The sequence below is a fragment of the Paenibacillus sp. 37 genome (assembly GCF_008386395.1).
GTDB lineage: Bacteria > Bacillota > Bacilli > Paenibacillales > Paenibacillaceae > Paenibacillus > Paenibacillus amylolyticus_B.
In genome coordinates, this window is sequence record NZ_CP043761.1 from 1,614,802 (window position 1) to 1,670,822 (window position 56,021).

A 56,021-nucleotide genomic window follows, 5' to 3' on the forward strand; every position below is an offset into this window, starting at 1 on the left:
AATCGGGTGCGATTCCTCGGATATGATCCGGCGGGATATAAAACGCTGGCTTTTGCTTTTTCCGGTGCGCTTGCAGGCATCGCGGGCATGTTGTTTGTTCTTCAGGTGGGTATTATCTCGCCATCGATGATGGGGATTGTGCCCTCCATTGAGATGGTCCTGTGGGTTGCGTTGGGTGGTCGCGGTACGCTTATTGGAGCGGTCATCGGAGCGGTGGTGCTGAATGCAGCCAAAACAGGCATAAGTGAGGCTTATCCCGAAGGGTGGCTGTTTGTCATTGGTGGGCTCTTTGTAACGGTAGTTTTGTTCATGCCAAACGGTATTGTAGGTGTGTATCGTCATGTCGTTCGCTTGCTGAAGCGGAGAGGAGAGAGTGCGCATGTCCAAGTCACTCGGGAAAAAACTAAAGTCTACTGAGGAATCAGCGGTGTTGGTAGCCGAGGATATTACGGTGGCCTTTGGTGGGTTCGTTGCTGTCAAAGGCATGAATCTGAAGCTGCATGAACATGATCTGCATTTTCTAATCGGACCCAATGGTGCAGGGAAAACAACGATGCTGGATGTGATATGTGGCAAAACAAAACCTATGTCCGGCTCGGTGAAGATGGCGGATGGCACGGAATTAACACGACTGAAGGAGCACCAGATTGTTCGCAAAGGTGTGGGACGCAAATTCCAGGCGCCATCGATCTTTGCAGGTCTGACGGTGCAGGAGAATCTGACGCTGGCGGCGGAGACTCGCCGTTCTCCATTGCAAGCCATCGGTATTCGTCGATATGGGAAAATGAGTGCTGCCATGGAGCATGTTATCCTCCAGATTAGTCTGCAAGATCGCGTTGATGCTCGTGCAGGAGCATTATCGCATGGGGAGAAGCAGTGGCTGGAGATTGGCATGTTGCTTCTGCAGGAGCCGCGGGTGTTGTTGCTGGACGAACCAGCCGCAGGCATGACGGATGAAGAAACGCACAAGACCGGGCGACTTCTGCAAGAGATTGCGCGTGAACGCTCGGTTGTGGTCGTGGAGCATGATATGGAGTTTGTGCGAGAGTTCGCGGCCAAGGTAACAGTGATGCATGAAGGGAAACTGCTGAAGGAAGGTACGATGGCGGAGGTACAGGCAGATCCGAAAGTGGCAGAAGTGTATCTGGGCAAAAGGAGGGATGACCATGCTGTCGCTGCAACGAATTGAATCCGGCTACGGGGAAAGCAATGTGCTTCGTGGTGTGAACCTGGATGTACAGCCTGGACAGGTGGTGTGTCTGATGGGCCGTAACGGTGTAGGGAAAACAACGTTGATGAAAACATTAATGGGGTTGCTCAAAACACGCAAGGGCAGTATTCAGTGGCAAAATCAGGAGTTATCCACTTTGGACACAGCCAAGCGGGCAAGGGCAGGGATCGGTTATGTACCGCAGGGGCGGGAAATTTTCCCGCAACTTACGGTGAAAGAAAACTTATTGCTCGGTCTGGAGACAAGTGCGCCGGGAGTAAAAACGTTCCCGGAGGATGTACTGGCGATGTTTCCAGTGCTTGCGACGATGTATGGACGGCAGGGCGGGGATCTGAGTGGTGGACAGCAGCAACAGTTGGCATTCGCCCGGGCATTGGCTTCGCGTCCGGGGTTGTTGCTACTTGATGAGCCGACAGAAGGCATCCAGCCTTCTATCGTGGAGGACATTCGGCAGGTTATTTTGCAGCTCAAGGCAAAGGGGAACCTCTCGGTTCTGCTGGTAGAGCAGAGTATCGATTTTGTACGAAGTGCCGCAGATTACATCTATATCATGGACAAAGGAACGATAACCCTGCACGGGACACCGCAAGAACTGGATATGTCGCAGTTTGAACATCATCTCTCCGTATAGTTGTAGTTAGTCGGCGAGTGGAGAAAGGTTTCAGGAACGCTTGTCCAGGATATTCGAGTATTTGGGATATAACCGCCGGATGCATTCCGGACAGATGTCATGGGTGAATTCGGCGTGGGTATGCTTCTCCAGATAACTCTCAACGGAGTTCCAGTGTTCCTCTTCGTCCTTGATTTGTTTGCAGACGGCGCAAATAGGCAGCAGTCCGCGCAATGTGCGCACTTCAGACAATGCCTTCTTCAATTGGTGTTCTGTCTTTCTCTGTTCGGTAATATCCATGTGTGCAATCAAAGCGAGATTGGTATCCAGAATTGAATTTGCATAAGATAGAGGGGTGAGTTCTACACGAAACCACCTCTTTTCGTTGTATACAGTATACACGCAGATGTCATATGTATGATTTCGATTAAAGGGTATTCCGCGTTCTTTCAAATTCTGTGCGACAAGTGCCATGTTAGCGTTCTTGCCTCGTTTTGCCCAGGCTTCCGTCAGATGCAGGTAATGTCTATAACTACTGTGTATATCCGGGTTAGGTGAGCATTGACCAAGTCCCTGTTGCCAGGCACGGTTACAACTTTGGATAATCCAATTGTGATCAACGATGATGAGTTGGTGACGTATGGACTGGAACGACAGCCTCTCCAGATCGGATGTAACATGTCTCATGGATGAGACCCTCCTTTGGCAGAAATCTTATCTCAGTTCATCTGGAATATCCAAAATATCAGCGACCAGGTGCCTGAATCGGGTTGCTTTGCGTGTGCCGTGAATAAGATTGGATAAACGATAGGGTGGGATGCCATGCTGTTCACAAAAGGTCTTCTGGTCCACTTGAAGTTCGGTTAGCCGTCGTTTGATGGCCCATCCGAACGGAGTAACTGGTTTTTTCTTGTTCAAAAGGGTTCACCCCTGGTTAGAATGTAGTATTCAGCCGCCCTTTCATCATGTAGAATATATAGAAATGCGAGCTGTATGTTTCATTATATACGTAAATTCGTCATCTAACAATTAAAAAAGACGGAAAAAAGTGTATTTTGTGATGATAAATGGCGTAAATACGTAAATAAAACAAATAAAATGACAAAAAACACGTCGGCAAGGAGGTTGCCGCGTGTTTTTTAGTTTGTCTGAATGAAGGGGAGCAGGTATGAGGAGGAAGAGGATTAGGCCCTGTAGGCATGAAGTCCAGCTCCAAGCATATGGAAACTGGGGAAAAACGATTTCATGGACATCGAGGTTGGCTGTGCCAGTCCATCCGCAGCCGAGGCGCTGACGGTCTTCCATTCATTCTCCAGATCTGTGGCCAGGCTGACCATCAGATCCTTGGTTGTATCGTTGTTCAGGGGAATGACTTTGGAGGCTTCGGTTATGCAGGCATTCATGGCTGAATGCAGGTAACCAAGGACCGCCTCCTCGACCGGGATGTCGAGGTGGTGGTTAATCCAGGCGTGAACAGTGGAGAGGCAGCCAACCGAATCGTATTTGGCAAAGATCTGTTCGAGCTGGCTGAATTCAATCCAGGGGTGCAGAGCACGTGCAAGTCTGATCAATCGTTTACCCATGGCGGCAGCTTGTTCTCTGAGATCTCCAGGGGTTCGCTGAACATGGACGAGCTTGTCGATTAGAGCTATCCGCCATGTATCTTTGTGATCTGCTGCGGTATAGATGCCTTTGATGGCCATACCTTCAAGACGAACGATGCTGGGATGCAACTGACAACGCATGAATGATTCGAGATCTTCAGCATTACGAATGGTACCCTCCCTGATATGGATATCCATGCCGAAGGAATGGGTGAACCCTCCAACCTGAATAGAGGAATCAAGCAGGTTGACATAATCGAGCAGCTTATTCCCACGGTTCACAATCATTCGCCTCCTGTGTTCGTTAAATGTCACTTATAGTGACATTTATAATCCTTTTTGTTTGCTTTATGTTTATAAATCCGAATTATATGATAGTTATCTTCCCATAAATGTCCGCTTTTTGTCAATGGTATCCGTAAAATTTAATGGATTAAATCTGTAATTTAATATTTGTGTTATTTTATATAACTTAATGTGTTATTTATGTGGTGGAGTGCAGGGAGAACTATTATAGAAGGAAGGACTATATATAAATGAATCAACAAGATCGGCTCTTACCGAAAAAGAGGAGATCAAATCTAATAATATGCAGTTCATGGGTAAAGATGACGAGATTATGCGATTTTTGATGAAAATGCCTAGCTGAAAAAGTAGTATTAAAAAATACTTTACTTTTAGTTCTGAGCCCGGTATAATCAATTCTGTTGCCGATTATTTACGACATGCGGTCGTGGTGGAATGGCAGACACGCTATCTTGAGGGGGTAGTGGGCGTATGCCCGTGGAGGTTCGAGTCCTCTCGACCGCATCATATGAACGATGAAGAAGAAGCTTTCCGTTATTGGAGAGCTTCTTTTTTTGTCTTTTTCGAACAGTATGACATCTGGGTTGAGAAAAAAAGCCATCCATTACCGGGGCAATGGTGCTCTACCTTACGGCTACGGGTGGCCTGTGTATTATTTTTGAAGTAAGTTCTTGATATCTTCTTCAATCTTGTCCGGTGTTGTTTTGGGAGCATAACGTTTCAGTACCTGTCCGTTCTGATCCACAAGGAATTTGGTGAAGTTCCATTTGATTGCTTTGGAACCGAGCAGGCCAGGAGCTTCTGTGCTAAGGTGTTGGAAAAGAGGGTGAGCGCTTGAGCCGTTTACATCAATTTTCTCAAACATTGGGAAGCTTACGCCATAATTCATCTGACAGAACTCGGCAATATCGTCGGAAGATCCTTTTTCCTGTGCAAACTGGTTGCTTGGGAAACCAAGAACTTCAAATGGAGCATCTTGAAACTTGTCTTGCAGTTCTTGCAGACCTTTGAATTGAGGAGTAAGGCCGCATGAGCTTGCCGTATTCACAATCAGGAGCACTTTGTCACGGTAGTCGGACATTTCAACTTCTTGACCGCGAAGGGTATTCACTTTGTAATCGTAGACTGTCATCTAAATCGCCTCCATTTATTTACTCTTATATCTTCTATTATATTGGCTACAATTAAATATTGCAAAACTAATGTGGTGTTAAAAGCATCAAAACAGGCAAGTTGTGCAGAATACGTGAATGAATTGCGAAGTGATTTTCGTCAGAGTGAGAATTAGATAGCCTTGAAGAGGTGGATAGAGTATAACCTTATTGTAAGCGTTATTATAAACGAGTATTGGCAAAAATCTGCCGATTTGGTGATCTGTAAGGACTTTACACCGTCATGGCGGGGGTGTATGATTCATAACGTAATTTCAATTTAAACTAAATTGTACTTGAAAAACGAAACAAACGATAATATCGCTCGATCTTACCTTAAGATATACGAACGATGTTTTAATCGCTGAGTTTCCATTCATTGATGAATGGGAAACGGGGGAACCAACGGAATGCGCTGTCCAGGACAGTGGGCATTCATGGGGTGAATTTTCCGGTGACAGCCGGAAATAGGGCGACTCTCGCGCCCGAATCCGTCAGCTAACCTCGTAAGCGTTAAAGGGAGAGGCAACAAGCCGTACGCTGGTTCATGGTGTTTTCGCCATGGGTTATTTAAGAAGCGTTCGGGAGGCCTTGGTCCCCCACGCTTCTTTTTTGTTGTCTTTTCACGCCAAGGGAGGAACGAATGATGGATACTGAGATGATTTTAGTGACTGCTCCAAATGAAGCAGGACGCAAATTTATTAAATTGCTGATGTACAAAAAAATGCCGTTTGCCGTTCTAACCAACAGTGCAGGGGAAGAGCGCAGACTCCGTAGAATCGGAGTAGAACATGTCATTCGCATGAATACAGCTGCAGCTCAAAAATGGTTTTTGCCGCATGGCAGCGTAGGTAACGTGTTTATTTTCGAGAACAGCCTGAATCTGACCTGTCGTTATTTACAGATCTGTCGTTCATGGACTTCGAAATCCCTGTGCGTGATTACGGAGCAGAGTCATCCTAAGGGCATCTATCGGGGCATGGGCGCAGACCGGATTGTATATTCGCTCAATGGGGAAGTTGGCTTTCTCCTCAATGGTTAATGCCATAGCTTGTGATTGCTCAGGTGTAAGGTGCCTGTTATAATTGAATGTATCGATAAACGGAAGTTTGAGGAGACTCATGCAGGATGGTGAGTCTTCTTTTTTATGCTTACAAGGAGGAATTGGCGTGCCGGATGTAGGTGGATTGAAATGGTTGTTTTTTGATGTTGGAGATACGCTGGTGGATGAATGGGAGCCGGTTGATGATATTATCGGACAGTTCGTCCGTGAAGCTTGTACTTTGGGGTATCCGGTGACAATTGAGGCGGTACGCGAACTGTTCGCGAACTGTTACCAGAAATATGAGCAATGGCCTATGAGAGTGGCGATTCGCACATTCGTTGAAGACGAGGGACACCAAAAACAGATTCAGGACAAGCTGAAATTTCAAAAAGATCTTGAACGTCCTTTTCCTTCAGCGGATTCCGTTCTTCAGCAGTTGTCACGGTATTATCGCATTGGCATTATTGCCAATCAGAGTCCTGGAACGGAAGAGAGACTGGAGAGCTACGGCTTGCGGAAGTATGTTGATGTTCTGGCGTGTTCGGCTGAAGAAGGAGTGTCCAAGCCAGACCCTGAGTTATACGCTGTGGCCTTGAAGCAGGCTGGTTGTGAACCGGAGGAAGCCGTCATGATCGGTGATCGGATCGATAACGACATTATACCTGCTCGGAAGCTGGGCATGCGTACGATTCGAATTATGCAGGGTTACGGAAGATTCCAGCCAGAACTATCGGATGACAAACGTGCGGATTGGACTGTGGATTCATTGGATCAACTCCTGCCGTTACTGATGCCAAATCAGGATTAGATTCAGATGGTTATTTATTGGAGTATGAGTTTTATTATAAAAGGAAACATGTTGCTGTATTGCAACAATAAAGGCTGATCAACTTGGGTATAGAATACCGGAGTTGATCAGCCTTTTTAGGATTTAGTCGATAAGAACGAGATTAGAGTAACCGAATCGTCTGAATGATCAGATATACATTTAGCATAACGATAACAGCTGTAATGACCCATGAGATGATTTTGAGCCACAATTTGTTGGCAAATGCACCCATGCTTTTTTTATCACTCGTGAACATCACCAGAGGGATTACAGCAAAAGGTAATTGAAGAGACAGCACGACCTGGCTCAAAATGAGCAGTTCTTCTGTGCCATGTTCTCCTGCAATGGCTGTCACAATTACCGCCGGGATGATGGCGATCAGACGTGTGACCAGTCTGCGCAGCCAAGCCGGAATTCGAATGTTCAGGAAACCTTCCATAACGATCTGCCCAGCGAGTGTACCTGTAAGGGTAGAGTTCTGACCTGATGCTAGCAGCGCCACACCGAACAGAATACTTGCAACCGTAGTACCCAATAGAGGTGTCAGCAGATGATAGGCATCTGCGATCTCGGCAACCTGCGTCATACCAGCACTGTGGAATACAGCAGCAGATACAATAAGGATGGCCGCATTGATGAACAGGGCCAGTGTCAACGCGATTGTAGAATCCATGGTCGAGTACCGAATAGCTTCTTTTTTGCCCTGTGGGGTCTGTTCGATCTGACGGGTCTGCACAATGGAAGAATGCAGATACAGATTATGCGGCATCACAGTTGCTCCAATAATACCAATAGCGATATAGAGCATGGCCGGGTTTTGCAAAATCTCAACATTTGGTACAAAACCATGGAGAACACCGCCCATATCGGGTTTCGCCAGGAAGAGGTCAATCCCGAAGCAGAGGGCAATGGTCGCCATTAGCACAATGACGAGTGTTTCCAAAGCGCGGAAACCTTTGTTTTGCAGTACAAGAATCAGGAGTACATCAACTGCGGTGATAATAACGCCATATAACATGGGGATGTTAAATAACAGCTTTAATGCGATAGCAGAACCTATGACCTCAGCCAGATCGGTAGCTGCAATGGCGAGTTCACACAGAATCCATAACATCACGACAACAGGCATGCTGAAACGTTCACGACAGGCTTGAGCCAGATCCCGTCCAGTGACGATACCGAGTTTGCCAGCCAGCGACTGAAGGACAACGGCCATCAGGTTCGATAACAGGATAACGGATAACAAGGTGTACCCGAACTGCGAGCCGCCTGCGATATCTGTTGCCCAGTTCCCGGGGTCCATGTAACCTACGGCAACGAGGTATCCTGGGCCTACAAAGGCGAGGAATTTCTTCCACCATGACGCATTCTGCGGAACTTTCATGGAACTATGTGCTTCTCCAAGGGAAGGGGCCATGCCCGCAGTAGACAATGATTCTCTTGAAGGAGCGTTGAACGGATTTTTTTTACTCATACGATAATCACCTGACTTTGAATTATTGATTTGGAAATATTGTTGCGGAAAAATCGCTCATGATATATCTAAATTTTTATGTTTATTGTTACATTGTACTCCTTCAAATATTTTTGTCTAGTGCAACTTTTATGTATTAACACAAAATTTTCGGTTCTAATTTGAAGACCCCCTTCGTATATTACCCAACCTTAGGAAAATACAGCATGGCGTTGAAATGCATGAAAATAATAAAGTTGTAAAAGCTGATAAAGATACAAAATTGCGTTTCAAAATGAGCCAGAAGTTTAAATTGAAAGGAAGGCAGTAAAAACTATATGGATAAGGGAGAGATTCTTAATGGAAGCTTTATATACAGCAGTAGCGACAGTTAAAGGTGGACGTACAGGTTCTGTGACTTCTTCGGATGGCGTGCTTAAGCATGATCTGAAAATGCCAAAAGAGCTTGGTGGCTCCGGTGGTGAAGGTACTAACCCTGAGCAGCTTTTTGCCGCAGGATATGGAGCATGTTATGAAAGTGCCCTTGCCAATGTAGCACGCAAAGCAGGTGTGAAATTGGAGGATGTGGTCGTTACAAGTAACGTATCCATTGGTAAAGACCCTGCGGATGACGGTTTCCAGCTGTCTGTTCGTCTGGACGTTAGCATGCCTGGTGTAGATCACAGTCAAGCAGAGGAACTGGCCCGCAAGGCGCATGATTTCTGTCCATATTCCAAAGCAACACGTGGCAACATTGATGTTGTTTTAAACGTAGTCTAAGATTTGACTCCCGGCAAGTAAAGGGAACATATAGAGCAGGGTATCCCAGATACCTGATGTTCGACTACAAAGCCCTGCTGGCAATCGGCAGGGTTTTGTGTTGATTATAATATATGGACATGATGCAGGAGATTAGATGCCAGATCGCGTACTATTTTACATAATTGCACTCCCACTTCATGTTACACATTCCATAAAGGGGGAACGAAGATGAGTATTGAAGAGATGATCGAGCGGCGATTTGTGTGTACAAAATGCAGGGGCACGGATTGTAACATTAAGGAAGTTTCCATGTCAGGAGCAGGCCTGAGCAAGATGTTCGATATCCAGCATAACCACTACCTGTTCGTGGCTTGTGCTTCCTGCGGGTATGTTGAAGTATTTGATCCGGATGTCTTGAAAGGGAAAAAACAGGGGCAGGTTGGGACTATTCTGGATATTCTGTTTGGCGGGTAGACATGCGCGAGTTGACATTGAACTGAAATTTCTTTAATATAACTTAGTACTGAGTAGTGTCATTGCATGAACCAAATTTGAATTAAACAGGTGATATCCATGTCTTATAGACCGCGTATTGCAGATTTAGAATTAGCTTATGGTAACAAGGAAGACGGATTGTATGAATTCAAAATGAATTTGGTAGACGGTACAAAATGCCGTGTATTCTACACCCGTTCCCCAGAATGGAAGATGACCAATATCAGCCGTCTGCAGAAAACCCCTTGTCCAGTATGTCGCAAAGATTTCATTTGCAAATGTATGGACCAGTGGGCAAGTGACCTGCATCAACAGATGATCGATGACCAATGGATGGAAAAGGCAGTTACGGAGTAATTGTCGGACAGATACGAGCGTGGGCACAATGCCTGCGCTCTTTTTCTTTTACTTCCTATTAATGCTTGTTCAAAAAGAGCGGTTTTCAGTCTTTTTGAACTACCTCTAGAAGAAATAAATTTAGAATAAGTGAACAAGAAGGCCCAGATTGGGTAAGTTACTCTAACCGCAACAATAGGAGGCAGCCAATATGACAGCAAATCAAACAGATGTGCATCAGGGACATCCGATCGTACTGGTGGATGGTGTCTGTCACTTCTGCCAGGGCTTAACCAAATGGATTATCAAGCGTGACCCGGAAGGGAAATATCATTTTGCATCGCTTCAATCGGATATAGCCAAGGAACTGCTGGCGAAGGGCAATTTGTCGACAGACAGTATGGATACCTTTGTGCTGATTGAAAATGGAAAATACTATACACGTTCAACCGCCGCACTGCGATTGGCTAAGGGTCTGAAGTTTCCTTATCCATTGTTATATGTGTTCATCATCATACCGAAATTTATTCGTAATGCAGTCTATAACTGGGTTGCTCGCAACCGTTATCGCTGGTTTGGCAAGGATGAAGCGTGCATGTTGCCTACACCGGAGATCAAAGATCGATTTTTGTGAGTGTGATTAATAACGGGAATAATTGGGTAATGACTACAGATCATATCTATTTTGGGAGGACAACAACTTGAAGAAGTGGACTACATTATTTATCGGGGCATTATTAGCAGTGAGCTTGGCAGCATGCGGTAACGATACAGATAATACGGCAACGCCGCCAGCGACTAACAACGAAACATCCAACGAGGGCAATACACCTGCAGAGCAGGCAACAAAGATCCCTACCTTGGATGAATTGATTACCAAAACGAATGAAGCAACCAAAGAAATGAAAAGCTTCACAACTGAAGCAAACATTGATCAGAATCTGAAACTGGATGCTGGTGAACAGTCCCAGGATCAACAGGTTAAAACATCGCTCAAGATGGATATCATCAAAGATCCAATGATGATCTATCAAGAGATGAAAATGGAAATGTCGGGACAGGAAGCTCAGAACGTGAAGCAGTATATCACTTCGGATAAAATCTACTCTCAAGTTGGGGATCAATGGGTTGCGATTCCTGAAGCTCAAACCAAGGAACTGATTGAGCAGATGAAAGCAAGCATGAATCCCGAAGGTGAATTGGAGCAATTCAAAAAGATTGAAGAAGATACTGAAGTGACCGAAGAAGGCGACAATTATGTGATTAACGCTGACGTATCCGGTGATAACGTGAAGGAACTGGCCAAAGCCGTGATGGAGCAAAACGGATCGGATGCCCAGATGCAAGCGATGCTGGATCAGATGAATATCACCAGCATGAAGATGAAATACATGATCAACAAAGAAACCTACCTGCCTGCAAGTACGGACGTAACCATGGTCATGGAGATGGAACAGAATGGACAGAAAATGACGATGGACATGAAGATGAACAGTACATTTTCTAACCAGGATAAAGTGGAAGAGATTAAGATTCCACAAGAAGCATTGGATAGCGCTAAATAAAACAGGCACCTCTGAACTGAATCTGTGTGAGCCGAGAGGTTTTACCAGATTAGAATCAGGGGTGTTTTTCTGTTTAGCGGAGATTTGGTCAGGGTTGAAAGTGTTATAGTATAGTCATATTGAAGTAGAGAGGGGAGATAAAAGATGATTGAATATGCACACATCCACCATGTTAGTTTGGCTGTACGTGATCTGGAAATCGCGAAGAAATTCTATTCGGGGTTACTGGGAATGCAGGAGATTGAACGTCCGCCTTTCCGCTCCACAGGTACATGGTATGCCATCGGTAGCCAGCAGCTTCATCTGTTACAGCACCCGGAGGGTCACACGTTACGTGAGGCTGGGATTGACACAACAGACGGCCACTTTGCAATCTGGGTCACCAGTTATTCAGGGACTATAGCTTGGTTGGAGCAGCAGGGAATTGAGTATGAAGCGAGACCTGACAGTGTGGCTGGATTCGCACAGATTTTTGTACTTGATCCGGACCGTAACATTATTGAGTTCGATTCTCCTTACAACTCGTAAGGGAAAAAGGGTTAGAATAAATCCCTTGCTCCACCAGAAATTGTATGTTATATTATCCATACATTCATAGCACGTGACGGAAGCACCGTCCATATACTGCATATTCATGCGGTTATTGGACGGTGTTTTTTTGTGCTTTTTGACAGGGAGGGAAGGGGAATTTGATTGTACTGAAGGTTGTTCTGGTTTCAAAGGATAGAGATTACATTAGCGCCTGGCTTGATTATGTACAGGGAAATTCGTCTGGTCTCCATGTGCGTTTCACGGCATTCTCCCAAGGAGATTCATTCAAGGATCACATGAATGAGCAAGAAGGTCGAGAATTACCGGATCTGGTTATTGCGGAACCGGAATTTCTGAATGCCTGGCTGAATAATGGGGGAGAAGTATCGGGTGTACCTTGGCTAATGCTTAGTGAAGGGATGGAAGAGGTAGATGAGGCCAAGCGGCTGATGAAATATCAACCCTTGCCTGCTTTGCTGGATGCTGTGATGCATGCTTGCCGGCAGCCACGCCGTAAGAAGGTTCACCATCCGGGGCAAGAGACTCTCTCCATCGGTGTAGTATCCGCTTCGGGTGGAAGTGGCAAAACGGCAGTGGCCCTGCATATGGCGAAGCAATTGGGACTTGCAGGATATGCTGTTCTCTATCTGAATTTGGAGACGCTGGACAGTACGCACCCGTTTCTGGAAAAGGGACTAACTAGAAGTGGGCAGCGTCACCCGGATGCGGAGACGGGATTGTCACGCCTGTTATACGATCTGAAGGTAGGAAGAAAGGAATCCGGCAAGCAGTTACAGGTGCAATCGAAGGGCGTAGATGGATATGTGGTCCGGCATGAAGCGCTGAAATCCGATGTGTTCTGGCCATTATCGAATCGGAAAGAACTGTTACAAATGACTCGTGAGGATACGTCGAATCTGCTTCGTTATTTAACGGATTGTGGACAGTATGACGTGTTGATTCTGGATGGGGATTCCGGTTGGGATGGGCGCAGTGAAGGGGTGCTGGATGCAGCAGATGCATTTGTCTGGTTGGTTGAGGATGATATATCTGCCATGCATCGATGGGGGCAATGGTTGCAGCATGCTGAACGAACGAAGCCAGATTTGTACGAAAGTATGCTGGAGCGTGCACGCTTTGTGGTTAACAAATATCGGGACAATGTCGTCAATGCACTCCCACGCCCTGATCTGCATCTGGATGCAGTGTTGCCCTACATCCCTTCTTGGAAACAACTCAGTCAGGAGGAAGTTATGCTCAGTTCTCCGAGCTTCCAACGTGAAGTGAAGAGATTATGTGCCATGCTGGTACAAGATGGCGAAGAAGAATTGAAGCAGACGGGACGAATTCAGAAGCAGGATCGGTGGGCACTATGATGGATTCATCCAATAGATTACTGGATCGTGAAGAACAGTTTCAGATGATGCGCAGGGAAGTCAGGGCTGGCCTCGATTTAACCTCTTCCGCAGGAGATGATGAACTGTGGCAGGGGATAGAACGCAAAGTTCTGTCTGACCCGAAGCTGGATGATCTGACCTCAGGAGAGCGTCACACGCTGGTACAGCGATTGTTTGACTCCTTTCGTGGGTTGGATATTTTGCAGCCACTTGTGGATCATCCCGATATTACGGAGATTATGATCAATAGTCACAAGGAGATTTTTGTGGAGCAGGAAGGCGAAGTCAGCCAGATCACCCTTGAATTTGAGTCCAGGGAACGGCTCGAGGATATCATCCAGATGATTGTGTCCGGGGTAAACCGGATTGTGAATGAGTCTTCTCCAATCGTAGATGCCCGTTTAAAGGATGGTTCGCGGGTCAATATCGTGTTGCCCCCTATTGCCTTGAAAGGTCCCACGATGACGATTCGTAAATTCCCCAGTGAACCGATGAAGATGTCCGATCTGATTGAAAAAGGAGCCCTGCATGAAGAAGCGGCAGAATTATTGCAGCAGTTGGTACGGAGCAAATACAACATCTTCATTGGAGGCGGGACCGGATCGGGAAAAACGACCTTTCTGAACGCATTATCCCAGTTTATCCCTTCCGATGAGCGGATTATTACCATTGAGGATTCGGCTGAGCTACAGATAGTTACGGTACCGAATCTGGTATCACTGGAAACGAGAAATGCCAACACCGAAGGCAAGGGACAGATATCTATTCGGGATCTGATCAAATCTTCCTTACGGATGCGTCCGAACCGGATTGTGATTGGTGAGGTAAGGGGCGCAGAAGCGCTGGATATGTTGCAGGCCATGAACACTGGCCATGATGGATCTTTGTCTACAGGGCATGCGAATACCATCTCGGACATGATTAGCAGACTCGAAACGATGGTGCTCAGTGGTGCAGATCTTCCCATTGCGGTTGTAAGGCAGCAGATTAGTTCAGCAATCGATATTTTCGTACATCTATCTCGGCTGCGAGACCGCTCACGGCGGGTGACAGAGATTAGTGAAGTGATTGGCATGCAGAACGGTGAGGTTTTGCTGAATCCACTGTTTCGTTTCCAGGAACAAGAAGAGCGTGAAGGCAAAATTATTGGTGGGTTAGTACAGGTTGGGAAGTTGAATCAGGTGGATAAAATTCAGATGGCTGGGCTCGGGGAATGGCTGAATGGATACATAGAACAATATAGTGTTGGAATAGATTCATCAGATAACAACGTGAATTAAAGTCATTGGAAGGTGATTATTGTTGGGTGAAGCCAGACAGATGTTGACGGATTACACCGTATATACGCTTTCCCGGAGACAACGAATGGTCTGTATGCTGATTAGTGGTCTGCTGTTTTTTGGCATCGGAATTCTGTTCTATCATCACTGGTTGGCTGGAGCGATCCTCGCTGCGGGTTGCATCTGGGTACCAAAACATTGGACTAAAGTGCTGTTGGAACGAAAAAGAATGACACTCAGTTTACATTTTAAGCAAGCATTATATGCATTATCTTCGGCGCTAGCCGCAGGAAAATCGGTGGAAAATGGATTCAAGGAATCCGTGGAGGATCTGCGGATGTTGAACCCGGAAGCGGATACCGATCTGATTCGTGAGTTCACGATATTGCGGACACGGATGGAGTATGGACAACCAATCGAAGAGGCGCTACAGGATTTTTCGGATCGGGCGCAGATTGAAGATATTACGAATTTTGCAGATGTGTTCATTACGTGCAAACGAACTGGCGGGGATCTGGTTGAGGTTGTGCGTCGTACCTCTGCGGTGATTGGTGAGAAGCTGGATATTCAGCAGGATATTATGGTCGCGGTATCGCAGAAAAAGTTCGAATCAAAGGTGATGTTTGCCGCTCCATTTATTTTTCTGATATTCCTCAATCTGACCGCCAAGGATTTTATGGAGCCGTTATATAGCGGGATGGGGTACCTCATCTCTAGTGGTGCATTGGCAGTACTCGCCTGCTGTTATCTGTGGATTAATCGCATTATGGATATCAAAGTATAAGGAGCTGAAACGATGCTGCTTCCCGTTATAATCGCAGGGATGCTCGGAGCGGGATGGCTGGTGCTGGATCGAACCCGGGGACAGACCTACCGGCATTTGCGCAAGCTGGATATGGAAGGATTACGACTGAAAAAATTGCATGGCCCCTTCCTGTTTATATTGGACAAGTTTGAGATTGGACGCAGATTGCCAGTACTCATGTTTCGGATGCAACATGCCATTCAGAAAATGTATGGCATACAGCACAGTGGAGAGAAAACGATGCTCTATTGCGCTGAAATGTTGACCTATACATGGCTCATGTTGCTGGTTGGCTGCCTGTTATCACTCGTTGGAGATATGGGCATCGGAGGTATGATGGGTGGGCTCGCGCTCGGTGCAGTGTTGCCTTTTGCGCTCTACAAAGATCTCAATACAAAGGTGCAGCGAAGAGACCAGGATATTCTTATGGAACTGCCTGAGCTGCTGAACCGAATTGTACTGCTGGTTGGCGCAGGGGAGACCGTGCAACGCGCTATCGTTCACTGTGTGACAAGCCAGGGGGAACGGGATCATCCGTTGTACAACGAACTTAGAAAGACGGTGGGAGATTGGAATAATGGTTACTCGTTTCAACAATCATTTGAACAGTTCAGCCGCCGCTGCGGTGTACAGGAAGTAACGATTTTTACGACAACGGTGCTGCTGAATTTCCGGCGTGGGGGAGGTGACTTTGTATTGGCGCTGCGGGATCTGTCACATGTGTTGTGGGAGAAACGCAAGGCTGTCAGTCGGGCGAAGGGAGAACAGGCTTCTTCCAAACTGGTGTTTCCAATGGTACTGATCTTTTTTACGATTGTGGTCATGATCGGGGCACCTGCTTTTATGATGATGAATATGTAGGAGGAATTGGGATGATGGAAATGTTAAAAAACAAGGTAAACGTATTTTGGGAGGAAGAGGACGGACTCGGCACGTTGGAGCTGATTCTGATTATCGGGGTTATTATCATTATTGCTTTGATTTTTAAAGACCAAATTAAAAAATTGGTAGAAAGACTGTTAACTAATGTGAGTAATAAAAGTAATGAATTCTTCGAATAACAAGTTCAAAAAGGAAGAAGGGAGCTTCACGGTTGAAGCCTCCCTGATCTTCCCTGTTGTGCTGTTTATTCTTGTGTTGTTGCTCTTCTTTACTATGTACATGTATCAAAAGACATTCCTGAATCAACACGCCTATGCAGCTTCCGAACGTGCAGCCTATAGCTGGGACAACAGCCACAAACAGGCGATGACAGGTGAATATGTTGCTGGAGAACATGACAATCTGTACTGGAGACTGACGGATGATCGTATGCTTGGAGCGCTGTTTGGTTGGGCGGGAGCGGATAATCAGGTTAACGTTTCTATACCTGCTGGTGAAGGCGGCAATCTCTCGGAACAGAAATTAGCACAAGCGGTGCAACATATGCCCTCAGCTATGAAAGGAACGATTGAGTATCAGAATTCTCTGATTCAGCGGAAAGTAACAACCAAGCTGGAACAAGTAATTTCTTTGCCTCTTCCTTCTTTTTTGTTCGATTCAGGTAACCGTGTACTGACCCAGGGATCGTCTGCAGTTGTTGAACCGGTTGAATTCATTCGAACTGTAGACTTAATCCGGTATTACGCAGCTAAGTTTAAAGGAAAAGGCGGTGCGGCGACCACTACAGCGGCAGAAGCCGGACAGGTTGTGCAGCATTTTGGCAAAAGCAAAAAGTGAGAAAAGGAGGAGGGCGGAGCTGTTTAGAAAAAAAGACGGTGAATTGGGAGCCGTAACCCTTTTTTTAATATTAATATTGGCCGGAGTTTATATGTTTGTCGCTATATTTATTGATTACGCTCGTATAGCGGCATTCAAGGTGCAGACCGAACGCATGACACATGCTGCGATGAGATCCGTCATGTCAGCCTATGACACATCACTCCGAGAGTATGGTTTATTCGGGTATGGTGACAGCAGTGGGGATGCGATTATGGCTAAAGTATTGAATGATAGTGTGAAGCCTTCATCTGTAAAAGATGGATTCCCCATTCTGGATATCCAGTGGGATACAACTTCGCTGAGCATGGAGCGTGAACTGGGCAGATACGATATATTTAATCGCCAGATTCAGGAGGATATGAAGTATCGGGCTCCGGTTGATTTTACCCTTGAAGTGATCAATCGGTTCAAACCGATATCAGACGAGATGAAGGAAGCCGCGCACACGGTAGACTTGCTGAAAAAATTACAGAAGTTATATGACAAACGTGAAGAACTACTGGACGAAGCCATTGCCAATCAGACGGAATCCGCGGAGAAGCTGAAGAATCTTCCAAAGTTAATCATGGACCCGCCTTCACAAGCTATCTATGAAGAAATGTTGGAAGAAACACCAGAGACAGCTACCGAGGCAGCAGCACGTTATGCAGATTATCTTAACAAGAAACAGGCAGATGAGGGACTGCCGTTCAGAGAGCAACAATACATATTGGAACTGGCTCGTTATCGGACTGGTGTTGGTAATGTGGTGACAGGCATCAGCATGATTATACAACCGGCGTTACAGGCCCATCAAACGAAGCTGGAGGAAGCACAGTCCAAAATCGAAGAAGCACGTAAGATCAATGAGGAAATGAAACGTGTGATCGCGGAGGGGGAGAACCGTTCGCAGAATGCCAGTTACGACAACGTGGGCAACTCGGATCTGCCTGGAACGAGTCCTGCATCTACTGGATTAGGCAGTGAAGCTAAAAGCACACGTTCCCTCGCCTCGGAGCTTGTGAGGGCGGATAGCCTATTTGATCAGTTGAAAGCACGTGTGGTTTCACAGAATTCGGACTTCTCTAACGTCAGAAGAGACAACATGGAGTTGAATAATCAGCTTCGCAGCGTTACGGGAATGAGTGGAGTTCCAATAAAACCGGCGGTCAGACAGGCAAGTCAGGTTACGGAACGATATATGGACACCTATGTACGTAGCGGTCCTGCCAATCTCATCCTCCAAAGTAAGCAGCAGCTGGAAAGTGGTCGTGGGTCGGATGCCCAGCGCAAAGCGAATGACAAAGAATCCAAAGGGAAATTGAAGGAAGTCAAACGAATCTTGTCGCAGATTCAGAATGGAAGTTCGGGTTCCATGGACGCTTTCAAACAATTGGAGGAATATTACAACGCTAATATTGCTTTTAACGAGGCTAGTCGTGAGGAAGCCAAAAAGGCAGAGATTGCTGGTGATCCCTATGACTCTGGTGGCGATGCCATGAAGGGAATGGACAGTTTGTTTGGCGGGATGTCCGGTCTGCTGGACAGTCTTGGCGACGAATTATTTCAGAATGAATATGCTTTAGCCTATTTCAACTCCATGGATTTTGGTCAGTTATTTACCTGGACTGAAGGTGGTGGAGATGCTGGTGATGTCTTCAAATTGGAGAATCAGGAACTGGAGTATATCGTCTACGGGTTTCATAATCCTCCCGGTAACATCGCTGCTGCATATGCGGAGATATTTGGGATGCGGCTGGCTATTCGGACGGCCGAAGGGTTAATTGAGTACAGCAAGCTTGGGAACCCACTGCTGGTATTATCGGCGGCAATCTTATACGGGATTACAAACGCCATCGCGGATATGGTGAAACTAGCAAAAGAGGGCAGTGTGGAATTGTCCAAGTATATCAAAGTCAAACTGACGTACAGGGACCATCTCCGATTGTTTCTATTGATGCACAGTAACAATGAACGCAAAATGTCCAGAATGCTGGCGCTAATTCGATTGAATACGGGTGTGAATCCGGATGAGAAACAGACGTACGCTTCGGGTAACATGCGTAGTAGCATCAAGCTGTGGTTTTTACCAGGGGTGGTTAGAAGCATAGGTGCAGTTATGGGTAGTGCGGATCAGGTTGAAGATGGGCGATTTTTCATTGAGCGGAAGGCGGATTATTCCTATTGAATGATCAGGATCGTTTCGGTGGAGGGATTATGGACAAGCAGCAACATTATGAAAAAGAAAGCGCACAAATGCAGACCCGTTTAATAAGAATAATCAGATTGCAGCGTTTGGAGTCTCTCAAAAAGCAGATATGTTCTCCGAAAAGGGAACAGGGCAGTATGGTTCTGGAAGCTTCACTGGTGTTACCTGTCTTTCTGTTCTTTATCATGTTTCTCATCTTCATAGTGCAGATGACTCTAATCTCCACAGCGTTACAAAGCACAGCGGGTGAAGCGGTGAAGCAGTTATCAACGAAAATATATCCCGTTTCCCTTGCATTCACACCTTCTGATTCTGCCGGAGGAGAAGGTTCTGGAGGGGGTTGGAAGATACCAGAGTTATCTCTGACGGAATGGGCAGAAGGTTATGCTTCTTCTCTACCCGAGCCATTAAGTGATTGGGTACGTTCAGCGGCGGCCAGTGGTGAACAGCCACTACAGGAGATCAAGACATCCGTCTTGGAAACCGTACTTGATCCCACGGTAAAACCGCTGCTTCAACCATTTATCGAGCCAACGCTGCTGAACATGGAAAGTGTTCATGTGAATGGTATTTCAATACCAGATCTCAAAAACAAAACAAATCCATATTTCCGACTTGAACTGAGTTATGAATTGCCTATAAAAGTCCCCTTTCTCAGTAAACCGCTTCGGATTCAGGCTGCTGCGGCAGAACGGGTATGGATTGGAGATACCGGAGAAGGATCGGATGGCAGTGCAGGAGACGGGGATACTGCGGGTTCAGCAACGGTACTGTCGAAGCCTGACCCGGCTTACATAGGCAACAATGCAACGATCAAGGTGAAGGTAGAACCAGGAGCGACAGCCAACTTAACGATATTTTACAAGTCAGGTGAAAGTTCTGCGAAGCACATCGGCTGGGCGAGCGCAGATGAGAATGGAATTATTGAATGGAACTGGTTTGTTGGTACTCGGACAACAGAAGGAACATGGAGTTTTGTTGTTGAGACAGGAGACGGTGCCAAGACGGAGACTACGTTTAATGTGGCCTCCAGGAAATAAGGAAGGGGATGATGGAGGTGGAGTGGTTCTACATTGCCTGTGGCCTATACATTATTGCAGCTTTTACTACTGACATTCGATCCATGAAAATTCCAAATCGATTGACTTTACCCGTGACTGTTGCAGGCGTATTGGCCCATATCATATGGGGAGGGTGGGATGGTTTCTTGTTCTCAGCCGCTGGATTTGCAGCAGGTTTTGGCATTTTGTTTCTGATGTATGCGATTGGGGCGGTAGGAGCAGGAGATGTGAAATTGTTTGGTGGGATTGGGGCATGGACGGGGTTTGCTTTTGGCATTCATGTGATTATTTACTCTGTTTTGTACGCGGGCGCAATTGGTCTAGTAATACTTCTATTCCGTAAAGATTCAGCAAAACGAATTCGAGGCATGGCAGGTAGTCTTGCAGGTTTTTTCATGCTCGGTTCGCTCAAGCTGGTAAATAAAGAGAAGACATTGAAATTTCCATTTATGCTGGCGGTGTTACCTGGATTTATCACGGTCCTTGTCTCAGGAGTTTTCCATTAAATGAAGGAGTAAAGAAATTTGGGAGTAACAACGGAAAGAGAGGATTGGCATGTATGGATTAACGAGAGATTTTATTCGTAACGGCGGAGCGTTCATGGTTTTGGAGAAAGGTGACGGGTTACGAATGGAGGAATTGAGCCGGGTACAGATGGGGATGTTATCCTCCAATCAAATTCCGCGACTTCTTCCTGTTCATATTCGGGAAGTCGATCGAAATGTAACTTTGCAGTACGACATATCAGGGTACAAGATGTTATCCCAGATGTTAAAGTCAAGCAAAATCAAGTTGCGTGTTCTGTATGGTTTGTTGTTCCAACTAGCTGATGCTTTCACGGAATGCCGGCAATATATGCTGGAGCCTCGTAAATTATTGATCCAGGAAGAGTACTTGTTCTTCAAAGGTTCATTCGAACAGGGCGAGCTTGGGATTGTATATGTACCGATCATGGATACGGTTGAAGTTGATCGAACGCCTCAGCAATTCCGTGAGCTGGTGATCAGGCTGATGGCACATGTGCAGGAACTGCAGGGAGAAGGCATTCAGCGTGTTCTGCAGTTATGTGACAACGAGCGCTGGGATATCAGACAGTTGCGCGAGCTTCTGCTGGAATTATACGCTGACGAGCAAGAGAATGGAGGAGGCGCAGCATTTCTCTCGTACAGAACTTCGGAAGCACCCAATGATTCAAGAGGTGATCTTCATTCGTCGATTTCTGAGCGAGATAGCAGGCTAGTCACTGGTTCTTCTCGGCCATATCAACCCGGTCCTCCCGTTCAAAATGCTAGTGTGGGGACTGGGCCAAATTTCCTTCAGCCGCAGAAAACGAGTGAATCCGAGGTTGAAGACATTCCGGTGAGATCTCGAACCTTTTCAGGCAGGCGCTCACCTGAGCAATCTTCATTAGAGAGCTCAAACGACATGGATCAGGGACGAAGTAACCCATATGATTCGATAGAGCGTGTTGATATGGAGGTGGAGGAAAAGCCTGGTTCTTCAAAAGTAACCTATATCATATTGGGCTGCATGGTTGCCATGGCATTGGTATGGAGATTTATTTACATGGAGCAACCGGGACAGACGCAGATGATCCTGTGCATGGTACTCAGCCTTGGCTTGTTTGGTGTAGCAGGATGGACGTGGAAGCGTAAGGGAAGCACTCATAATGACTCAGAGAATAAGCGGTCTTTTTCATTCAGTTTAGGTAAGAACAAAGGCAAGCAAACGGAAGAGGACGAGGAACAATTTCAGGAAAGTTGGCGCTGGAATACAGCTGATAGGAAAGAGGAACGCATAAACAAAACGGTTGCATCCGCCTCAGAAGGTGGTAGCGAGCATTCCCGTTTTCAAAGTCTACATATGACACCTGAACACTCTGATCCACCGTTCGTTCAGCGCCATGTGGAAACGGTAGCTTCAACTTCAGAGCTAATTCGACAGAATGCAATTGCGGAGGCAACCGTGAATTTGCAGAATCTGAGTGGAGGAATTGTTACAGGGGCAGGCCCGGTATTGCCATCATTTTATCTTGAACGAAGATCTGGCACCGGTGACCAACATGAACGGATGGATGTGCAGGGAGCATCTTTTGTCATCGGAAGATCAGCAGATATGGTTCAGTGGGTCGATACAGCGACCGGTGTGTCCCGTGCTCATGTGGAATTGAGCCGGAACAAATCGGGCTATGTCATTAAGGATCTGGGTTCAGTGAATGGGACCATTCTTCAGGGTAATATTCTTGCTCCGTATAAGGAGTATCCCTTGGCGGATGGAGACACATTTACACTAGCGGAATCTGTTTACACTTATCGGTCGGTTGGATAAGGCATAGTTCAATCAGTCAGATAAGCCGCGGTGCTTCAGATCTTCCAGTGCCTGGGTTAAGGTAGGGAAAGTGAATTGAAATCCGTGGTCGAGAGCTTTTTGCGGAATGACTCTCTGCCCCTGAAGCAGAACAACGGATAGTTCACCAACTAAGGTTTTAATTAAGAAGCTGGGTACAGGGAACCAGTGAGGGCGATGATACACCTTGCCCACTGTGCGTCCGAATTCATCATTGGTGACAGGGTTCGGGGAGGAAGCATTGACCGGACCTGACACTTGTTTATTTTGAATGCTAAAATCAATGAGTCTTACGATATCCATAATGTGAATCCAGCTAGTCCATTGCTTGCCACTGCCGATCTTGCCACCAACACCCAGCATATAAGGAAGTTTCATCAATGGAAAAGCACCTCTTTTATGTCCAAGAACCAGACTTACCCGGATTTTAACGAGTCTTACATTTTTGATTGCATCTGCAGCGACTTCCCATTGTTCCGAGACCCGGGACGGGAAATTCATGGATTTTTGCGGACTGCTTTCGTCAAAGGTTTCGTTAGGAGAGGTTCCATAGATGGCCATGGCAGAAGCCTGAACGACCACTTCCGGCTTTTGTTCCAGGGATTCTACCAATCGGGCTACCCGCGCTACGGTCGTGACCCTGGATTCAACAATTTCCAGCTTCGCCTTGGTTGTCCAACGTTGATTCAGCGTTTCTCCGGCAAGGTTAACGAGAGCGTCCATACCTTCCAGCAAGTGAGGTTGTTCTTCGACTTGTTCCCACGATATATATGTAAGATTTTTACTTGGATTATGCAAGTCAGGCAGTTTACGTGTAATAACTTTCACATGGTGCCCGGCTTGCAGCCAGTAATCTACAAGTGCTCCTCCCACAAATCCGGTACCTCCACAAATGGCAATTTTCATATCAAACATCCTCTCTGTATTTTCACTGCGCTGATATATACCGTTGGATCGACAAACAGCCCCGTACGGTAAGCACTGCCTGTTGGGAACAACCTACCTGACGGAGCATATCTGTATTTATTTAACCAAATCTATATGCCACTTAACTCATCTTTTATTTTATTTAATCAAATGTTGATAAGGGGAATAATCGATTTTGTTTTTCTCCAAAAATTTGACCAAAAACTTATTATCCCGCTTCGGTGTGGCAATAATGTATCCTTTGATGCAATGATCTCTCGATACTTCTGTGGCATTGTCTTCAACTGCAATCTTACCGATCTCTGCAGCAATGGAATGTTTGGCGATGTCTCGAAATGGCCCGGGAACAGGCTCCACTAGTTGATCCAAAAAAGCTTTGGCTTCATCTGTCCATAAGTGACGGCTGGTTTCAACCCAATAGTTTTGCCAATCCAGTTTGGACTTGCCGTCTGCTTTTGGTAGCACTTTCAAAAACTTGCGCATCATGAAGAATCCACCGATACACATGCTGCCAAGCAATAAAAAAGTCCAGAATGCGATTGTATTCATAAACCAATTGCTAGGGGAATTGCTGGTCAGTATCATCGCGTAGGAGTCGAAAATCATTGCGGAGTCACCTCGGTTCATTGATTTTCACGGAAAGACGGATTCCGCCTACCATGTTCCACATATTAGCTGTAAAAAATAGCCTCTATCCCGAATTATAACGCATTTCTAGATTTATTTCGATAATCGCGTTAGAATAAGGGATAATTCAGATTAAGGGGGATCAATAATGCTGAAAATCGGCTCCCACGTGTCCTTTTCGGACAAGGGATTATTGAGTGCAACGAAGGAAGCGTCCTCGTACGGTTCCAGTTCGTTTATGATATATACGGGTGCACCACAGAATACACGTCGCAAGCCAATTGAATCCATGTATATTGAAGAAGGCAAGCTTGCCATGCAAGAGGGTGGAATGGAAGATATCGTTGTCCATGCACCGTACATTATTAATCTTGGCTCATACAAAGACAACACGTATAGACTCGCTGTAGATTTCCTTCAGGAAGAGATCCGTCGTACACATGCCATTGGTGTCAAAAACATCGTATTACATCCCGGTGCTTTTACAGATAAAGATGCCCACTATGGAATCGGACGGATCGCAGAAGGGTTGAATGAAGTGCTGGAAGGTGTGAAAGAGACAGATGTGAACATCGCTCTGGAAACCATGGCTGGCAAAGGTACGGAGATGGGTCGCAGTTTCGAAGAGATCGCCCAGATTATCGAGAAAGTAACGTATAACGAACGCCTGACTGTGTGTATGGATACATGCCACATTCACGATGCCGGATACGATATCGTTAACGATTTTGACGGTGTATTGGAACAATTCGATCGCACTGTAGGACTTGACCGCATTGCCGTAATGCATATTAATGATAGTAAGAATGCTGTGGGTGCGCACAAGGACCGTCATACTCCAATTGGCTCTGGCTGGATTGGGTTTGAAGCGATTAACCGCATTGTTAACCATGAGAAGCTTCAAGGACGTCCATTTATTCTGGAGACACCTTGGATTGGCAAAGAGGCCAAGACACAGCGTCCAATGTATGAGGTGGAGATTGCGTTGCTTCGTGGGGATGTTGCTGGTCGATTCGGCCAGGAATTCCTGACAGAAGTAGAACAATTGCAACATTTTTTCAAAGGTAAAGAGATCGAGTCCCGTTCGTATATTCTGGATGTGTGGACGTTGCTCAAAAATGATGCCAAAGCCAAAAAGGCAGACCCGCGCGAACCGCTGGAACGCCTCTATGACATGGTGACTGAAGCTGCGTTGTTCCCACATTTGAATGAAGAACAACTGAATCATCGCTTGATTGCATGGCTTGCGGGTTAACCCCGCAGGTCATGGCTTAATTGAAGGAGGAAGAATAACCCGATGGAGATCCACGCTAAACAAGTACGCCCTGATTCTAAAAACCGCGCCGACCGTGCGCGCATGCTCATTTCCTGTCCGGATGGTCCAGGAATTGTAGCTGCGGTATCTCATTTCCTGCACCAGCATGGTGCGAACATTGTTCAGTCGGACCAGTACACCATGGACCCTGCTGGCGGCATGTTCTTTATGCGAATTGAGTTTGATCTTCCGCAATTGTTGGTCAATTTGCCGAAACTGGAAGCTGATTTTGCAGAAGTGGCAAGCCGTTTCCAAATGGAATGGACGTTATCTGCGGTTAGCCGCAAGAAGAAACTGGCTATCTTTGTATCCAAAGAAGATCATTGTCTGGTTGAATTGTTGTGGCAATGGCAGGCAGGCGACCTGGATGCAGATATTGCGCTTGTGGTCAGCAACCATCTGGACATGAAGGATTATGTAGAATCATTTGGCATTCCATATCATCATATTCCGGTTACAGCAGATACCAAAAAAGAAGCGGAACAGCGTCAACTCGACGTCATCGGCAACGATGTGGATGTGATCATTCTGGCTCGTTACATGCAGATCATCTCTCCAATGTTCATTGAGCACTATCGCAATCGAATCATTAATATCCATCATTCATTCCTGCCAGCCTTTGTGGGTGGTAAACCGTATGCACAAGCGTATAACCGTGGTGTCAAAATCATTGGTGCGACAGCGCACTATGTTACGGAAGAACTGGATGGCGGACCAATTATCGAACAGGACGTGCAGCGTGTAAGCCACGGGGACGATGTAACCGAGCTGAAGCGTATCGGACGTACCATTGAGCGTGTTGTGCTTGCACGTGCCGTGAAATGGCATGTCGAAGACCGGGTTCTCGTTTATGAAAATAAGACGGTCGTATTTTAAGTTTACACTTTAATACTGTGCAAGGTTGATTCGGAACCACATAACAGATTGAGAAAAAAGCGACCCCATTCGTTTACGAACGGTGAGTCGCTTTTTTCGCGCTTATATACTTTCCGCACAAGTCGAGCACAATACCGAATAGCAGATGACCGATTACCCAGTAGAGAATGGCTGTTATATCGTAAAGGTTTGGTACACGTGAAGATAGTTGAGAGAGCGGGATATAGAGCAGGGACGATCCAGCACCAAGCAAGATTCCTTTGAACATCGGGTGACCAGAATGCCTTACCCACCATAGATAGAAGATGCCAATGAACACGGACACGAAGAGATGCAGAGAAAATTCAATGATTTCGGGTAAGGTTGGCGGAAGTCCAGGTACAAAATCAATATTCAGAAGTAAGGTATATACCTTTTCACCAGTGTAAAGCTGAATTATTTTGAGGAATAATCCAAGGACAACTCCGGAAACCATACCTGTTAAAATGCCAGAGATCCAGGGTAATGAACGATTTGAGTACCCAGTAGGGTGAGCAGCAGGTACAGACATGATAACAACCTCCTATGATTGATGCTTACTTTGAAAAGTAAACCACAGTCCCGCTTTCGAATCCATATTCAGGATATGTTATGTAAATTTAACTTGAATATCTAAAAAGTGTATGGTTTTCGTGTTAAAGGTTATACTTCATCCGATGGATTTGCGAGGCTTAATAGGTCTGTTTATGGAATTTAATGCCTTGTTCTGGTACGGTTTTTGCTTGATTGGCAAGGGATTATTCATCACAAACAACCAATTTTTCACGAACTTCTGAAAGAAGGTTATGGAAAAGCTTCACGCCAAGTGATACAATACAAAAGTGAATAAGTCAAAATGAAACACTCAAGCGGATTCACTTATTGTGAAATTCGGTTTGCTTGTATGATGAGAGGGATTCGCTTGCGCACCCGACTTATCTAAAGACATGAGGAGGACAAACCATGACTGACAAGAACGAAGCGATTCAAAAGGACGAGAACACTACAATCGACAACCTGTCGATTACGACCGTACGTACTTTGGCGATTGATGCAATTGAGAAGGCAAATTCCGGACATCCCGGTATGCCTATGGGCTCCGCTCCAATGGGGTACCAACTTTTTGCAAAAACGATGACTCATAACCCGGACCACCCAACTTGGGTTAACCGGGACCGTTTTGTCCTGTCTGCAGGACACGGCTCCATGTTGCTGTACAGCTTGCTGCACCTGAGCGGATATGATCTTCCAATGGAAGAACTGAAACAGTTCCGTCAATGGGGAAGCAAAACTCCGGGTCACCCGGAATTCGGACATACTGCAGGTGTTGATGCAACTACCGGCCCACTGGGTCAAGGTATTGCAATGGCTGTAGGTATGGCGATGGCTGAAGCTCAACTGGGCGCAACTTACAATAAAGACAAGTTCAACGTAGTTGACCACTACACTTACGCAATCTGTGGTGATGGTGACTTGATGGAAGGCGTATCTCATGAATCAGCTTCCCTGGCTGGACGTTTGCACCTGGGCAAACTGATCATGTTGTTCGACTCCAATGACATCACGCTCGATGGTAAATTGGATCTGTCTTCTTCCGAAAGCATCGCGAAGCGTTTTGAAGCTTATGGCTGGCAAGTGCTGCGCGTTGAAGATGGTAACGATCTGCCTGCAATTGAAAAAGCAATTCAGGAAGGTCAAGCAGATACGCTGCGTCCTACACTGATCGAAGTTAAAACGGTTATCGGTTATGGTAGCCCGAACAAACAAGGTAAAGGCGGCCACGGCGGTACTCACGGATCTCCACTGGGTGCAGACGAAGCCAAATTGACTAAAGAGTATTACAAATGGGTTTATGAAGAAAACTTCCACGTACCAGCTGAAGTTCGCGATCACTTTGCACAAGTGAAAGATCGTGGTATCTCTGCTAACAAAGCTTGGGACGAGAAATTTGCCGAGTACAAAAAAGCATTCCCTGAGCTGGCAGCTCAATTCGAAACAGCGATTAACGGCGACCTTCCAGAAGGATGGGACCGTGATCTTCCTAAATATGCAGCAACAGACAAAGCCCTTTCCACTCGTGTAGCATCCGGTAACGCTCTGAACGGTCTGGCGCACAACGTGCCACAACTGACAGGTGGATCTGCTGACTTGGAAAGCTCCACAATGACTCACTTGAACAACCTGGAGAACTTCACACCTGAAGATTACTCCGGCCGTAACATCTACTTTGGTATCCGTGAATTCGGTATGGCTGGAGCAATGAACGGTATGGCACTGCACAGTGGTGTGAAAGTATTCGGAGGTACGTTCTTCGTATTTACCGATTACCTTCGTCCGGCTGTTCGTTTGGCTGCCCTGATGGGATTGCCTGTAACGTATGTTCTGACTCACGACAGTATCGCTGTTGGTGAAGACGGTCCTACGCACGAACCGATCGAGCAATTGGCATCCCTGCGTATCATTCCTAACCTGACGGTTATTCGTCCGGCTGATGGTAATGAAACTTCGGCTGCTTGGGCTTACGCGCTTGAGAACAAGAGCAACCCGGTTGCACTCGTACTCACTCGTCAAAACCTGCCGATCCTGGAAGGTACGGTTGAAGGTTCACGTGAGAACGTGAAACGTGGTGCTTATGTTGTCTCTGATGCAAAAGATGGCAAAGCGGTAGCACAAATCATCGCAACAGGTTCTGAAGTGCAATTGGCTGTTAAAGCTCAAGCAGCACTTGCAGAACAAGGCATCCAAGTTCGCGTAATCAGCATGCCAAGTTGGGATCTGTTCGAGAAACAAGACAAAGCTTATAAAGAGTCCGTTCTTCTTCCGGATGTTAAAGCTCGTCTCGCAATTGAAATGGCTTATCCAATGGGCTGGGAGAAATATGTTGGCGATCAAGGTGACATTCTCGGAATCAGCACATTTGGTGCTTCCGCGCCTGGCGACCGTGTTATCCAAGAATATGGCTTTACAGTGGATAACGTGGTTAGCCGCGTAAAAGCATTGCTGTAATAGAGGTTGTTCAAAAAGTCTGCTTTTGATTACGAAGGATGCCTCACGGCATCATAAGCGCTGCTATGGTTGGGATAGCATCATGCTGTCCTGATCCATGGCAGCAAGTTATTTCCGCAGAATATGGGCGATAAATGTTATCGCCCTGATCTGTTTTGCCTTTTGTTTTCATTAACTTCAGGGGAGCGGGTACGCATGTCACAATTCGATCAAGTCAGTGTAGTGAAAGAGGCCAACATTTATTATGATGGTCAGGTAACCAGCAGAACAGTTATTTTGGGGGATGGCAGCAAAGTGACTCTGGGCATCATGCTTCCAGGCAGTTATGAATTCGGTACGGATTCCCGTGAAATTATGGAGATTCTGTCCGGAGATCTGAAAGTATTGCTTCCCGGAGAAGAAGAGTGGCAAGAGATTCAAGGCCAAGCTACGTTCCACGTGCCTGCCGAATCCAAATTTAAACTGGAGATACGCAGCGTTACTGACTACGTCTGCTCGTACCCGGCGGAATAACATAAGAAGGGTAAGCAGAACCGCAACCCGCGGATTCGGTTTACCCTTTTTGCTTCTTGAATTCTAACGACAAAGTTCGAGCTGCAAGCTTGTCAGCCCCGTGGATTTGAAGTATCCTTAAGGCAAGTTGTTTAGAATGGAATACGGACATAATATAAGAGGTTGTTCAAAAAGTCCGCTTTTGATTACAAAGTTTGAACACGCACTATAACCGAAATCAGGAGGTTTTTGAGATCATGGCAAAAAAAGTGACATTTGACTATAGCACGGCATTGCAATTTGTAAATCAGCACGAAGTGGATTATTTCGCAGAACCGATTCGTCTGGCTCACGAGCAGCTTCACAACGGAACAGGAACAGGCTCCGATTATCTGGGCTGGATTGACCTGCCAACGGCTTATGACAAAGAAGAGTTTGCTCGCATTCAAAAAGCGGCTGCCAAGATCCAAAGCGACTCCGAAGTACTGATTGTTATCGGTATCGGTGGATCATATCTGGGTGCACGTGCAGCGATTGAAATGTTGACACACTCGTTCTATAACAATCTGCCAAAAGACAAACGCAAAACACCTGAAATCTATTTTGCAGGAAACAATATCAGTTCCACATATGTAACTCATTTGCTGGATCTGGTTGAAGGCAAAGATTTCTCCGTTAACGTTATCTCCAAATCCGGTACAACAACAGAGCCGGCGATTGCTTTCCGTATCTTCCGTGCAGCATTGGAAGAGAAATATGGTAAGGAAGAAGCTCGCAAACGCATCTATGCTACAACAGACAAAGCGCGTGGTGCACTGAAAGAACTGGCAAATGCAGAAGGATACGAATCTTTCATTATTCCTGATGATGTAGGTGGACGTTACTCCGTTCTGACAGCTGTAGGTTTGCTGCCAATCGCAGCAGCTGGTATCAACATCGAAGAAATGATGCAAGGTGCGGCTGATGCATCCAAGGAATACAGCAACCCAAACGTAGCTGAGAATGAAGCATATCAATATGCAGCTGTTCGTAACGCATTGTATCGCAAAGGCAAAGGCACTGAGATTCTTGTAAACTATGAGCCATCCCTGCACTTCGTGTCCGAGTGGTGGAAACAACTGTTCGGAGAGAGTGAAGGTAAAGATTACAAAGGAATCTATCCAGCATCCGTTGATTTCTCTACAGACTTGCACTCCATGGGTCAATTCATTCAGGAAGGTAGCCGGAATATCTTCGAAACGGTTATCCAGGTTACTGAAGTTGCTGAGCATATCTCAATCAAATCCGATCCGGACGATCTGGATGGTTTGAACTTCCTTGAAGGAAAAACGATGGACTTTGTTAACAAAAAAGCGTTCCAAGGAACACTGCTTGCACATACGGATGGTCAAGTACCAAACCTGATTGTGAACATTCCAGATATGACTCCATATTCTTTCGGATATCTGGTATACTTCTTTGAAAAAGCATGCGGTATCAGTGGCTACCTGCTGGGCGTCAATCCATTTGACCAACCAGGCGTGGAAGCTTACAAGAAAAATATGTTCGCACTGCTGGGCAAACCAGGCTTTGAAGAAGAGAAAGCAGCGCTCGAAGCGAGACTTTCCGAATAATTCATCGGTCTGCTCATATAGTTAAATAAGGTAATGTAAATCTAACCGGGAATCACTGTTCGTGTAAGAGGCAGGGTTCCCGGATGTAGATAACCAGGGCAGTTCGTCCGCGTTCGCGCGGTGAACTGCTTTCTTGTAAAATGGACTCAGGAAAAGATCAGAAAGTTGGATTTAGGATGATTGAACGTTATCGCACGGTTCGAGGACCGGGCAATCTGGAAATTGTAATCAAGAAGTCGCGATTTATCGGTCATATTATGCCGGTCACGACAGAGGAAGAGGCTGTTGCCTTCATCGATGAGATCAAGAAAAAACATTGGAATGCAACTCATAACTGCTCTGCATACATGATTGGGGAGCGGGACGAGATCCAGAAGCAATCCGATGATGGTGAACCCAGCGGAACAGCAGGGAAACCCATTCTTGAAGTGATCAAAAATCAGAAATTAAAAAATGTGGCAATTGTGGTTACGCGATACTTCGGGGGAATTATGCTTGGAGCTGGCGGGTTAATTCGTGCTTATACGGATGGAGCTGTAGCAGCCATTGAAGCCGGAGAAGCCATTACCAACGTGCTGCATCGTGAAGTGTTTGTTGAACTGGATTATACGTGGCTGGGTAAAGTGGAAAATGAGTTAAGAAGCCGGGAAGTCCGTACAGGTGAAACTGGATTCACCGATAAGGTTACGTTGACTTGTCTTCCGCCGGATAGTGAAACCGAGGCTTTTATAGCCTGGATCACGGATTTGACGCAAGGGCAATCCCGGATCACGGAGGGACAGCGGCTTTATTTTATTGAAGGGGAATAAAATATATGGCTAGAAGAGCAGTCGAACAGGAGTTGTCGAGGGAGCGGATACTGGAGGCGGCGAGGCACCTTTTTATTACCAAAGGATACCGCGCCATTTCGATGCGAAGCATCGGCCAGCATCTGGGCTATAGTCATGGGTCGCTGTATTATCACTTTAAGGAAAAGGCAGAGCTGTTCTATGCCATCGTGGTTGAAGATTTTAATCATCTGGGGCATTTACTGCTGCAAGCCATGGTCAGGCCGGTTCGTGATGATGTAAGCAAGGTAGAGCACATTATGATGGAGTTTATTCGCTTTGGTCTGGAGAATCCATACCAGTACGAGATTATGTTTATGATCAGGGATGAAGAACTGTTGTCTTATTGTCGTACCGAACAGGGACGTTGCTTCGAATTGTTTGCATCGATTATAAGGCAGTATATGAATGAAGCGAACTGTACGGAAGAGGATATTCAAAGGGTACCGCGTACGCTATTTTTGGCTATGCACGGATTCATTTCTTATTACATTCAGGACCGTTTAACGTTTGTGGAGATTGAATCGTCTGCGCTGTCTCATGTCAAAGTGCTGTGCCGCAATCTGGGTCAGCAGCCTGGCGTCCAATAATGGCGCTGTTGTTGCACCCCTACACTTCAGGGCGGTGATTTGTCATAACTTTAATTCTTTATAACGTTGTCTCGCGAAAGTTAATATGTGCAGCAGACCAAGTCAGGCGGCTCCGACCCGGAATGAGGGTGGACCGCCTGTTTGTGTTTGCAAAAATGAAAGAGTAGGTGGCAGGTCTATTTCACCCAACTAACCTTCCATGATTTTGAGAAAATACTCTCGTTCACGTGGTCCATCGAATTCGCAAAAGTAAATGCCTTGCCAGCGGCCAAGCAGCAGCCTGCCTTCGTGAATAATCACCGTCTGTGATGGCCCTGTTGTGATCGACTTGAGGTGAGAGGCTGTATTGCCTTCGGCATGTCGATACTCGGGATGCTCCCAAGGGTATACTTCGTCAAGACGCAACAATACATCGTGTTTCACATCCGGGTCTGCATTTTCGTTGATGGCTATACCCGCCGTTGTATGTGGACAGTAGATGAGCACCGTCCCATTCTGCACTCCGCTACTCTGGACAACCTGCTTTACGTCCCATGTGATATCCTTCATTTCATCTCGTGTGGAAGTGGACATATTCTTCTTGTATAACATCTTAAATCACTCCTTAGGATCTCATTTCTTACCCTCGATTGTACCTTAACCACTACATACCAAACAAACCACATATAACGCTGATTATGGGAATTGCATCATAACGGAGAGGACAGAAATAACCTGAAGTGATTTTATTAATTAATCTCAGATGTGGCCCAATTATATTCAATAAAAGCATTGACGATTAGCACTGCAAACTGGTAAAGTATCAGAAAAGCAAAACCAAGTAGACTAATGGGAATAATATTAAAGTAATATCATCCAACTTAGGAAAAATGTCGTATTGAAGCCAGGAAGACTGCCGACCGGAGCTAAAGCCGGAGGCTGGGAGGGAACGCAGCAATGAATACCGTTCTTCGTCATAAGGGATGGACTTGGGGATTCCGCAGTACCGTATTGTTATATTTTATCGTACTTATTGTACTTCCAATCATCGGTGTGTACGTCAATTCCTTCTCTGAAGGATGGAGCAACTTTGTTCAGAGCATTATGGACCCTATTGCGTGGAAAGCCGTACTGCTGACCATTCGGCTGGCCGTGATTGCTACGCTAATTAATGTGGTTCTGGGCACGATGATCGCTTGGGTGTTGACAAGGTATCGCTTTGTCGGCCGATCGTTTCTTAACAGTCTGGTTGATCTCCCGTTTGCACTGCCAACAGCGGTGGGCGGTTTGATGATTATGCTGCTTTTGGGTCCGGTCAGTGCCATCGGAAAACTGGCAGAATCCATGGGATTTGAGATTGTATTTCACCAGCCCGCCATTGTTATCGCGATGACCTTTGTCACGTTTCCGTTTGTTATTCGTGCGGTGCAGCCTTTGCTGGAAGAAATCGATCCTTCCGAGGAAGAGGCCTCATACACGATGGGGGCATCCAAGGCGCGCACGTTCATGCAGGTTATTCTGCCGTCTATGGCACCTGGCATGATCAGTGGAGGGATGTTGGCTTTCTCCAGAGGACTGGCTGAATTCGGGGCTGTCGTGCTGGTGGCTGGTAACATTCCGGGAAGAACACTGACTGCTTCCGTATTTATATACGGGGAGATTGAAAGTGATAATCCAACGGGAGCCGCTGCGGTATCCGTGTTGCTCCTGACGCTCTCCTTCCTGATCCTCTGGCTGATCAATCTGGTGCAGATGCGGGGGAGAAGACGATGAGACGACTCTTAATCGGACTGACGTTTGCGGTATTTATAGTACTGTTGATCATCCCGCTTGGACGCATTTTTATTGGTGCATTTGAAGACGGGGCAGGTGGATTCCTGAAAGGGCTGATGCGCCCTGAGGCGTTACACGCCTTGATGATGACCGGACTGGTGGTCCTGGTGGTCACCCTGTTAAATACATTGTTTGGCATCATGATGGCTCTGTATCTGGTTCGTGCCGGATGGTTGAGTGAACGGATAAAAGGGCTGCTGAACAGCATTGTAGACTTGCCTTATGCCGTATCTCCTGTCATTGGCGGTTTGATGATTGTATTGATGTTGGGACCTAACAGCATTATGGGTGCTTTTTTTGAAGGAATTGGATTCAATGTGGTCTATGCCTTCCCGGGGATGGTGATCGCAACGTTATTTGTTACATTTCCACTAATGGTAAGAGAGGTTATGCCTGTCCTGCAGGAACTCGGTTCTCAACAAGAGGAGGCCGCATCTACACTTGGCGCCTACGGCTGGAGAACGTTCTGGAGTGTGACATGGCCTTCGATCCGCTGGGCGGTAGTGTATGGTCTGGTCTTGACAGTTGCGCGCTCGCTTGGGGAATTCGGTGCAGTGCTGGTTGTATCCGGGAATATTATGAACAAAACGCAGACCGCAACAACCCTGGTGTATCAGGATGTTGAGAATTTTAATGTGGCTGCCGCAAATGGTGTGGCATTGGTGCTGGTCACCTTCTCCGTCGGGCTGCTGCTCATGATGGAATGGGCCAAGAAGCGAAAGGAAGTGCATTGATATGCATGTAGAAGTCCGTGATTTGAACAAACATTTCGGTGATTTTCATGCGGTAAAAGATGTCTCATTCGATATTGCCAAAGGCCATCTGATCGGTCTGCTTGGACCCAGCGGAGGCGGGAAAACGTCCATTCTGCGGATGCTTGCGGGTCTGGAAAATCCGGGTTCCGGAGAGATTCGCTTTCACGGAAAAGTCGTGAACCATCTGCCTCCACAGGAGCGTGGCATCGGATTTGTATTCCAGAACTATGCCTTGTTCAAACATATGACGGTATTTGAGAATATTGCTTTTGGACTCAAGGTCAAGAAGACACCAAAAGCCCAGATCCGTGATCGGGTGATGGAACTTGTTGAACTGACCGGGTTAAAAGGTTTTGAACAGCGCTATCCACACCAGTTGTCTGGTGGACAGCGTCAACGTGTGGCTTTTGCCAGAGCACTCGCCCCTGAGCCGCAGCTGTTATTGCTGGACGAACCGTTCGCGGCCATTGATGCGAAGATCCGTCAGGAACTGCGTTCATGGTTGCGGGAGCTAATCGAGCGGGTAGGAATCACTTCGATTTTTGTAACGCATGACCAGGATGAAGCGATTGAAGTGGCGGACGAGATCATGATTATCAGTCAGGGTCGTCTGGAACAGAAGGGCACACCTTGGGATATCTACAAAAACCCGCAGACACCGTTTGTCGCTACATTTATCGGGGAGTCTACGGTTGTGGAGGATGCTTCCCAGTTGAAAGGGTTCGAACATGCCGTCGAGGGTGAACATACCAAAGCGCTGATTCGACCGGAGTATATTGAGATCGGCTTGAAAAACGAGTTCACCATGTTGTCTGCAACGGAAAAAGGTACAGTCAAACATCTTCATTTCCGCGGCAGTCAATGGATGGTAGAGGTGGACGTACAGGGGCACAAGTTAATCACATATCGTTCCCTGGAGAAAACGACATTGGAGATCGGTCAACAAATTCGCGTCCTGGTACATCGTGCATACCTGTTCAATGACTCCAACAGTTGGGTGGTTGAGAACCGACTGAAGGAAGATCCGATGCCGGTGATGATTTAGATCAAGTGGAAGAAAGGGGCTGCCCATGCAGACGAGGAAGAAGAAAGCCATACTCTTAAATGTTGCCCTCATGCTTCTGCTCGTCTGCATGACCGCTGGGTGCAGCAAGCAGGAGGGGGCAAGCGAACAGAACGAGCCCGCTGGTAACGATTCATCCAATACGCTGGTGATTGGTGCTTATAGTGTAGCGAAAGACGCTGTAGGCGAGTTGCTACCCATGTTCCAAGAGGAGTGGAAGGCAAAAACCGGACAGACAATTAACTTCCAGGAGTCCTATGAAGCATCGGGTACACAGGCAAGAGCCATCGTTGGTGGATTCGAGGCTGATGTGGCCTTGCTCGCGATGGAAAGTGATATCGACAAGCTGGTCAAAGCCGATCTGGTTAGCTCCGATTGGAAACAGACCCCTAATGAGGGCATGATCACCCGTTCAATTGTTGTTCTGGGCACAAGAGCGGGCAACCCGCTCGATATTCGTGATTTTCAGGACTTAACCAAGCCAGGAGTGAAGGTACTGTACCCCAATCCAAAGACATCCGGAGGCGCACAATGGGACATTAATGCCATTTACGGTGCCGGATTGAAACTGTCGGAGGAGCAAGAGGGGAAGAAAGATCCTGCCGCAGCCAAGGCTTTTCTCGAACAGGTACATCGTAACGTTGAATCATTGGACAAGAGTGGGCGTTCTTCGATGGCTGCATTCGAATATGGTGTGGGTGATGTCATCGTCACGTATGAAAATGAATTGCTTGCCCGGATCGCGAAAGGTGTAGATTATGACATTGTCATTCCGAAAAATACGATCCTGATTGAAAACCCGGCAGTTGTGGTGAATAAATATGCCGACAAACATGGGAATCGTGAACTTGCGGAAGCTTTTGTCGCCTATCTGCGTACACCAGAAGCACAGCGCATTTTTGCCAAGCATGGTTTTCGTTCAGTAGATCCGGATGTATTTGCACAGACGGAGTCCACATTCCCAACGCCAGAAGGGCTATTTGATATTAACTATCTGGGTGGATGGGACGAGGTACGCAGTACGTTGTACTCCAAACGTGGCGTGTGGTATCAGGTGCTCGCGGGGCTGTAGTGGAATCGTACAGCATTGAAATGGCCTCCCCATGGTTAGATCATGTCTAACTATGGGGAGGCCATTTACCTGAGAGGGGGTTAAGGCCAAACTGCTCCGGCATATTCATTAAATATATTATTGATCTCTTGCATTCAAGTGGATGAAAAATAATTCTGCTTGTGTTCTATCTTTTTCATATTCCATGCGAGTAAAGGTGAGAATATCACCGAAGTTATAAATAGACGTGTAGCTTCCTTCTTTATTAATTACTCGTTGCTTATGGCCTGTGGTTAAATCTACAGCCATAATATAGGGCGATTGTTTGTAGATAAGCTGATTTTCCAATAGAAAAGGGGAGTATCCACCGAGTAGCGAACTGTCGTGAACAATGGTATAGATCAATTTTTTTGTATTTCTATCTAAAATTTCAGTAGCACTCTCAGTCGTTAATACAATCCATTGCTCATTTGCTGTGAAATCATAAATGTCTTCACGATCTTTAATAATAAGCTCAGGTTCGGAATGATCTTTAGGATACATAACAATGTCAAACCGTTTTTCTGTATTTGGATCTTTATCTCCAAAGACCGTTTGCTGTATCAATAATCCTTCATTGACAGGTCTTTGTAAATCAAGGAAAATGCCCTTTTTATTCTTTGTTTTTTCATTTAGCAATTGTGTGGTTACATTAGTCTTAATATTGCTTTTTACATTATAAATAAATGCTTCATTTTTAACAATTTTATTGTTGATCTTCTTCTCTATCCAGCTAATCTCATCTTGATAGGTTCTTAATACAGGGACGGCAATTTGATCTTCACTAATCCCTTCGGTAAAAATGGTAGGGCTTGCTTCAAGATCATCTCGTTTCATCCGCATCATTTTCCAAGGAGTATTATTATCTGGTGAATGAGATGGATTTTCCACCCAAAATAAGTCATCACCAACGGACACTAAGGTATTAATAATCATGCCTTTCGCAGCACGATATTGAGAGACATAGGTATTCTTTTTCGTGTCAAACTGAATAATTTCCATTTCCATCTCATCAGTTGTGGAGAAATCTCTGCTAAAAATGACAATATCGTTGTCATTTTTATAACTGGAAACGATGGTGTTACGCTCCAAAATATCATTTTTAATAGTTATTGAATCGATAGTGTAAGGAAGCTTAAATTTAACATCGGGTTTAGTTTGTGGTAGTTCTGTTGTTGTAGGGTTAGTAGATGAGTCAATTTCAGGTGTAGTTTCCAACGTACTAGAAGGTTTTTCAGATGGGTTATGGTTTACCGTTTGATCGGATGTAGTGGTTTCTTTACAGGCTGTAAGTAATAAAACAACTAGAAGGGCGATGTAAAAGAAAATAAATCTATTTTTCATGTTAATACCTCCCGTACATTATTAAAGAAGGGAAGCTTTGCTTCCCTTCTTTTTAACGAATCATTACCATATTATTGCTTGTCTAAAGTGGTTTTGATTGGCTTGATACACTTTATCGAGGCTATACCACTTGTTACCGTGTGTTTTTCCTCTATTACCCTGATCATAAGGATCTGTAAGCCTAACCTTTGCATCATTTGTTCTAAAGTCATAGCCAGAAACATTGATTATATGTCCGCTTACAGTACCAGTGTAGTTTTCTAATTCATTACCAGTAATTTTTAAATCTAATACAGCTGGATGGTATTTATCCGACGAATACATGATTGCATACTTCCATGTTTCAAAATTGAGTGATGTTGAGTACGAATATGTGTACTGCGATTGAAGATTGTTTAGAACATCGTCAACGATTGTAAAGTCAGTACCATCTTTTGTAGTTCCTAATTTCTTAGCATAGTAAGACTGTGATTCAGAACTACTATTTAGATAATTTAATACTTGCTTTGTAGTAGCAGGTCCGCACCAATAGGTTGTTTCCTGTTTGAACGGAGTAACCCCTACGGTTTGTAGATCACCTAGAGCCATAATATGGTACTTACTTTCAGCTCTATCCTTATGAATTTGTAATTCTTTCATTTTTTTTGGAAGCATCTGTTGTTGTTTTAGGGTTGGAATGTCCATCGTGGGTGTTGGGTTATCACCAGTACCAGCAGCAAAAGCACTTGAAGCCAGCATTCCAGTGAAGATAAGAGTGAATGTAGTGCTTTTTAGAAGTTTTTTTAGTTCCAATTTAAAGCCTCCCTTTAAAATAATGTGAAGAAATGTACTAAGTCCGGACATCTATAATATATATATTATGGTATTGATTGTCAATACTATTAATTTGTCCTATTTAAATCTAATATGTAAGACTGTTTTGATGTGATGGATATTAGTGCAATATTTGGTGGACGGGATGTTGTTAAGATGAACGAGTGGCAGTTGAAGCCGCTACACAAACGGATAGAGAAAATCTTTCAGGACCCGTATTCCTCACTAAATTCAGGCATGAAGATTCTGCTGATCATCAGTGAACCCGTGGTGAGGTTTGAAGGTAGAGATGAAGGCACAATGCTTACCTCATGAACTAGTAGGCTTGAAGTTGAACGTTATCCGCATGATTTCAGCTGAGGGCAACGTCAGTGTTTGAGTATTGCCCGTGCTCTATCAGTCAATCCCGATTTTATTCTCTGTCATGGGTCGTTGTCTGCGCTGGGGTGTTTCAGTATAAGCACAGTTGGTCAATCTGTTGAAGGGTTTACAGGCCGAACTAGGAATGACTTATCTGTTCATAGTCCATGATCTGTCTATGGTTCTTCACTTCTTCGATTAAAAGCCGGCATGTACCTTGGTTAGCTGGTTAAGGTCGCACCAACGGAGGAATTGTATTGTGATCCGGTGCGTCCGTATATGCAGATTTGCTGGGGGCGATTCCTGTACCTGATCTTGGCGTATACGACACGATGCCACCAATCTGTAGCGGAGACATCGATGCTTCTGCTCGCATCCGAGAGGAAAAATCGGAATGGTTGCAAGTGTCGTCGGGATACTTTGTATTCAGGTATCAGGACAGGATATAATGAGCTTATACGAATAGAATTCGAATGGATGTTGCAGAAAGGCGTGATAGTATGAACACAGAGATCAAATTATCCCAAAGTACAGCAATTCGACTGGAGCAGGCCCGCGGTAAGGGAATGCCTGAGGAAGAAATATTAAAAGCCATTCAAGCCAAAGATGTTTCCGCTTTTGACGCCGTGTCTGAAGAGGAATACCGATATAACGAATTTTTCTCGTATGCGGATGAGCATGGTGAAAATCTGGAGGCAGCAGTAAAAGATGGGTACCGGATTACCTTTAACACGCGTGGTGGACTCGGAATCTGGTTGGAAAAGGCCTTTAAGGTACAGCCAGAGAGAGACTTCACAGTGGGTGAAGGAATCGTCACCGGATTACAGTTGAAACCGGAGCAGGCAGAGGTACTGGCGAAGCGGCTTGCATCGAACTGGGTCATTACGGATTCGAAGGATGTACCTGAAGGTCAGGAACTGACATTGAAGCTGCGGGCACTGGTATAGTTCCAGCGCGGAGTGAATGTGAGACGAACTAATTGGCCATGGTCTGTGAAAAAGGTAAAGCCTGCTCTTGGTGCGGGCGGCCGGCTTATAAATGGGCGCACCAAATTAAGATGAGCGTACGCTCCCGAATGGAGCGAAGCATGGAGATGAAGGTCTGACGGTGAACGGTCAGACCACAGACTGTCCCGAATTGCAGTGGAGAACTGCAGCGGGATGGTCTTTTTTTTGCAAAAACAGAGGTGGACGATTACAATCTACATATCATTAATTCAGGGGGAATGCGGATTGAATCAGCTAACATTTCTGGGCACTGGCGATGCGATGGGCGTTCCACGTGTGTATTGTGATTGCGAAATATGTACAGAGGCAAGGCTTACGGGAGAGAATAAACGGAAACGCTCTTCTGTCCTGATTGACGGTGGTGGCGATGGTGCGAGTGAACAGTTCATGATTGACTGCGGACCAGACTGGAGATCACAGATGGAGGATCAGGGATTACGTATGGTGCATACGCTGCTCGTCACTCATGCTCATTTTGATCATATTGGAGGATTGCCGGAATGGGCGGATGCATGCCGCTGGTTGGGTGTAAAGGGGCGTTTGTATGCACCACGCGAAGTGATTGCTACCATTCAGGGACAGTTTCCCTGGTTGGGGCGTCATATGGACTTTCTGGAAACTGATGATGATATTGAACTCGGGGGATGGAAGGTGCATTCCTGGAAAGTATGTCATGGGCATAACGGGTATTCGTACGCGTATCGGCTGGATCGGGTTGGGTATAGCTGGGCGTATTGTTCAGACGCCATTGACCTGAAGCCATCCGAAAAAGAGCCGTTGCTGGGACTGGATCTGCTGGTGCTTGGAACAAGCTTTGTGCATGAACTTGCGGAATTCTCAACACGTTCCGTGTACGATATGCGTGAGGCGCAGGAGCTGCTGCTGGAACTGAAGCCAGGTCATACTTATTTTACACATATGTCTCATGACGTCGATGTACGGCAGAATTATAATCTGGATCAACGTATTACGATTGCCCTTACCGGGATGAAGGTGCCGCTTGGAACATTAAAGCTGGAAACGAATGCGTAACCCAACTTAACTAGCGTAATAAAAATAAATTCAGAAGAGCGTATCCTTTACAAGGGGTTCTTCGTTTACATAGTGTAAGTCAAAATCAATCAGGAACCAGCAAAGGGGGGCCCCCAAGATGGCCTTTGTGAAGTCCGTGGATTGCAGAATCAACAGACCACATGATGATGGAAAACAAGATAAATTCGATATTGAATTCAATGGCAACGACAGAAAAAATCAATTGAACCAAAGCATCCATACCGTACTACCCGATCTGATGGGTTCGTTGTATGCGTATTGTTTATCTCTGACGAAATCAGTTCCAGACACGGAGGATCTGGTTCAGGAGACCTGTCTCAAAGTGTTGTCGTCGAGTGTAGTTGGAACTTCCGGGATGAATAAAGATATAAACTGGGAAGCTTATCTGATTCGTATTGCACGCAACAGCTGGATTGATATCTTACGTCAGCGGGAGAGATTGTCATATAAACTGGATAGCTTAAAGCCGCTCCTACACGAAATGGAGGAGGAAAGGCGATTCGAGGAATTGGAGTCTGCCGTACAACTTCTTGTAAATACGCTATCACCGTGGCAGCGAGTGATATATGTATTACGTGAATTAATGGGTTATAAGGCGGCAGAGACTGCGGAAATGCTGGATACGACAGAAGGTGCTGTGAAAGCAGCGTTAAGTCGTGCACGTTCTGCTATAGCTGAAGTGAGGCACAGGTTGGAACAATCGGACACAGAATTGCAGTATGAGGAGGGCGCAGTGGAGGACAATCGGGAGGAACTGCGTAGCTATCTGCTGGCATTTCGTAATGGGGATACAGCCCGAATCATTGATCTGTGCCTGAATCGTCCGATGGCTGTGGCGGGGACGATTTTGCAGCAGACTTTGCCGTCTCCATCCATGCAGCCAATGATGTACGGGTACTCTACTTCTGGCATGAACTCGATGTCATATGGAGGCGGGTACACGATCAACATGGTTGCCTAAACCGAGGAGGCGACACATATGAATGTAGTGCCCTATGTAGTGGAACAAACTGCTCGCGGAGAGCGGAGTTATGATATTTATTCCCGTTTGCTCAAAGACAGGATCATTATGGTGTCCGGAGAGATTGAGGATCAGATGGCAAATGCCATCGTGGCCCAGTTGTTGTTTTTGACTGCAGAGGACCCGGAGAAGGACATCCAGATGTACATCAACAGCCCTGGTGGGTCGGTGACCGCAGGATTTTCGATCTATGACACGATGCAATTCGTGAAGCCGGATATCTCCACGATCTGTACAGGGATGGCGGCAAGCTTTGGCACGATATTGCTGGTAGGTGGAACAAAAGGCAAACGTATGGCATTGCCAAACAGTGAGATCATGATCCATCAGCCACATGGCGGTACGCGAGGGCAGGCGTCGGATATGCTGATTCATGCTAACCGCATCATTCAGCATCGTCAGCGCCTTAACAAGCTGTTAGCCGATCATACAGGACAGTCGATTGAGCGGATTGAGAAGGACTCAGATCGAGATTATTTCCTGACCGCTGCTGAAGCAGTCGAATATGGATTGGTGGATAAGGTCATATCCAGCTCATAACAGTAGCTCGGAAGGTCATGTGACCTTTCGGGCTTGATTAATCAAGAGGACGAACAGGAAACTGACGTCCTCTTTTTGTCGTACAGATTAGCCAGTCCGTGTCTATGGATCGGATCAGAATAAGAACAATCTGAAATAAAGATTGACCATCAGTAGGTATAGTGTATATATTATATATATACACTATACCTACTGAAAACTACGTAACATCATTGAGGTGAGGAAAGATTAACATTTTAATATCGAACGCTTCGAGCGATCCGATCTACATGCAGATTTTAAATCAGATCAGACAGAGCATCTTGAGCGGAGAATTGGTTGCTGGAGATAGTCTTCCCTCCATTCGGCAACTCGCCAAGGATCTGCAAGTCAGTGTTATTACAACTAAACGTGTCTATGAAGAGCTGGAGAAGGAGAAGCTGATCGATTCAGTTGTAGGCAAAGGGAGCTTTGTATCCGGAGCCAATCAGGACTTTATTCGAGAGCGGCGGATGAAACAATTGGAAGAGAAGATGCTCGAAGTGATTCGTGAGAGCAGAGAACTGGGCATGAGTTCACAGGATGTAATCCATCATCTTACATTGTTGGTTGAGGAGGAATAAGCATAATGAACGCTATCGAATTACGTAATGTAACCAAAACGTATCCCTTATTTAAAGTGGATAATGTATCTCTTGATGTGAAAAAAGGATATATAACGGGACTTATTGGTCCGAATGGGGCGGGAAAGAGTACTTTGATCAAAATGATCACGGGTCTGATCCAGCCCGATAAGGGAAGCCTCAAGACATTGGGCAGTGAGATGCCCAATCAGGAAATTGATATCAAGCAACGCCTTGGCATTGTGTCCGATGAATGTTTTTACTATGAGCATCTAACGATCCGGGAAATGACACAAATGATCGCTCCTTTTTACACCAAATGGGATAATAAAGCGTTCAATGACTACTTGGATCAGTTCGAACTGTCTCCCAAAAAGAAAATTCAGGATCTGTCCAAAGGCATGAAGATCAAGTATTCTCTCGCCGTAGCTTTGTCGCATGAAGCAGATTTGCTGATTATGGATGAACCAACATCCGGGCTTGATCCTGTATTTAGGCGGGAACTGCTCGATCTGCTTGCAGATATGATACAGGACGAAACAAGGTCCATTATTTTCTCAACGCATATTACGACCGATCTGGAACGTATTGCAGACTACATTACGTTTATTCATCAAGGAAAACTGGTGTTCAATGAAGCCAAAGATGATGTGCTGGAAAGGTATACGATTGTAAAAGGGGATATGGATCTGCTTGATTCCGACATTCGGAAACATTTCATCGGAATACGCGAGACAGCCGTTGGTTTTGAAGCATTGTCGGATCATAAGGCAGAGGCAGAACGGTTATTTGCCAGCCTTGCTCTTTTACAAAGACCTACGTTGGAAGACCTCATTTATTTTACGGCGAAGGGAGGACGCAAATATGCTTAACTTGCTTCGTAAAGATTTCATTGTACTAAAAAGTTCACTGTGGACGATTGGGTTATACCTGGTGGTATTTAGTTTCGCCTTTATACCCCAGAGTGAAATGTCAATGTATTTTGTAGGCATCTACACAGCCTTTGGTTCGGTCATGCTGGCAACCATGATTGATATCAAGAACCATAATCACAATTTCCTGGTCACACTCCCCGTTAGCCGCAAACAGATTGTAAAAGCCAAGTACCTTTCTGCTATAATCTATACGTTATTCGGGGTACTCGCGTCGTTTGGAATTCACCAGCTTGTGAACCTGAATTATCCTGAACTGAACAAGCCGAATTATTCACTTAGGGATATTGTCATTGCCGTAGGTATGGTGCTTGTATTAGTTTCCATATACATGCCTCTTTTCTATGGACTTAGCAAAAAAGGTGCTGGTATCATCAATGCGATATTCATGGTCTGCATGATTATACTGGCGCAACCCGTTGCGTACCTCATGAGTATGGCCAACGAGAACGGTATGATTACCACAATGACAATGGCATTGGTTTCTGTAGGCATTATAGGTTTGTTTGTAGTGTCTTATCTTATTACGATCCGCTTGTTTGTAAGAAAAGACCTTTAAGCACAAAGCGGGTGCAGGTAGAGAATATAGAACACCAAAAGTAAAGTCGCCATAAGGCGACTTTTTTTGATGTAGCAGAGTGAGAGGGCAATTGCATTTGATATTCTTCGGAGTGATGACAGTTCCAGGAAATCCAAACCTTAGATTTCTTTTGCAAGCGTAATAAGCCTGCTCATGCCTTCCCGAATCTGCTGCTCATGTGCATAAGAGAAGGACAGGCGCAGCTTGCGACTGGCTGAATGATCCGAAGAATCAAATACGGTTCCGGGTACAAAGGCAACGGATTGTTCCATGCATCGGTGAAGTAGTCTCCCTGTATCCATACCCTCAGGAAGCTCTACCCAAAAGTTGAGTCCGCCCTCCGGCCGGGTCCACGTCCAGTCCGTTTCCAGCAGAGATTGTTCCATCACTTCCATCCGTAGCTGGATGGCGGTCCGCAGCTTGGACAGATGCTGATGCATACGTTCTGACTGAAAATAACGGAGAAAAAGCTTCTGGTTCAGAAGGGGTGTTCCATTATCTGTAAGTGATTTTACAGCCTGTAGTCCTGGCATGAAACGCTGACGGCATATGATGGCTGCAATCCGTAGCCCGGGTGCAACGTACTTGCTGTAACTGCGAATGTACAGCGTGTGTCCGGTGGTGTCATAGGTGAAAATCGGTGCAGGAGGTTTATCCTTAAAATAGATATCATAGGTGCTGTCGTCTTCCAGCAGAAAACAACCATACTGTTCTGCAAGTTCGGGTAATTGCTTGCGCTGTTCTACTGGAACATTAATGCCGGTTGGATTCTGAAAGGTCGGTGTCATATAAAAGAGGCGCGGCTTCTCACTCTTCATCAGATGTTTGATCTGCTCCAGATCATACCCGTCCGAGTGAATATCCGTAAAGATCAGACGAGCACCTTGTTTGCGGAAAATCTCCATTGCTGGTCCATACGTAGGCCGTTCCATCAACACCCGATCTCCGGGTTTGACCAGCGTCCGCGAGATGACGTCAATCGCTTGCTGGGCCCCCGAAGTAATGAGCACTTCGTCTGCAGAGAGATAGAAACGTTCTTTTTTTGTCAGATGGCTTGCCAGCGCACTTCGCAATTCCAGATCACCCTGAATTGTGGAATACGTTCCGAGCAAACGGGGATATTGATCTAGCAGATCACGCATTAGTTCACCCCAATACCGGTTGGGCAGCAAAGAGGGATCGATTAACGATTTGGAAAATTGGTATTCTGCTTCAAGGGACTGTACCCGTGCAAGTGAATCCCAATGCAGCCAGGCAGACACAGCGGGATCATCCGCCTGATCCGTTACTGAGAATGGAGTCGCTGGGCTGACATAATAGCCAGACTTATCCTTCACATAAACATTCCCACGTTCTTTTAACTCCTGATAGGCTTTGAAAACGGTCAGCCGATGTACGCCGAGTAGCTCGGACAGGCTTCGTACAGATGGCAGTTTTTCATGTTCTGCCCACTCTCCCGCTTCTATACGCACAACGAGATAATGGATTACTTGCTCATATAATTTCAGGCTGTTATCTGTCATCATCATGGTTCTGCCCACCCGGCTCACACTCCTTTTGAACTCTATTGTAACAGCTAATGGGAGAAAACTGTTCTGTTTTGTTCATTCTGTTCTGTAGACCATGAGATATGATGGAGAACAGATAAAGGAGTGGTTATCATGGTGGGGATTGCATTTACGGTTATGTGTCTTGTTTTCGGTACAACATTTCTGGCTATTAAAATTGGAGTAGAGGCAGGCATGCCGCCTTTTCTGTCAGCCGGATTGCGATTTGTAATCGCGGGAGCGCTGATGTTTGCATGGATGAGGATGAAGGGCAAAGTCAATATTTCCCTGCTGTGGCGTAAAGAAATGCTCATCACAGGTGCAGGACTGACGTTTGGTACATTCGCGACCTTATATTGGGCTGAACAATATGTGAGTTCGGGCGTTGGCGCAATTTTGTCAGCCACAGGTCCACTCATGATTATGCTGATGCAGACAGCTTTGTTGCGACAGAAGACATCTGCGCGCATGATTACCGGATGTCTAATCGGTTTTGCCGGAGTTGTGCTTGTGGTTCTGCCGGGTGTATCCATTGGTGGAAGTCCACTATGGCTATGGGGGTGTATTGCCGTTCTGGTGGGCGAAGTATGTTATTCTGCAGGTGCGATATATTCCAAGAAGGTTATAAATCAGTTCAAAGAAGCGAACCCCATTGCGATTAACGCAGTACAGATGATGTATGGGGGACTGCTGTTATCCCTGCTCTCGGTCGGAACGGAATCGTGGAATATGTCTGCTCTGGATTGGGTGCCTGCTGTCTCGTCGGTGATCTATCTGACTGTCATCGGCTCCATGGTGGGGCATAGTCTGTTCTATTGGATTATGTCGCGTACGAACCCGTTGTTTCCAGCAACATGGTTATACATTTCACCACCCATTGCCGTAGGGCTTGGTGCTGTTGTCTACGGTGAGCATGTCAGCTGGGTTACATGGATTGGTGTAGTGCTTGTCGTTTCAGGTCTGCTAGCGATGAATGAGAAGGTGAGCGGCTGGTTGAAGAAAAGAAGTCGTGCGAGGATGACAGTGCAGGCTTCCGAGTCTGTTTTAAAATAGGTAAAGTTTGAAGGTATGCAGCTCAATCTCAAAATCAGCCATTGATTTTAGGTTGAGCTGTTTGTTATTCCAACATGATATTCTCGTTAACCAGTAGGTAATAATATTCATCCATCTGTTCTGCCGTAACATTCTCTTCGAAATGTTGTATCCACCAGGTCACAAGTAAACGAATCACCCCCGAGTGAAACTCGGCTACCAATTCTATGGGAAGTGAAAATTGTTTACCTCTTCTCTTCAGTTCCAGAAAATCTCGTCTGAATATCTCTCCGATATAATGTATGAAAAAGTTGTTAAACCCCTCGTCTTTCTGTTGGTTCTGCACAATGGTCTCCAGTACATTTCCAAACAGAATTTTAGATACGCTTTGCAAAGGCTGATGCAGCCGCTCTTCTACATTAATGTGTAAATAATCCCGGAGGACCCAAGTTAGGGTGGAGGACAGTAGAACAAATTTATCCTTAAAATGTTTGTAAAACGTTGTTCGGTGAACCATAGCTTTGTCACATATTTCATTAATTGTGATGTTGCTGAATAGCTGGCCTTTCTCACATAACAGATCGAGTAGCGCCATCGTTAACAATTTATGAGTTCGGGTAACTCTCAAATCCAACTTTTTATCAATCATTTTCATCTACATCAGTTCCTTATTGTAGTTTAGCTATATAGTATCAACACTTTGATTCTTACATGATACGAGATTTCAAGTGTATATTGGTATTATAAGTAATAAAATTGCATCGAGTAGCAGAGCCCTGCTGGAATGGGTAATGCGTCAGCGAGTCCAGAACATAGAACATATAAACTTCTTAACGAATACGGAAGTTACCGGGTTAATGACATCAGAAGATGAGCGTTCGATTACAGGCGTGTATACCAAAATAAGAGGCAGGGATAACCGGGAAGAAATGCTTGCAGCAGATATGGTTATTGATGCCTCGGGACGTTCTTCCAAATTGATCAAATGGCTTGAACAGATAGCGTTTTCCGTGCCTGAGCCGGAAGTGCTGAAGGTGTCGCTTGGTTACAGCACGCGCTATTATAAGATACCATCCTCTATTCAAAACGACTGGGGTACGGTGATAACAGAGTCCCATCCTGTGCAAGGAATTCGTGCAGGCATGTTGTGGCGCATTGAAAATGATATCGCTGGACTATTATTGTTCAACGCAGGAGGAGATGAATATCCTTCAACTCATCCGGATGAGTTCCAAGAGCAAATCAAACATCTGTTTGCTTCGGATGAAATCGTAGCGTTGGAAGAACAGCTGGAGCCTTTTCAAGGGCCGCGTGGATACCGTATTTCCGAGTCTGTCCGTCAACATTTTGAACTGATGGAGAATTGGCCCTCCGGATTACTCGTCCTTGGCGATGCATTTTGCAGCTTCGATCCGATCCATGGCCAAGGCATGACGGTCGCTGCAATTGAAGCCGAGACCCTAGCGAAATGTTTGGATGAGCAGCGAATGCATCCTGAGCCGCAGTTTGAGCGCCAAGTGTTGCTTCGTATGCAGCAGGCCATTGAACCGGCCTGGTGGCTTAGTTCTGTGGCCGATCTGCGTTGGAAAGGGGTCGAACATGTTGGACCTTCCCGAATGAAAGGGGTTGCGTTTGCTCAGAAGTATATAAACTTGTTTACTAAGCAGGCTATGAAAAAGGCGAGTCAGGAAAATAATAAACATCTCTTTTTTACCCAGTTCCTGATGAATGCTCTAATCCTTCCTCCAAGTGAATATTTTAAAGGTGAAATCCTGAACATGATCCTGAACGACAATGGTTCAAAAGAAGAAATGGAGTTAAGAGCGGAGCTTGGTGTCCAAGATCCGGAGCTGTTCCAGCAAAAAATAGATGAGATCATTCCGTCATTTCAACTGGAATTTGATGTTCAAATCAAGAAAATGCTGGAGTCTTTCCAGCATGCCATGAGCAAGTAAGACAATACTTCGTGGTAAGTGAAAGTGGGCATAACATGAAACGAATAACTTTAAATTTCATAGCTAGCATTGTAATCTCATTCATTGTATTTTTTATTGTTTTGTTTTTTGCCGATGTCCAAGATACAAATCGTGTCATCTTATCTATGGCGATTACGATTTCACTACAATTATCCTTGATTTCCGCATTGTTGCTCTCAAAACATAAAAAATAACAGAGAAATATAGCTAATATAATCGTTTAAATAGGATAATGAACATATTTTTAAAATCAAAAAAACAGCCCTGCACAGTGAAATTCACTGACTGGGCTGTTCGTTGACCTTATTTACTCTGCGTTCAGCACAAACTTCTCAATAACCTCTTTTACACCGTCTTCGTTATTACTTGCCGTAATGTAGTCCGCCAGCTCTTTCAGGGCAGGGATGGCATTTCCCATTGCTACACCAAGACCAGCAACTTCGAGCATCTCATGGTCGTTCCATGAGTCGCCGATGGCAATACACTCGCTGAGCTGGTGACCAAAATGGTCAGCCAGGAAGGTCAGGGCGTGGCCTTTAGTTCCTTCATTGTGCATGATCTCCAGGAAGTAAGGTTTGGACTTTGTGATATGCACTTGAGGTCCGAGCAATTCACGCAGGTCAACGGCAACCTTATCCAGGTAGTCTGGCTCATCAATAATAAGCAGCTTTGGTGTTTTTTGTTCGATGACTTTGATGAAATCAGATTCGATGTAATATTGGGTGCCGTTTAATTTGGCATAATCACGCAGCTTGTCGTTTTCCTCACGGGCATACAGCTTGTCGTCAATGTATGTTTGAAGGTGGAGATTGTTCTCCAGGCAGTAATCATACAATTTGCGGGAAGCTTCCTGTGGAACGTAACGCTCATAGAGGACTTTTTCGTCCAGCAGGTTTTTCACCAATGCGCCTTGATACGTAATGATCGGCACGTTAAGTCCGGTTTGACGAGCAAGCGCTTGTGCGGAAGCATAAGCACGTCCAGTCGCCAGCGTTACAGTTACACCATGGGCAACCGCTTGTTCCAGTGCAGTCTGTGTAGCAGGGGTTACTTCCTTGTTGTCGTTAATCAGTGTGTCATCAATGTCGATTGCAATCAATTTGTAGGTCATCTGTGTTTCTCTCCTTTTTTATCTGTATCTATACCCGACTTTATTTATATCAGTTCAATATGAACGTTTTACACGAGAACGGAGAGGACAGAAAAAACCTAAAGAAGCAGAGCGTTCGCCTACAAGCTTTCTGCAAGAAAGCTGCATCGGAAGCATACGCTATCACCGGATTTTCCCTTTCGAATAAGGGAATCAAAAAATCTGGGGATAACAGCGATCGGAAGGTTATTCTGTCATCGGAGTGGCAGGTGTAAACATCCTTGGGTTGAACTTATATACCTACTCTTCCAGGAAAACAAGGCCGATAAAGTCTTCCAGCTCAAGGTTGCCGAAGTAATGTTTTACATCCAGTCCCTCAAGTGCAGTACGCACATCGGATTCCTCATAACGCTTGCCGCGCAGCATATTTTCGATATCCGCCACATCGCCTACACCGAAGAAATCGCCAAAGATTTTGATATCTTCGATATGTCCATCCTTGATGTTCATGCGCAGATCGATGATACCGACAGGGAATTTGCGAGTGTGCTTCACATTGCTTTCCGGAGACAAGCCATAGTTCCAATCCCAGTTGTTATAACGCTCAGCAGAGATTTCCTTGATTTTGTCCCAGTCCTTATCAGTGAGCGTGTACTGTGGAACGTCCTTCGGCTCCATCCGGAAAATGTGACGTAACAGCTCGTCGCGGAACTGCTCAATCGTCAGGTTGGTGTCAATCAGATCCCGTATGTTGGCGACCCGGCTGCGCACGGATTTGGTGCTCTTGGATTTGAATTTCTCGGGATTGACGTTCAGGGAAGCCTGAACATGCTCCAGATTCAGATCAAACATCAATGTGCCATGACTGAACATGCGCCCACGTGTGGAAAACTGGGCGTTGCCCGAGATTTTCTTTTCGCCGACTTGCAGATCATTACGCCCGGTCAACTCTGCATTTACACCAAGCTCGTGCAAAGCTTCAACCACAGGCTGGGTAAACTTGCGGAAATTGTGGAAGGATTGACCGTCATCCGCTGTAATAAAACTGAAATTCAGGTTGCCCAGATCGTGATATACCGCTCCGCCTCCCGAAAGACGACGAACCACCTGCACACCGTTATCCTGAACGTACTCGATATTAATTTCTTCAATCGTATTTTGATGCTTTCCGATGATGATCGACGGACGGTTGATGTAGAACAGCAGATAGCTGTCATCCTCCATCGGCAGATGCTTCAGAATGTACTCCTCAATGGCAAGGTTTACAGAAGGATCTGTAATGCCCTGGTTGTCTACAAACAGCATGGTCATTCCTCCATTAATGTATGTGAGGGATTGCTAGTCCCTTATGTAGTGAACCTTGTATATCAAAAGGAACCGAAATTCCTCTTCTATTGTAAACGAATTATGGTTGGGACACAAAGAAAACAGGATTGACCCACACCTCCCGTGCCATCCATAATAAAAAGGACATACAGAAAGGATGACGGAAGAATGACCGGTTATATCGAAGTATTCGGACATGGCGGGGACGTGGAGACGGCTGCGTCACGATTTGGAAGGAAAGCCGCTGATTTTCTGGATTTCAGTGCCAACATTAATCCGCTCGGTCCGCCCAGAGGGGTGCTGGAGGCTATACAGCAAGGATGGCAGTCGGTGATTCGATATCCCGATCCGGGGCATCGGGGATTCAAAGCACTGCTGAGCAAGCGTCTTGGTGTGATGCAGGAGCAGATTTCCGTGGGCAATGGTGCAGCCGAAAGTATGGCGCTTATTCTACTGGGGCTTGCCCCGCGCAAGGTGGGTACGGTGGAACCGGGATTCTCGGAGTACCGCGCATTGGCCCGACAATTCGGTGCCGAGGTTGTGCATACAGAGGGCAAAGAAGAGCTGGCGTGGCGAGCAGAACCCAAGGACATCGAGCAACTCATGGAAAAGGTAGACTTGCTCTTCCTCGGCCAGCCGAACAATCCAAACGGTGTACAATATCCGCTTGAGGTATTGCAAAGGCTTGCCCGCAAAGCGGAAGAAACGGGAACCGTACTTGTCATTGACGAGGCCTTTATGGATTTTATTCCGGTAAAACGGCGTCATTCCCTGGCAGCACATCTGAGCGACTATCCCAATGTAATCATCATTCGTTCGATGACGAAGTTTTATGCCATTCCGGGCTTGCGTCTCGGCTATGCTTTGGGTCGTGCGGAATACATCCAGGCGATGACGAAGAAACAGGTGACGTGGAGTGTTAACGGTCTGGCGCTCATGGCAGGTGAGGCCTGTCTGCGAAGTGGAGAACGGTACGAACGGGAGACCATATCACAGATCTCGCGGGAACGGGAACATCTCATCGCAGGACTGCAGGCGCGTGGATGTGTGGTGACACCGGGAGAGGCGAACTTTATTTTGGCACGTGTGCCAGCCCCTTGGACAGCAGCATCCATGCAGCAGGCGCTGGGCCAAAGGGGCATTCTGATTCGCAGCTGTGCCATGTATCCGGGGCTTGACGAAGGGCATGTTCGTTTCGCGGTCAAGGATGCAGATGCCAATGCTACATTACTCGAAGTGCTGGGCAGCGTGATGGAAAGCAAGGGATATCCGAATGCTGATCAGACCTCCATTCATGAATCAAGTCAGCAGGAGCAGACGAAAGATTCGGAACAGGAACAGGGAGGGAAGCGGCAGTGACACTCCCGTTTTATAATTATTTTGCTAATGGAAAAACAGACGAAAATGAATATGTGTCCTCTTCCTGGCCGGGACTGAACATATCTGCACATGAACGACATATCAAAGCACAGAGCCCAAGGGCTGCCCAAGCGTTGTCGAGTGCGGTATATGGCGGTGGGATGTTAGAACTGGATCGCATATTTAATATCTATGTGGATAGGCATTACCGCTGTGAAGATCCGCCTCGTGATATCGAACAGGCACTGAACGAATGGCAAGAGCCACGGGATCAATGTGCCGGATTACTGACAGCCGTAAGGCTGGAGCATACCTCCGTTCAGGAATATACAAGTGATGAATTTGGTCTTCTTTGCTGCACCACTGCGGGGGTATCGAATGCAGCACGCGCGGGTTCGGAGAGAACGGTATTTGATGCGGCGGGAAATAAGACGATGGCTTCCGGCAGGGACCACTCTTCTCCTTCAGCACGGAATCTAACCATGCAGCCCTATGTCCCGGGTACAATTAACATCATGCTCTGGTTGAATGGACGCATGACCACCGGGGCGATGGTGAATGCGGTACAGACGGCGGTGGAAGCCAAAGCGGCAGCGCTGGCGGATGCAGGTGTTCTGGATTCGGAGAACGGGTTGCCCGCCACGGGCACCACAACCGATGCCATTGTGTTTGCGGTACGTCAGGCAGTGGAGGAACCACCACCAATGATCACGTATGCCGGGACGGCGACTACGGCAGGGGCGGCGATTGGCAGATTGGTATACGACACGGTGACGGAGAGCCTTCAGGCCGGACTGTTATGGAAAGAGAGGATCAGGCACAAATGACTTTTGAGGTAGAGCATCTATGGACTTGGCCACTCTGGACAGGCATGGCGGGAGCCTGGATTATTATACTGTCTTACCTGTTGGACCGATGTATCGGAGATCCGCGCTGGATTCCCCATCCGGTGATTGGCATGGGAAAAGGCATCTCGGCGTTGGAGCGTGTCATTCGCTCGCGTGTGAACACAGATTCGGGGCTGAAGAGAGCAGGGGTGTTGTTCCCAATTGTGATTGCGGGAGGTTCCTTTGCCATCACTTGGGGACTCGTATATGTGCTTGGGTTGATTCATCCTGTCATTGCGGGGGCAGCTGAAGTGGTGCTCATCGCCACGACCATTGCTTCAAAAGGGCTGAAGGATGCAGGTATGGAAGTGTATCGTCATCTAAAGCAGCAGGATTGGCCGGCTGCCAGACGTTCACTGGGCATGATTGTTGGACGTGATACAGCGCATCTGGATGAACCGGAGGTTGTGCGGGGAACGGTAGAGACGGTTGCCGAAAATATCGTGGATGCCATTTTATCCCCGTTATTCTATGCGCTCATTGGAGGTGCTCCGTTAGCCATGGCTTATCGCGCCGTCAACACATTGGATTCCATGGTCGGATATAAAAATGACAAGTATCTGCATCTTGGCTGGGCCTCGGCCCGTCTGGATGATGTGGCGAACTGGATACCTGCGCGACTGACCGCGATGCTGTTAATTGTGGGTGCCTGGGTCATGAAGCTGGACGCCAAAGGAGCAGCACGCATGGTCGCACGGGATGCAAGACTACATCCAAGTCCGAATAGCGGTTTTCCCGAATCAGCGGTAGCTGGAGCACTGGGCATCCGGCTTGGCGGACATAAC

The 56,021-nt window shown here is 46.2% G+C and carries 61 protein-coding genes, 1 tRNA gene and 1 riboswitch (2 of these 63 only partly in view); of the genes, 46 read left to right on the top strand and 16 right to left on the bottom strand.

The genetic code is table 11. The features are described 5' to 3' along the window. The 3 genes in view from urtC to urtE are tightly spaced (each overlapping or abutting the next) and all read left to right on the top strand, a layout consistent with a single transcriptional unit that may run on beyond the window. Positions 1-417: the end of an urea ABC transporter permease subunit UrtC gene (gene urtC / locus F0220_RS07130; protein WP_149846384.1), read on the top strand. It extends 675 nt beyond the left edge of the window; 417 of the gene's 1,092 nt are visible here — the last part of the coding sequence; the start codon falls outside the window, past its left edge; the stop codon is at positions 415-417. Further along, positions 380-1,189: an urea ABC transporter ATP-binding protein UrtD gene (gene urtD, locus F0220_RS07135; RefSeq protein WP_149846385.1), complete on the top strand. Its 810-nt coding sequence runs from the start codon at positions 380-382 to the stop codon at positions 1,187-1,189. Before urtC ends, urtD begins: the two co-directional genes overlap by 38 nt. Then, positions 1,167-1,862: an urea ABC transporter ATP-binding subunit UrtE gene (gene urtE, locus F0220_RS07140; RefSeq protein WP_076209466.1), complete on the top strand. Its 696-nt coding sequence runs from the start codon at positions 1,167-1,169 to the stop codon at positions 1,860-1,862. Before urtD ends, urtE begins: the two co-directional genes overlap by 23 nt. A 30-nt stretch (positions 1,863-1,892) precedes the next feature. Here urtE and F0220_RS07145 read toward each other — a convergent pair whose 3' ends face one another. From F0220_RS07145 to F0220_RS07155, 3 genes are all read right to left on the bottom strand, one after another. Next, positions 1,893-2,528 (bottom strand): nitrogen regulation protein NR(II), encoded by a 636-nt coding sequence (locus F0220_RS07145; protein WP_091015300.1) that lies wholly within the window; start codon positions 2,526-2,528, stop codon positions 1,893-1,895. 27 nt (positions 2,529-2,555) lie between these two features. Next, positions 2,556-2,759: a hypothetical protein gene (locus tag F0220_RS07150; RefSeq protein WP_017690011.1), complete on the bottom strand. Its 204-nt coding sequence runs from the start codon at positions 2,757-2,759 to the stop codon at positions 2,556-2,558. A gap of 266 nt (positions 2,760-3,025) precedes the next feature. Then, positions 3,026-3,727 (bottom strand): urease accessory protein UreF, encoded by a 702-nt coding sequence (locus F0220_RS07155; protein WP_188310528.1) that lies wholly within the window; start codon positions 3,725-3,727, stop codon positions 3,026-3,028. A gap of 445 nt (positions 3,728-4,172) precedes the next feature. Between F0220_RS07155 and F0220_RS07160 the strand changes: the two genes are divergently transcribed. Then, a tRNA-Leu gene (locus F0220_RS07160) sits at positions 4,173-4,255 on the top strand. Between the two features lie 148 nt (positions 4,256-4,403). On the opposite strand, the gene F0220_RS07165 is transcribed toward F0220_RS07160, so the two are convergent. Further along, complete coding sequence (locus F0220_RS07165) at positions 4,404-4,883, bottom strand: glutathione peroxidase (protein ID WP_091015296.1); 480 nt, start codon at positions 4,881-4,883, stop codon at positions 4,404-4,406. Between the two features lie 371 nt (positions 4,884-5,254). Further along, positions 5,255-5,430: riboswitch (cyclic di-AMP (ydaO/yuaA leader) on the top strand. A 115-nt stretch (positions 5,431-5,545) separates the two neighbouring features. Between F0220_RS07165 and F0220_RS07170 the strand changes: the two genes are divergently transcribed. Continuing rightward, complete coding sequence (locus F0220_RS07170; RefSeq protein ID WP_223199874.1) at positions 5,546-5,944, top strand: HAD family hydrolase; 399 nt, start codon at positions 5,546-5,548, stop codon at positions 5,942-5,944. A gap of 127 nt (positions 5,945-6,071) precedes the next feature. Continuing rightward, positions 6,072-6,755, top strand: coding sequence for an HAD family hydrolase (locus tag F0220_RS07175; protein WP_188310529.1), 684 nt, complete (start codon positions 6,072-6,074; stop codon positions 6,753-6,755). A gap of 142 nt (positions 6,756-6,897) precedes the next feature. On the opposite strand, the gene F0220_RS07180 is transcribed toward F0220_RS07175, so the two are convergent. Beyond that, on the bottom strand, positions 6,898-8,193 hold the full coding sequence (locus tag F0220_RS07180; protein ID WP_149846895.1) for an Nramp family divalent metal transporter: 1,296 nt from the start codon (positions 8,191-8,193) through the stop codon (positions 6,898-6,900). 396 nt (positions 8,194-8,589) lie between these two features. Here F0220_RS07180 and F0220_RS07185 point away from each other — a divergent pair, with 396 nt between their 5' ends. The 16 genes from F0220_RS07185 (at position 8,590) to F0220_RS07260 (ending at position 22,738) form a co-directional block, all read left to right on the top strand. Continuing rightward, positions 8,590-9,009: an organic hydroperoxide resistance protein gene (locus tag F0220_RS07185; protein WP_036610819.1), complete on the top strand. Its 420-nt coding sequence runs from the start codon at positions 8,590-8,592 to the stop codon at positions 9,007-9,009. 210 nt (positions 9,010-9,219) lie between these two features. Beyond that, positions 9,220-9,465, top strand: a complete 246-nt coding sequence (locus F0220_RS07190; RefSeq protein ID WP_036610816.1) for a zinc ribbon domain-containing protein — start codon at positions 9,220-9,222, stop codon at positions 9,463-9,465. 99 nt (positions 9,466-9,564) lie between these two features. After that, entirely contained in the window at positions 9,565-9,843 is a 279-nt protein-coding gene (locus F0220_RS07195) for a hypothetical protein (RefSeq protein WP_036610814.1), read from the top strand. A 190-nt stretch (positions 9,844-10,033) separates the two neighbouring features. Next, positions 10,034-10,456: a thiol-disulfide oxidoreductase DCC family protein gene (locus F0220_RS07200; protein WP_091015293.1), complete on the top strand. Its 423-nt coding sequence runs from the start codon at positions 10,034-10,036 to the stop codon at positions 10,454-10,456. 67 nt (positions 10,457-10,523) lie between these two features. Next, on the top strand, positions 10,524-11,387 hold the full coding sequence (locus F0220_RS07205; protein WP_091015291.1) for a DUF6612 family protein: 864 nt from the start codon (positions 10,524-10,526) through the stop codon (positions 11,385-11,387). Between the two features lie 144 nt (positions 11,388-11,531). Continuing rightward, positions 11,532-11,915: a VOC family protein gene (locus F0220_RS07210; protein WP_017690000.1), complete on the top strand. Its 384-nt coding sequence runs from the start codon at positions 11,532-11,534 to the stop codon at positions 11,913-11,915. 161 nt (positions 11,916-12,076) lie between these two features. Then, positions 12,077-13,294 (top strand): nucleotide-binding protein, encoded by a 1,218-nt coding sequence (locus F0220_RS07215; RefSeq protein ID WP_149846388.1) that lies wholly within the window; start codon positions 12,077-12,079, stop codon positions 13,292-13,294. Then, a complete protein-coding gene (locus tag F0220_RS07220; RefSeq protein WP_091015288.1) occupies positions 13,291-14,595 on the top strand; it encodes a TadA family conjugal transfer-associated ATPase in 1,305 nt (434 codons plus the stop codon). Before F0220_RS07215 ends, F0220_RS07220 begins: the two co-directional genes overlap by 4 nt. A gap of 40 nt (positions 14,596-14,635) precedes the next feature. Beyond that, positions 14,636-15,379: a type II secretion system F family protein gene (locus F0220_RS07225; protein ID WP_091016179.1), complete on the top strand. Its 744-nt coding sequence runs from the start codon at positions 14,636-14,638 to the stop codon at positions 15,377-15,379. A gap of 12 nt (positions 15,380-15,391) precedes the next feature. Next, positions 15,392-16,261 carry a type II secretion system F family protein gene (locus F0220_RS07230; RefSeq protein ID WP_149846389.1) on the top strand — a complete coding sequence of 290 codons (870 nt, stop codon included), beginning with the start codon at positions 15,392-15,394 and terminating at the stop codon, positions 16,259-16,261. A gap of 11 nt (positions 16,262-16,272) precedes the next feature. Further along, on the top strand, positions 16,273-16,461 hold the full coding sequence (locus F0220_RS07235; protein ID WP_149846390.1) for a Flp1 family type IVb pilin: 189 nt from the start codon (positions 16,273-16,275) through the stop codon (positions 16,459-16,461). Continuing rightward, a complete protein-coding gene (locus F0220_RS07240) occupies positions 16,445-17,119 on the top strand; it encodes a TadE/TadG family type IV pilus assembly protein (protein WP_149846391.1) in 675 nt (224 codons plus the stop codon). The genes F0220_RS07235 and F0220_RS07240 overlap by 17 nt, the downstream gene beginning before the upstream one ends. Beyond that, positions 17,100-19,328, top strand: a complete 2,229-nt coding sequence (locus tag F0220_RS07245) for a hypothetical protein (protein WP_223199875.1) — start codon at positions 17,100-17,102, stop codon at positions 19,326-19,328. The genes F0220_RS07240 and F0220_RS07245 overlap by 20 nt, the downstream gene beginning before the upstream one ends. A gap of 29 nt (positions 19,329-19,357) precedes the next feature. Beyond that, positions 19,358-20,389, top strand: coding sequence for a pilus assembly protein (locus tag F0220_RS07250; protein ID WP_149846897.1), 1,032 nt, complete (start codon positions 19,358-19,360; stop codon positions 20,387-20,389). An 11-nt stretch (positions 20,390-20,400) separates the two neighbouring features. Then, complete coding sequence (locus F0220_RS07255; protein WP_105597722.1) at positions 20,401-20,916, top strand: A24 family peptidase; 516 nt, start codon at positions 20,401-20,403, stop codon at positions 20,914-20,916. Positions 20,917-20,965: 49 nt separating this feature from the next. Beyond that, positions 20,966-22,738: a DUF6382 domain-containing protein gene (locus F0220_RS07260; protein WP_149846392.1), complete on the top strand. Its 1,773-nt coding sequence runs from the start codon at positions 20,966-20,968 to the stop codon at positions 22,736-22,738. Positions 22,739-22,750: 12 nt separating this feature from the next. Here F0220_RS07260 and F0220_RS07265 read toward each other — a convergent pair whose 3' ends face one another. Then, on the bottom strand, positions 22,751-23,662 hold the full coding sequence (locus F0220_RS07265; RefSeq protein ID WP_105597724.1) for a TIGR01777 family oxidoreductase: 912 nt from the start codon (positions 23,660-23,662) through the stop codon (positions 22,751-22,753). 159 nt (positions 23,663-23,821) lie between these two features. Then, complete coding sequence (locus F0220_RS07270; RefSeq protein ID WP_179198465.1) at positions 23,822-24,289, bottom strand: DUF2621 domain-containing protein; 468 nt, start codon at positions 24,287-24,289, stop codon at positions 23,822-23,824. 169 nt (positions 24,290-24,458) lie between these two features. Here F0220_RS07270 and F0220_RS07275 point away from each other — a divergent pair, with 169 nt between their 5' ends. Together F0220_RS07275 and purU are read left to right on the top strand one after the other, a co-directional pair. Beyond that, positions 24,459-25,565, top strand: coding sequence for a deoxyribonuclease IV (locus tag F0220_RS07275; protein WP_149846393.1), 1,107 nt, complete (start codon positions 24,459-24,461; stop codon positions 25,563-25,565). Between the two features lie 42 nt (positions 25,566-25,607). After that, on the top strand, positions 25,608-26,501 hold the full coding sequence (purU, locus tag F0220_RS07280) for a formyltetrahydrofolate deformylase (protein ID WP_091015277.1): 894 nt from the start codon (positions 25,608-25,610) through the stop codon (positions 26,499-26,501). Between the two features lie 73 nt (positions 26,502-26,574). On the opposite strand, the gene F0220_RS07285 is transcribed toward purU, so the two are convergent. Continuing rightward, entirely contained in the window at positions 26,575-27,051 is a 477-nt protein-coding gene (locus tag F0220_RS07285) for a hypothetical protein (RefSeq protein ID WP_149846394.1), read from the bottom strand. Between the two features lie 431 nt (positions 27,052-27,482). Here F0220_RS07285 and tkt point away from each other — a divergent pair, with 431 nt between their 5' ends. The 5 genes from tkt (at position 27,483) to F0220_RS07310 (ending at position 33,047) form a co-directional block, all read left to right on the top strand. Next, complete coding sequence (gene tkt, locus F0220_RS07290; RefSeq protein ID WP_036610788.1) at positions 27,483-29,525, top strand: transketolase; 2,043 nt, start codon at positions 27,483-27,485, stop codon at positions 29,523-29,525. 195 nt (positions 29,526-29,720) lie between these two features. Further along, the gene (locus F0220_RS07295; protein WP_017689983.1) at positions 29,721-30,038 is read left to right on the top strand and encodes a pyrimidine/purine nucleoside phosphorylase; all 318 of its coding nucleotides are present in this window, start codon (positions 29,721-29,723) and stop codon (positions 30,036-30,038) included. A 236-nt stretch (positions 30,039-30,274) separates the two neighbouring features. Further along, complete coding sequence (locus tag F0220_RS07300) at positions 30,275-31,630, top strand: glucose-6-phosphate isomerase (RefSeq protein WP_091015272.1); 1,356 nt, start codon at positions 30,275-30,277, stop codon at positions 31,628-31,630. Between the two features lie 176 nt (positions 31,631-31,806). Then, positions 31,807-32,439 carry a YigZ family protein gene (locus tag F0220_RS07305; RefSeq protein WP_036669098.1) on the top strand — a complete coding sequence of 211 codons (633 nt, stop codon included), beginning with the start codon at positions 31,807-31,809 and terminating at the stop codon, positions 32,437-32,439. A gap of 5 nt (positions 32,440-32,444) precedes the next feature. Continuing rightward, entirely contained in the window at positions 32,445-33,047 is a 603-nt protein-coding gene (locus F0220_RS07310; protein WP_091015271.1) for a TetR/AcrR family transcriptional regulator, read from the top strand. Between the two features lie 189 nt (positions 33,048-33,236). On the opposite strand, the gene F0220_RS07315 is transcribed toward F0220_RS07310, so the two are convergent. Next, positions 33,237-33,638 carry a secondary thiamine-phosphate synthase enzyme YjbQ gene (locus F0220_RS07315; RefSeq protein WP_091015269.1) on the bottom strand — a complete coding sequence of 134 codons (402 nt, stop codon included), beginning with the start codon at positions 33,636-33,638 and terminating at the stop codon, positions 33,237-33,239. A 345-nt stretch (positions 33,639-33,983) separates the two neighbouring features. Here F0220_RS07315 and cysT point away from each other — a divergent pair, with 345 nt between their 5' ends. From cysT to F0220_RS07335, 4 genes are read left to right on the top strand one after another with little or no spacing between them, the layout of a single operon-like run. Beyond that, complete coding sequence (cysT, locus tag F0220_RS07320) at positions 33,984-34,799, top strand: sulfate ABC transporter permease subunit CysT (RefSeq protein WP_017689978.1); 816 nt, start codon at positions 33,984-33,986, stop codon at positions 34,797-34,799. After that, positions 34,796-35,593 (top strand): sulfate ABC transporter permease subunit, encoded by a 798-nt coding sequence (locus F0220_RS07325; RefSeq protein ID WP_017689977.1) that lies wholly within the window; start codon positions 34,796-34,798, stop codon positions 35,591-35,593. Before cysT ends, F0220_RS07325 begins: the two co-directional genes overlap by 4 nt. 1 nt (position 35,594) lies before the next feature. After that, positions 35,595-36,659 (top strand): sulfate/molybdate ABC transporter ATP-binding protein, encoded by a 1,065-nt coding sequence (locus F0220_RS07330; RefSeq protein ID WP_091015266.1) that lies wholly within the window; start codon positions 35,595-35,597, stop codon positions 36,657-36,659. A gap of 25 nt (positions 36,660-36,684) precedes the next feature. Beyond that, positions 36,685-37,749 (top strand): sulfate ABC transporter substrate-binding protein, encoded by a 1,065-nt coding sequence (locus tag F0220_RS07335; RefSeq protein WP_149846395.1) that lies wholly within the window; start codon positions 36,685-36,687, stop codon positions 37,747-37,749. Between the two features lie 117 nt (positions 37,750-37,866). On the opposite strand, the gene F0220_RS07340 is transcribed toward F0220_RS07335, so the two are convergent. Both F0220_RS07340 and F0220_RS07345 read right to left on the bottom strand, forming a co-directional pair. Beyond that, on the bottom strand, positions 37,867-39,111 hold the full coding sequence (locus tag F0220_RS07340; RefSeq protein ID WP_091015263.1) for a hypothetical protein: 1,245 nt from the start codon (positions 39,109-39,111) through the stop codon (positions 37,867-37,869). Positions 39,112-39,174: 63 nt separating this feature from the next. Further along, entirely contained in the window at positions 39,175-39,903 is a 729-nt protein-coding gene (locus F0220_RS07345) for a C39 family peptidase (RefSeq protein WP_179198464.1), read from the bottom strand. Between the two features lie 135 nt (positions 39,904-40,038). Between F0220_RS07345 and F0220_RS07350 the strand changes: the two genes are divergently transcribed. Then, positions 40,039-40,239, top strand: a complete 201-nt coding sequence (locus F0220_RS07350; RefSeq protein ID WP_223199876.1) for a hypothetical protein — start codon at positions 40,039-40,041, stop codon at positions 40,237-40,239. A gap of 274 nt (positions 40,240-40,513) precedes the next feature. On the opposite strand, the gene F0220_RS32805 is transcribed toward F0220_RS07350, so the two are convergent. After that, positions 40,514-40,660 (bottom strand): hypothetical protein, encoded by a 147-nt coding sequence (locus tag F0220_RS32805; RefSeq protein WP_223199877.1) that lies wholly within the window; start codon positions 40,658-40,660, stop codon positions 40,514-40,516. Positions 40,661-40,784: 124 nt separating this feature from the next. Here F0220_RS32805 and F0220_RS07355 point away from each other — a divergent pair, with 124 nt between their 5' ends. From F0220_RS07355 to F0220_RS07385, 7 genes are all read left to right on the top strand, one after another. Beyond that, entirely contained in the window at positions 40,785-41,231 is a 447-nt protein-coding gene (locus F0220_RS07355; protein ID WP_149846898.1) for a hypothetical protein, read from the top strand. Positions 41,232-41,516: 285 nt separating this feature from the next. Next, positions 41,517-42,323 carry an MBL fold metallo-hydrolase gene (locus F0220_RS07360; protein ID WP_149846397.1) on the top strand — a complete coding sequence of 269 codons (807 nt, stop codon included), beginning with the start codon at positions 41,517-41,519 and terminating at the stop codon, positions 42,321-42,323. A gap of 118 nt (positions 42,324-42,441) precedes the next feature. Next, positions 42,442-43,305, top strand: a complete 864-nt coding sequence (locus F0220_RS07365) for an RNA polymerase sigma factor (protein ID WP_149846398.1) — start codon at positions 42,442-42,444, stop codon at positions 43,303-43,305. Between the two features lie 18 nt (positions 43,306-43,323). Beyond that, on the top strand, positions 43,324-43,905 hold the full coding sequence (gene clpP / locus F0220_RS07370) for an ATP-dependent Clp endopeptidase proteolytic subunit ClpP (RefSeq protein WP_017689971.1): 582 nt from the start codon (positions 43,324-43,326) through the stop codon (positions 43,903-43,905). A 227-nt stretch (positions 43,906-44,132) separates the two neighbouring features. Next, complete coding sequence (locus F0220_RS07375) at positions 44,133-44,507, top strand: GntR family transcriptional regulator (RefSeq protein WP_091015256.1); 375 nt, start codon at positions 44,133-44,135, stop codon at positions 44,505-44,507. A 5-nt stretch (positions 44,508-44,512) separates the two neighbouring features. Next, the gene (locus tag F0220_RS07380) at positions 44,513-45,379 is read left to right on the top strand and encodes an ABC transporter ATP-binding protein (RefSeq protein ID WP_091015254.1); all 867 of its coding nucleotides are present in this window, start codon (positions 44,513-44,515) and stop codon (positions 45,377-45,379) included. After that, positions 45,372-45,998 carry an ABC-2 transporter permease gene (locus F0220_RS07385; protein WP_149846399.1) on the top strand — a complete coding sequence of 209 codons (627 nt, stop codon included), beginning with the start codon at positions 45,372-45,374 and terminating at the stop codon, positions 45,996-45,998. The genes F0220_RS07380 and F0220_RS07385 overlap by 8 nt, the downstream gene beginning before the upstream one ends. A gap of 140 nt (positions 45,999-46,138) precedes the next feature. Here the strand turns inward: F0220_RS07385 and F0220_RS07390 are convergent, their stop codons facing one another. Continuing rightward, positions 46,139-47,560: an aminotransferase-like domain-containing protein gene (locus F0220_RS07390; protein ID WP_223199878.1), complete on the bottom strand. Its 1,422-nt coding sequence runs from the start codon at positions 47,558-47,560 to the stop codon at positions 46,139-46,141. Positions 47,561-47,680: 120 nt separating this feature from the next. Here F0220_RS07390 and F0220_RS07395 point away from each other — a divergent pair, with 120 nt between their 5' ends. Beyond that, positions 47,681-48,619, top strand: coding sequence for a DMT family transporter (locus F0220_RS07395; protein ID WP_149846400.1), 939 nt, complete (start codon positions 47,681-47,683; stop codon positions 48,617-48,619). 64 nt (positions 48,620-48,683) lie between these two features. On the opposite strand, the gene F0220_RS07400 is transcribed toward F0220_RS07395, so the two are convergent. Further along, a complete protein-coding gene (locus F0220_RS07400; RefSeq protein ID WP_149846401.1) occupies positions 48,684-49,253 on the bottom strand; it encodes a TetR/AcrR family transcriptional regulator in 570 nt (189 codons plus the stop codon). A gap of 202 nt (positions 49,254-49,455) precedes the next feature. Between F0220_RS07400 and F0220_RS07405 the strand changes: the two genes are divergently transcribed. Further along, complete coding sequence (locus F0220_RS07405) at positions 49,456-50,553, top strand: NAD(P)/FAD-dependent oxidoreductase (RefSeq protein ID WP_188310530.1); 1,098 nt, start codon at positions 49,456-49,458, stop codon at positions 50,551-50,553. 328 nt (positions 50,554-50,881) lie between these two features. Here F0220_RS07405 and F0220_RS07410 read toward each other — a convergent pair whose 3' ends face one another. Both F0220_RS07410 and F0220_RS07415 read right to left on the bottom strand, forming a co-directional pair. After that, positions 50,882-51,685 (bottom strand): Cof-type HAD-IIB family hydrolase, encoded by an 804-nt coding sequence (locus tag F0220_RS07410; protein ID WP_062833159.1) that lies wholly within the window; start codon positions 51,683-51,685, stop codon positions 50,882-50,884. A 279-nt stretch (positions 51,686-51,964) separates the two neighbouring features. Further along, a complete protein-coding gene (locus tag F0220_RS07415; protein WP_091015244.1) occupies positions 51,965-52,969 on the bottom strand; it encodes a lipoate--protein ligase in 1,005 nt (334 codons plus the stop codon). A gap of 189 nt (positions 52,970-53,158) precedes the next feature. Here F0220_RS07415 and cobD point away from each other — a divergent pair, with 189 nt between their 5' ends. The 3 genes in view from cobD to cbiB are tightly spaced (at most 44 nt apart) and all read left to right on the top strand, a layout consistent with a single transcriptional unit that may run on beyond the window. After that, entirely contained in the window at positions 53,159-54,349 is a 1,191-nt protein-coding gene (gene cobD / locus F0220_RS07420) for a threonine-phosphate decarboxylase CobD (RefSeq protein WP_149846402.1), read from the top strand. After that, positions 54,346-55,176 (top strand): adenosylcobinamide amidohydrolase, encoded by an 831-nt coding sequence (locus tag F0220_RS07425; protein ID WP_149846403.1) that lies wholly within the window; start codon positions 54,346-54,348, stop codon positions 55,174-55,176. The genes cobD and F0220_RS07425 overlap by 4 nt, the downstream gene beginning before the upstream one ends. Positions 55,177-55,220: 44 nt before the next feature. After that, on the top strand, positions 55,221-56,021 hold the 5' portion of the coding sequence (gene cbiB / locus F0220_RS07430; protein WP_149846900.1) for an adenosylcobinamide-phosphate synthase CbiB. It continues 180 nt past the right edge of the window; 801 of the gene's 981 nt are visible here — the first part of the coding sequence; its start codon is at positions 55,221-55,223; the stop codon falls past the right edge of the window.

What these genes read in the sequence shown, in the direction of transcription:
- urtD (WP_149846385.1), top strand. Translation starts at nt 380, where the DNA reads ATGTCCAAGTCACTCGGGAAAAAACTAAAGTCTACTGAGGAATCAGCG.
- urtE (WP_076209466.1), top strand. Translation starts at nt 1,167, where the DNA reads ATGCTGTCGCTGCAACGAATTGAATCCGGCTACGGGGAAAGCAATGTG.
- F0220_RS07145 (WP_091015300.1), bottom strand. Translation starts at nt 2,528, where the DNA reads ATGAGACATGTTACATCCGATCTGGAGAGGCTGTCGTTCCAGTCCATA.
- F0220_RS07165 (WP_091015296.1), bottom strand. Translation starts at nt 4,883, where the DNA reads ATGACAGTCTACGATTACAAAGTGAATACCCTTCGCGGTCAAGAAGTT.
- F0220_RS07170 (WP_223199874.1), top strand. Translation starts at nt 5,546, where the DNA reads ATGATGGATACTGAGATGATTTTAGTGACTGCTCCAAATGAAGCAGGA.
- F0220_RS07180 (WP_149846895.1), bottom strand. Translation starts at nt 8,193, where the DNA reads ATGGCCCCTTCCCTTGGAGAAGCACATAGTTCCATGAAAGTTCCGCAG.
- F0220_RS07185 (WP_036610819.1), top strand. Translation starts at nt 8,590, where the DNA reads ATGGAAGCTTTATATACAGCAGTAGCGACAGTTAAAGGTGGACGTACA.
- F0220_RS07190 (WP_036610816.1), top strand. Translation starts at nt 9,220, where the DNA reads ATGAGTATTGAAGAGATGATCGAGCGGCGATTTGTGTGTACAAAATGC.
- F0220_RS07195 (WP_036610814.1), top strand. Translation starts at nt 9,565, where the DNA reads ATGTCTTATAGACCGCGTATTGCAGATTTAGAATTAGCTTATGGTAAC.
- F0220_RS07200 (WP_091015293.1), top strand. Translation starts at nt 10,034, where the DNA reads ATGACAGCAAATCAAACAGATGTGCATCAGGGACATCCGATCGTACTG.
- F0220_RS07210 (WP_017690000.1), top strand. Translation starts at nt 11,532, where the DNA reads ATGATTGAATATGCACACATCCACCATGTTAGTTTGGCTGTACGTGAT.
- F0220_RS07220 (WP_091015288.1), top strand. Translation starts at nt 13,291, where the DNA reads ATGATGGATTCATCCAATAGATTACTGGATCGTGAAGAACAGTTTCAG.
- F0220_RS07225 (WP_091016179.1), top strand. Translation starts at nt 14,636, where the DNA reads ATGTTGACGGATTACACCGTATATACGCTTTCCCGGAGACAACGAATG.
- F0220_RS07230 (WP_149846389.1), top strand. Translation starts at nt 15,392, where the DNA reads ATGCTGCTTCCCGTTATAATCGCAGGGATGCTCGGAGCGGGATGGCTG.
- F0220_RS07235 (WP_149846390.1), top strand. Translation starts at nt 16,273, where the DNA reads ATGATGGAAATGTTAAAAAACAAGGTAAACGTATTTTGGGAGGAAGAG.
- F0220_RS07240 (WP_149846391.1), top strand. Translation starts at nt 16,445, where the DNA reads ATGAATTCTTCGAATAACAAGTTCAAAAAGGAAGAAGGGAGCTTCACG.
- F0220_RS07250 (WP_149846897.1), top strand. Translation starts at nt 19,358, where the DNA reads ATGGACAAGCAGCAACATTATGAAAAAGAAAGCGCACAAATGCAGACC.
- F0220_RS07255 (WP_105597722.1), top strand. Translation starts at nt 20,401, where the DNA reads ATGGAGGTGGAGTGGTTCTACATTGCCTGTGGCCTATACATTATTGCA.
- F0220_RS07260 (WP_149846392.1), top strand. Translation starts at nt 20,966, where the DNA reads ATGTATGGATTAACGAGAGATTTTATTCGTAACGGCGGAGCGTTCATG.
- F0220_RS07265 (WP_105597724.1), bottom strand. Translation starts at nt 23,662, where the DNA reads ATGAAAATTGCCATTTGTGGAGGTACCGGATTTGTGGGAGGAGCACTT.
- F0220_RS07270 (WP_179198465.1), bottom strand. Translation starts at nt 24,289, where the DNA reads ATGATTTTCGACTCCTACGCGATGATACTGACCAGCAATTCCCCTAGC.
- F0220_RS07275 (WP_149846393.1), top strand. Translation starts at nt 24,459, where the DNA reads ATGCTGAAAATCGGCTCCCACGTGTCCTTTTCGGACAAGGGATTATTG.
- purU (WP_091015277.1), top strand. Translation starts at nt 25,608, where the DNA reads ATGGAGATCCACGCTAAACAAGTACGCCCTGATTCTAAAAACCGCGCC.
- F0220_RS07285 (WP_149846394.1), bottom strand. Translation starts at nt 27,051, where the DNA reads ATGTCTGTACCTGCTGCTCACCCTACTGGGTACTCAAATCGTTCATTA.
- tkt (WP_036610788.1), top strand. Translation starts at nt 27,483, where the DNA reads ATGACTGACAAGAACGAAGCGATTCAAAAGGACGAGAACACTACAATC.
- F0220_RS07295 (WP_017689983.1), top strand. Translation starts at nt 29,721, where the DNA reads ATGTCACAATTCGATCAAGTCAGTGTAGTGAAAGAGGCCAACATTTAT.
- F0220_RS07300 (WP_091015272.1), top strand. Translation starts at nt 30,275, where the DNA reads ATGGCAAAAAAAGTGACATTTGACTATAGCACGGCATTGCAATTTGTA.
- F0220_RS07305 (WP_036669098.1), top strand. Translation starts at nt 31,807, where the DNA reads ATGATTGAACGTTATCGCACGGTTCGAGGACCGGGCAATCTGGAAATT.
- F0220_RS07310 (WP_091015271.1), top strand. Translation starts at nt 32,445, where the DNA reads ATGGCTAGAAGAGCAGTCGAACAGGAGTTGTCGAGGGAGCGGATACTG.
- F0220_RS07315 (WP_091015269.1), bottom strand. Translation starts at nt 33,638, where the DNA reads ATGTTATACAAGAAGAATATGTCCACTTCCACACGAGATGAAATGAAG.
- cysT (WP_017689978.1), top strand. Translation starts at nt 33,984, where the DNA reads ATGAATACCGTTCTTCGTCATAAGGGATGGACTTGGGGATTCCGCAGT.
- F0220_RS07325 (WP_017689977.1), top strand. Translation starts at nt 34,796, where the DNA reads ATGAGACGACTCTTAATCGGACTGACGTTTGCGGTATTTATAGTACTG.
- F0220_RS07330 (WP_091015266.1), top strand. Translation starts at nt 35,595, where the DNA reads ATGCATGTAGAAGTCCGTGATTTGAACAAACATTTCGGTGATTTTCAT.
- F0220_RS07335 (WP_149846395.1), top strand. Translation starts at nt 36,685, where the DNA reads ATGCAGACGAGGAAGAAGAAAGCCATACTCTTAAATGTTGCCCTCATG.
- F0220_RS07340 (WP_091015263.1), bottom strand. Translation starts at nt 39,111, where the DNA reads ATGAAAAATAGATTTATTTTCTTTTACATCGCCCTTCTAGTTGTTTTA.
- F0220_RS07350 (WP_223199876.1), top strand. Translation starts at nt 40,039, where the DNA reads ATGGATATTAGTGCAATATTTGGTGGACGGGATGTTGTTAAGATGAAC.
- F0220_RS32805 (WP_223199877.1), bottom strand. Translation starts at nt 40,660, where the DNA reads ATGCGAGCAGAAGCATCGATGTCTCCGCTACAGATTGGTGGCATCGTG.
- F0220_RS07355 (WP_149846898.1), top strand. Translation starts at nt 40,785, where the DNA reads ATGAACACAGAGATCAAATTATCCCAAAGTACAGCAATTCGACTGGAG.
- F0220_RS07365 (WP_149846398.1), top strand. Translation starts at nt 42,442, where the DNA reads ATGGCCTTTGTGAAGTCCGTGGATTGCAGAATCAACAGACCACATGAT.
- clpP (WP_017689971.1), top strand. Translation starts at nt 43,324, where the DNA reads ATGAATGTAGTGCCCTATGTAGTGGAACAAACTGCTCGCGGAGAGCGG.
- F0220_RS07380 (WP_091015254.1), top strand. Translation starts at nt 44,513, where the DNA reads ATGAACGCTATCGAATTACGTAATGTAACCAAAACGTATCCCTTATTT.
- F0220_RS07385 (WP_149846399.1), top strand. Translation starts at nt 45,372, where the DNA reads ATGCTTAACTTGCTTCGTAAAGATTTCATTGTACTAAAAAGTTCACTG.
- F0220_RS07395 (WP_149846400.1), top strand. Translation starts at nt 47,681, where the DNA reads ATGGTGGGGATTGCATTTACGGTTATGTGTCTTGTTTTCGGTACAACA.
- F0220_RS07400 (WP_149846401.1), bottom strand. Translation starts at nt 49,253, where the DNA reads ATGAAAATGATTGATAAAAAGTTGGATTTGAGAGTTACCCGAACTCAT.
- F0220_RS07405 (WP_188310530.1), top strand. Translation starts at nt 49,456, where the DNA reads ATGACATCAGAAGATGAGCGTTCGATTACAGGCGTGTATACCAAAATA.
- F0220_RS07410 (WP_062833159.1), bottom strand. Translation starts at nt 51,685, where the DNA reads ATGACCTACAAATTGATTGCAATCGACATTGATGACACACTGATTAAC.
- F0220_RS07415 (WP_091015244.1), bottom strand. Translation starts at nt 52,969, where the DNA reads ATGCTGTTTGTAGACAACCAGGGCATTACAGATCCTTCTGTAAACCTT.
- cobD (WP_149846402.1), top strand. Translation starts at nt 53,159, where the DNA reads ATGACCGGTTATATCGAAGTATTCGGACATGGCGGGGACGTGGAGACG.